This is a genomic window from Bacillus sp. NH11B, from assembly GCF_001884205.1.
Taxonomy (GTDB): Bacteria; Bacillota; Bacilli; order Bacillales; family Bacillaceae_G; genus Bacillus_A; species Bacillus_A proteolyticus.
On sequence record NZ_MAOG01000141.1, the window covers coordinates 173,015 to 230,685 of the forward strand.

Consider the following 57,671-nt stretch of genomic DNA (forward strand, 5'->3'; position numbering starts at 1 on the left):
TGTATTGAATCTATTGGGGTCGTCTGCTTAGCTAATTCTTTATTTTTATACTCTACTAATTTATGATTTGATAAAATGCAAGAGTGTTCTAATATTAATTCATTATAAAGTACTTCAGTCAAAAATTTAGGTATCATCTCTCCTACGCCGTAATTATAGTCACTTAAAATCCAAGATACCTCTTTCCAATCTAGAATTCCTTCTGAGACTTTTTTTGGAGTGTGATATGTAAATTCATTAAGTAGCTCAACTAGATAGACATATATGCCACCAGAATATGAGGAATCTTCCCATTTAATAATGCCTTTAAATTGAATTTGATTTTGTTCCACATCTATATTTGTTTCTTCTTTTATTTCACGAATTGCATTTTCTAACGGTGTTTCTCCATTTTCTATCTTCCCTCCTACACCGTTCCATAATCCTTTTACAGGATCATATTCTCTATTTAGCATAAGTATTTCTTCATTTCTTTTTATAAAACATAAAGTATGCTTGTACATTTTTTAATTCATTCCTTTGTTCTTAAGAAGTTCTAACAGGTGATATTAAATATACTGCTGCAGATTGTTCACCTGATTCAATTAAAATAGGTCTCATAGAACCACCAAAACTTAAAGTAACTCTATCTTCTTTTATTGCTTTTAAAGTATCGACCATATATCGTCCATCAAAAGATATATTTAATTGCTTTTCACCGTGAATAGTATCTATTTGTTGTGTCTCGGATATTTTACCAATCTGAGAAGCATTAGAAGAGATTTGTATTGTGAATTCGTCGATGATCTCTAAGTTAACGTTGTTGTTTGCCCATTCACTAGCTAATAAACTTGACCGTTCTACACCTTGTAAAATCTGTTTTCTATCTATATTAATAACCGTTTGGGATTCATTTGGAATTAAGCCAGATATATTAGGATATTTCCCTTCAATAAGCCTTGAATACAACGTAATTGTACCGAATTTAAAAATAATATGACTCTCTGAAAGATATATGTATACTAAATTTGAATTACTGTTCATTAATTTTAGTAGTTCACTAATAGTGGAACTTGGTACAATACAATTTAATTCCGCATGTGAAGAAATGGGTATTTCACGTAAAGCCAGTCTATGAGAATCAGTAGCAGCACAAATTAATTTGTTATGATCAATAACGAAATGTACGCCAGTAAGAACGGGTCTAGATTCATTTTTAGCAGCTGCAAAGACAGTTTGTTTAAATACTTCAATCAACTGTTCCATTTCTACTTGTATTTCTGCATGATCGTCTATAAATGGTACATTCGGAAATTCGTTCGCCGAGAATCCATTTAAGTTTAAAGTAATTTCATCAGATTGGATTGTAATCAACTGCTCATTCATACTTTTTATTAAAATCTCACTTGGCATTTTCTTAATAATTTCAATGAAATACTTTGCTGGTACAACAATACTCCCTGCTTTTAAAATAGTTGCAATTTGTTCGTCTTCAATTGAAATAGGTATAAATTTTTCAATGAAAATATTCGAATTACTTGCGATTAAAGTAATTCCGGATGGATCTGCTGTTATTTTTATTCCGGATAATATAGGAATTAAATTTTTTGTTGAGATAGCTTTACTTACTTCTGAAAGAGCTTGTGTAAATTGTTTGTGATTAACGATAAACTCCATTTTTCCCCCGCCTTAAATGAAATACTATCTTTATGAAGATTGATGAATAATAGTTCCATTAAAAATATAAGGAACTGTTTCTTTCTTTTGTAAAAGGCTTTTTAAGTGTTCTGGTATACGTAAATAAGGTTCTGCTTTATGTAATTCCATCCAGATAATTTCTTCAATTTCTTTTGGTCTTGATATACAGATTTCCCCTCCGATTATTTCTCCTAAAAAATTAAAGAAGATTGCATGATGTCCCCTTTCCTCAAAAAACGCTTCACTAATGGAACAAACCCCTTTTACGGATATATCTAGTCCAGTTTCTTCTTTTACTTCACGAACTGTTGCCTCTTCTAACGTTTCACCTAATTTAACTGCTCCACCTGGTAAAGTGTAATAAGAGCCATTTTCCCCTTTGTTTTTAACCATTAAAAGCTTTTCGTGAGTTTCATTGTATAACAGCGCGTATGTAACATTCACCTTTTTCATATTTAATCCCCTTCAATGATACGAATTTTCTGTCTTTATTTCATTCTATCATTAAATGGTTTTTATTCACAAAAAAGAAAAAGAACATGTTTTGAAAAAGAATAATCAAAACACATCCACTAAATGTTAAAAAATCGATTCGGTTAAAAAATACCAAGCAATAGCAACTATAAATTTAATATGTTTTTTACAACCTTTTTTCTAAATAATAGTGATGATGTCCTTTAGGATGATCTTTACTGACTCCGATCACTTTGTATCCATGTTTTTTATAAAAGTTTGGAGCTTGGAAACTAAAAGTGTCTAAGTTTATAAGCCGACATTCTTTTTCGATTGCAAATTCTTCAATAAGTTTCATTAATTTGCTGCCATAGCCTTCGTGTCTATATTCTTCAGACACCCACAGAAAGTCAATATGCAAGTGATGCCAAAAAGTTATCGCTGTTACCCCTCCGATTATTTCTTCTTTTTCATTCCTTACTATAAAACTTACCTTTTCTGAAGGTGTTTTCTCTTCATTTGAAAGATGTTTTTGGTTATATTCAATTACTTTCTCACTTATGTAATCACTATCTTCTTGAATCCATTGTTTTTGAATTTTCATTTTCAGTATCACGCACCTTTTTATATTTACGTAATCTATTCAATTTAATAATTAAATTATCCTGTCTTTATTAATAGTAGGTTACGTAATAAGTAAAGGGTGAAGTGCAGATATTTTGAGTGGAGACTCTAATTGTAATTAATAGTAATTATCCTTTTTACATGGTTTTATTTTGATGTGGAGTACATTGTTTACACATTATCTTATAATGTAAAGATAACCTTTTAAAAAGAGCCCCTGCATAAGGACTCTTTCTTAGCATTAAGCTATTTTTCGATTTAACGATTGTATTTCCTTCTCCTTTTCTGCATTTGGAGGGCGGATTACTATAGAGATAACGAAAGATATTACACATAGAACACCTATTGTAATGAAGGTTGGTTGAAATCCGCCAAGTAGTGCTCCAATGAATGATCCTGCAAGTGCACCAAATCCGAAACCTTGGTAAACAATCCCATAGTTTGTACTATGGTTTTTTAATCCGAAGAAGTCCCCGACAATGGCTGGGAATATAGTAATATTACCACCAAAGCAAAAGGCAACACTTGCTACACAAGCAAAATAAATCCCGTAATTTAGCGGAATAAAACTTAAAGTGAAGACGGACAATCCAATAATAATAAATGTAGCAGAGACGATTTTTAATCGGCCTATTTTATCTGATAACGTTCCGAGAATAATTCTACCTATTGTATTAAAGATTGCGATCATTGCGACGGCATTTGCGGCAGTCGCTGCACTAAGGCCGACGAGCTGCACCCCAATGTCTTTTACCATACCGATTAAATACAGTCCGCCCATACATGATGTAAATAGCATGAAAAATAAGAGATATACTTGTTTTGTTTTCATCATTTCACGCGGCGTATAATCATTGTGTAATGTTTCAGTTACAGTGTTACTTACAATTGCTTCACGTAAGAAGAATGATCCTGTCAACACTAAAAGTAAGACGATAATACCCCAATATAAAAATGCTTGTGATACTCCAAGACTGTTGATAAGATTTCCGTTTATATATCTAAAGATTAAGCTTCCCATTCCATATGCCGAAACAGATATACCAGAAATAAGCCCTTTACGGTTTGGAAACCATTTAATTAAATTAGATAGTGAGGTAATATACGCTGTTCCATCAGCATATCCAACGACAACACCAGCTAATAAATAAAGTAATGGTAATGAGGAAACTTGTGAACTAAGTATTAAACCGAGTCCTAAAACAATTCCTGCAGTAGCGATTAGTTTACGGAGTCCAAATTTTTGTTGTAGCTTTCCTGCAAATAGAGTTGAGAATGATAAAGAAAAACTCGTAATTGAGAAAGTAATCGCGACTGAATTGAGGTTCCATCCAAACTTACTTACAAGGGGTTGATTAAATAAACTCCATGTGTAAATTGTTCCTAGGCCAATTTGAACAATGATTGTACCTAGAACAATTAGCAACGGATTTATAGATGATTGTTTCATACTAACTGTCCCCTTCTTTTATCATGACATGAATTTTCACAATTAGTATATCCATGATAAATTGCACGATACCGTACGGAAAATGGAAATTAAGTTAGTTTACACAAAAAAGACACTTCATCAAGAAGTGCCTTTTTTTAGGTTATATACAGATGTATTTAAAGAAAGCTTTGTTAAGATAAGACATTTTCAAATGCTTATGTACATATGTTATCAAATAATTTGCGGAAAGTGATGAGACTTAAGACGTATTTTTCTTTCATAAATAAGTCGGAGAGAAAATTAATATTCAATTTCCTCGAAATCTTTCGGCTGCGGTACAGTTTGCATATTTGCTGCATCTTTCGGATCGCTATAAATCGCGTTTTGTTCTGTGTTTACATCCTTTATATTTTGCTTTTTATTTTTATTCACTTCATTTTTCATTAAAGTTCACTCCTTTTTATTATAGGAGTAGTTATGCCCTAACCGTATTATTTTTACTGCTACTAAATGTATCAGTGACTAAATTGCTAAATTCACGTAAATAATATAAATAATTATCCCCACCATAGTTGTATCTTTTATTGTACATTTTAGCAACGACGACATTATATTCTGGAATGACTAATATCGTGGGTCCTGTAATTCCTAATATTTGATAGGAACCTTTCGGAACTCGCTCACCAAGTTCGCTAAATAAAGCAGGTTCATTTTGAACGAACCAAAATAATCCGTTTTGAGGTAGTTCTTTATTTTTATACGCTGGACTTTGTAAGCTCGTAGCAAGTTCTATAACTTCTTTTGGCACAATTTGTTTACCATCTAAGAACCCGTTATTTAAATGCAGGTTCCCCCAGTATGCAAGTTCTCTCGCAGAGACAAACAAATTTTTCTCGGAGCCGTCATCTACTGCACCGACACTTTCTATAGCATCTTCATTTGGATTTACAATAACCTTAACTAAATTTTCATTATGTTCTATTCTCCATCCAGTTTCATTGAAGTTGGCAGGTAGGAATACACGCTCCTTTAATAATTCAGGAAAACTCTTATTATACAGCTGATAAATAAGCTGCGTTACCATTCTTACATTAATATCTCTGTACGCCCAAGCTTGTCCCGATTCAAATTCACGAAAAACTGTCCCCTCATCGTTTTCATTTAAACCGTGTGAATGAGTTACTAAGTGTCTTATCGTTGTCTTACCAAGTAATGAAGGATCATGTTTTTTAAAATAATTTACTGCCTCGTCATCAAGAGATTTTATTTTCCCCTCATAAACTGCATAAGCTACCATTAATCCTAAATAGCTTTTTCTTGCGGAAGCGACATTGAACTGTGAAGATATGTTTATTTTTTTACTAGTAGGAGTATTTGAATGCTTTCCACTATAGTGCTCTAGTACAATTTTATTATCTTTCATAATACAAAGTGCAGCCGCAGAACTTTGATTAGTTTCTTTAATATTTTCTACCCATGAAATTAATTTCTCATATTTGTACAAATAAGTTCCCCCTAAAATGAAAACGAAAAAATGATAGCATGAAAGAAAAGCGTTAACACAACATAAACTGGTATTTACACTTTTCTTTCATATGAAATATTATTCTGTACTTAAATAATCCACCAGCTCCAGCAATTAGAACAGCTGAAACAACCAACACAGCCAACACAACCTACACAACCACCGCAACGTCCGCCGCCACAACCACCACAGCGACCACCACAGCCACCACAACGTCCACCGCATCCGCCACAACGACGTGCATCGTCTTGGATGTAATAATATGGATATTGATTTTGTTGCTGATCCCAATACACAACATTACCAGGTTGATAATCATTAAGGTTTAATGCTTGTAGTTCTTGTTGAAACTCATTCATTATGAAACCCTCCATTTACAAATGTAAATTCCGTCCATACTTTTAACTTTATTTACTTTTAAAAACAAAGTAGAAATAAGGCTATAGACTAAATGCGTACATCAACAAAATATGACTTTACACTAGGTGATGTACCTTGTTTATGAGCCTATTTTCTTTATATTCTTTTAGTGGATGTAATTAATATAAATAGAGTCAATTAAAAGTTACTAATCCAGCAAGTTAATAGTTCATCACTTAATTTTCTTTCTAGTAATTCTTTTACTGAAGGTGCCGGCATTATTATATAAGAATTTATGTTTTCTTTATTAAAATCAATCCAGTGAAATGCTAAATGGGACTCTTTAGATATTGGAGTAAAATCAGATTTCAATTCATTAGAATCTATTTCAAAAATGTGGTTAATTTCATGGTGGAGAGTTTCTTTAGCTTGCCATTTATTTTCTATGACGCCTAAAAATTGTTTTATACTGCATGTTATTCCAAGTTCTTCGCGTAACTCTCTTATTAGTGCATTCTCTGCTGATTCCCCAATCTCAACATGGCCACCGGGTAAAAAATAGTGATGTCCTATGTATTCAGCAACTAGTAATTTTTCATCTTTTATCATGATTGCTCGTACAATATGATGGAATTTACTTTTCATTTCGTATTCCTCCTAATCATTCACTTTATACTTGCTCAAAAATTGTCATTTAAAAGCGGGATAATATAAATCATAGGTGTATCATATGGATGAACATTATGAATAACTGCAAGTGTGAATTTTACATGTTCGCGTTTACAATTTAATTGAAACTAATAATCTTGATAAACGATTCTAAAAAAGAGTATGTTTATGAAAATAAATCATCAAAACATACTCTTAATATTTTTAGTTGATTCATTCTTTTACAAAAAGGTTTGATTAGCCCTATTCTTCGCGGACTCAAAATCGAAACCGATAGCAAAAGAATGCAATCACTACTTTTCCCTAGGTAACTCTATTCTCTATTTCAAATTTACCTGCCTGTACAAATTTTAGACTCTTAGCGAACCACGAAAGCCTCTTGCGGCATAGTAAGATTCTGCCCCATTATGATACACAAAGACGTGTCCAAAGCGATAATCGCAAAAAAGGGCACCGCCAAGTTCTCTAATATCAAAAGGTGTTTGCATCCAACTCGATGTCTTCAAATCGAAATCCCCAAGATTTTGCAACGCCCGATATTCTTCTTCCGTTAATAGTTCAATGCCCATAGCAGTTGCCATATCAATAGCGTTATTTTCTGGTTTATGTTTCTTCCTTGATTCTAGCGCTTCAAGGTCATAACAAACACTTCTACGACCTTTAGGACTTTCTGCTGAACAATCATAAAAAATGTATTCGCTTTTTTCTTTATCAAAATCAATAACATCAGGTTCTCCGCCAGTTCTTTCCATTTCATTGAGCGACCACAACTTTTCAGCATTAGCATCCAACTTCTCTTGAACATTAGCCCATTCTAGCCCTTTATGACGGTTCATGTTATTCTCAAAACGATCTTTCAATGTTTGTAGTAATTCTTCACGTTGCTCTAGTGACAACTCTTTTTTATTGCTCTCTTTCATAATAGTTCCTCCATTGATGTTTTTATTAATGATAGTTTAAGTATATATAAATACTGTTTTATAATAAAATGTTTAAATAATTGCGTGAATTCATTTGTAATAATTTATATGGATTAGTAAAACCAATTCTCCTCAATTTGACCCTTTTCCGAAACAACTTATTGTTTCTAATCAGTTACTTAATTGATCTTTCAATTCTAGATATCCTTTGCCTTTTCACTATAAATACACGATATAACTTTATTGAAAATCGCACATCTTTAATTCAACAACAATAAGCGATATACTTCCTCACCGTCATATACATTTCCTAATGGTTTAAAACCATAACATTCATATAGTTTCTTTGCAGAAATATTATCTTTATGGACAGTTAATCTAATTTCCTCACACTCTTTAAAGTTATTTTTTATTAATTTAATGATTTCCTGTAATGTTGCTTTTCCATATCCTTTTCCTTGCTCTTTTTTATCAACGATAAATCCGTTAATCCAATACATATCTGTTGACTCACGTACAAAAGCATGCATAATAAAACCGACTATAAGGTCACCATCATATATAGCGAATGGAATATATTCGACATTTTCACCATCTGGTTTTATGTATACTTTAGCAAGTGATACTGCCACTGCTGGAACAAATTGCATTTGATTTTCTTTAACTTGTAACTTTAATGCAGCTTCCCAATTTTCTCTCGTAACAATTTTTAATTGGATGTTCACTATTTTAAGCTCCTTTAAAAAGAGAATTTATCTTTTATATTCAACGGAGTGAAATGATTCCCTTTTTCGACATCAACCTATAACATGATTTTCATAAAATCCTGTATAAATTTTTCCTCATCTAATTGTAACGCTATACGCGCTCCTTCAGATTTAGAGTGTGGGCGAAAATCAGCAAAAGTTTGTCCCTTCGTTTCACCGTATATATCCACAGTCACTTTTCGGGATGTATAATTTAAAAATGTAGGATTCACCAAACCGCTTATAGCAAGTACATCGTGTAATAATGGCCCTTCAATAGATGGATTGAGCTTTTGGTATGCTGATAAATAATAATCGTACATTGGTTTCATAATTGGCTTAAATGAATTTTTTGTATTAGCTAAAATATAAGTAAATACATTTGGGGTTAAAACTGTTTTATTTGTTACATTTAAAGGGAATAACGTTATATTTTTCGCTTGCTGAAATACAATTTGACTTGCTATAGGATCTCCGTACACGTTCGCCTCTGCTAATGGAGTAACATTCCCTGCTTCTAAAAAGACACCGCCCATAAAATAAATTCCTTTTACATTTAACATCAAGTCGTTCCATAAATTAAAAGCAATTGCTAACGAGGTAGATCTTCCTACATCGACAATTGTTAAATCTTCTCCATACTTTACAAGAATCGCAGCAATACTACCAAAATTGTATATCGGAATAGATAACACACTTTCCGGTACATGTATGGGTCCTAATCCTTCTGGTCCATGAATTTCAGGGTAATACGTTGTAATTTCATTTGTAAGTGGCTTTGTTGCCCCGCTAATTACAGGAATATCTTGTCTGTTTGCTAACTGTAAAATATAAGCTGCATTATGAGCGGCATGTATATGTTCAACATTTCCATATCCAGTTACGATACCAACAATTTCAATTTCAGGATGTAGTAATCCGTACATAATTGCAAATGAATCATCAATACCTGGGTCTCCGAAAAATAAAACTTTCTTCAAGAAACGTTCCCCTTTCATAGGTAAGATAATTATGTATATGTGGAAAAAATTAAAATCTATACAATTCTAAGCAAATATTAATGGTGGGTAGTGTGTCGATAAAAAGAACTAGTATTATACTAGTTCTTACTCTGATAATCATCTAACAGTATAATTAAATTCCGTACAAATGCTGGACTAGTGCATTTTAATATAGATATTTTCCATTATATATATATTAAAAACCCCATATTAGTTCAATATTGTTACTTTCAAGTTGCAACTACTCGCAGAAGAGTTTTACCATACTTTTTCGCTCTCGATTTGCTTATAATTATCTTTTTTAAATGTTAAATGAGCAATCACAACTCCAAGTATAGTAATGATTCCTCCAGCTATCGAAACAACAGTGGGCACCTCTCCTAACCATATCCAAGCGATAAAACACGCAGTTACTGGTGTTAAATATAGAGAGCTAGTTGCCTCAGATGCACCAGCATGGGATGTAATGTATGCTAATGCAATGTACGGAAGTACTGTCGGAAACATACCTAAATATATAACGCTCAAAGTAATTTCTATAGGAGCTGCTACGATTTCTTCATAAATCCCAGGTAAAAAAATAAGCATACATACAGTACCAGACCAAATTGTATATATTGTAAATGGCAAGAAACCATACTTTTTTAAGTACGACTTTTGGAAAACGAAAAATATGCTTTCTGAAAATGCCGCTAATAATATAAGGAATACCCCACTATTCAATTGAATGGAATCTCCTTGACTGAATGATAAAAAAGCAATTCCTGCTAAACTAATTACACCACCGATCCAACCATTTAATTTCATTTTTTCATTCAAAAAAACAGAAGCAAGAATTGCCGTTAATATAGGTGTTACAGATACAATTAAACTAGCAGGTCCAGCATTCACACTCTTTTCACCGTAGTTCAGTGCAATATGATAAATAGTAAATCCTAGAGCGCCAAATATAAAAATTACTGGAATATCTTTTAAGTCGGGTAAACGTAATTTGTATATAAACGAAAACAGTAGAAGAATCAAAGAAGCGATTAATAATCGTAGCAATGTGAGGTGTTCAGGCGTGTAAGCTTCAAGCCCCATACGAATTCCTGGAAAAGCTGTCCCCCATATAAGAATCGTAAAAGCGTGAGCACATACAATACGAAAATCCCATTTTTTTTTATGCATATTTTCTCTCCCTCTCCAATAAACCAGCCATTTTATAATTACCAATTATTTCTTTTCATCATATTTAATAGTTGATACAATGTCTTCAACCAGTTATTCCTCTAAAAAACCAACCACTTTGTATTTTTAAAATGAATGAGGGAGTTTGTTAATATGTCTACCGATCAAAGACCGCCAAAATATCGCAAAATAATAGACTATATGAAGGAAAAGATTGAAAACGGAGAATGGACAATTGGAAGTAAGATTCCTAGTCAGCGGCAGTTAGCGAAATTATTTCATGTCAATCGTAGTACTGTAATAACTGCGCTAGAAGAACTTATGGCAGATGGCTTAATTCAAGGGAAAGCTGGAGCGGGGACAATTGTAATGAATAATACATGGTCATTATTAGCGACTAATCCCCCGCCTGATTGGAGTGAATATGTGAAAGCCGGTATTCATAAACCGAGTAAATTAATGGTTCGAGAAATTAATGAAGCAGAAGCAAATAAAAAATTCATTCATCTTAGTAAAGGAGAACTTGCACCTCATCTTTTCCCGTTAGAAACCATGAAATTCATTATGGGAAACGTATGTGAGGAGCTAGATTATTTCGGATACGAGGAACAAAAAGGATATTTCCCTTTACGTGAAGCGATAAGTAATTATGTAAAATCATTCGGAATAAATACATCTCCAAGTTCTGTATTAATAGTCTCTGGTGCATTGCAGGCATTACAATTAATATCAATCGGTCTCTTACATAGAGAATCAACTGTTTTACTTGAAAAACCATCTTACTTATATTCGCTACATGTATTTCAATCGGCTAATATTCACCTTTCTGGAATACAGATGGATCATCATGGCATTTTTCCTAATGACTTGATAAGACGAATTAATTATAGTCAAAAGAAAAATATTTTATATTCGATTCCTTGTTTTCAAAATCCAACGGGTGCATTAATGTCCAAAGAGCGTCGAAAAGAAATACTAAAAATTTGTGAAAAAGAACAATTGCCTATCATTGAAGATGATATTTATCGTGAGTTATGGATTGATGAACTACCTCCACCTCCGTTAAAATCAATGGATAAACATGGACATGTATTATATATTGGTAGTCTCTCTAAAACGCTTAGTCCAGGACTTAGAATTGGTTGGATTATCGGACCAGAGCCAGTTATTGATAGATTATCAGACATAAAAATGCAAACAGACTATGGATCGAGTTCTTTATCTCAAAGAGTTGCTGCGGAATGGTTAAGTAAAGGCTTTTATGAAGAACACGTTGCGAACGTAAGGATCCACCTGAAAGAGCGCAGACGAATGATGTTACAAGCTTTAGACAAGTATTGTGCAGATATTGCTACATGGGATATCCCAAGTGGTGGATTTTTTATATGGCTAACGGTTATACCTAACATTCCAATGAAAAAACTGTTTTCAGAGGCCCTATCAAAGGGAGTACTTTTAAACCCAGGACGTATTTATGAAGAAGAATCGGATCAGTGCATACGCGTATCGTATGGATATGCTTCCACTGAACAAATTGCTCAAGGTATTTATATATTAAGTAATTTGATTCGTAAGTTAATGGTATAATAAAAATCCTCTTTTATATAAAGAGGATTTTTTGTGTACCTTATTTACCACAATCTCATTTCCTGTCCTAATAAAATAAGTTCTTCATAAGGATCTCCGTCAATTTTTAATACTTGTGCAAAAGCCGGTTCTGTTTTTACGCCTTGTTTTTTTAATTCAATTACTTCTTCTCTAATGTGTGGGTGCTGCATTAATAGCATGTGCTCCACTATCATATGTTTATATGCATTTTGGTTACGTACTGGCTGAGGTTGAGCAAATAATTCAAATTCAAAACCTTCAAATTTAAAATTCACCTTTATTGTTAAAATGTTTTTAAAGTTTTTCTTTTTCATTTCAAATCCTTCGTATGAGCCATACAATGATCTAATTTCCTGTTCAAAAAAATCATAATTATGTACTTCCATTACAATGTCTAAGTCAGAATGAAGGATATCAATTCTAATAGGGATTGTCCCGCAAAGTACAGGGCTATATAGAGCTAAATCCTCCATTATGTTTAGTTTATTAATAACTTCGTAAACTTTTTGTTGCTTATCATCCCCAGATTGTAAATATGTGATAGATGTAAACATAGAAGTCTCTCCTTCATTTAACGTAATACTCGTCTCACTAAATTTGAGAAAAAATTTAATCTTTTCGTTTTGTTCTAAGAGTACCTATATTTCAATATATTAAGCCAAACTAACAATGTTTTTCAACTTTTCTCCTATACTGCAATACTATAAAAATAAAAAAGGAGGAATTTTTATGAGCATTTTTAACGTGATTTTAACCATACACATTTTATTTGGAACAATATGCTTAATCACTGGTATCGTAGCGATGCTTGCTCAAAAAAAGAAAGGAAAGCATACAGAATGGGGCGAAATATATCATGCATCCTATGTTGTTATAACCATTACTGCAATTATATTGTCCATATTAAATTGGGATAAAATCGCATATTTATTTTATGTAGCAATTATCTCCTATTCATTTGCGATTTACGGATATCTCGCAAGAAAACAGCGATGGAAAAATTGGCTAGGGCATCATATTAGAGGTATGCTAGGCTCCTACATTGGTGCAGTGACCGCACTTTTAGTGAACATTGGGATGTATATTCCTATTATAAATTTACTACCACCAATATGGTTTTGGTTCTTACCTACCCTAATTGGCATTCCTCTTGTATCTAGTGTATCAAAAAGGTATAAAAAACAAAGATAAAATTAATTACAGTTTAATTACCTTCTAATTTATTTTGTAAAAATAGAATGGAACATCTTATTTTTATAAGGATAACCAGGAAGTGAAAATAAAAAGAATCCAATAATACTTGGATTCTTTTTATTTATGATTTTTTTAAGGCGATATCGAATGCAAACGATCCGGATAATTAGTAAACATCCCGTCTACACCCCATTTTAGTAACTTTTCCATATCTTTTTCATTATCTACTGTAAATGGATGAACTGCTAATTTATGTTTCTTTATTTTTTTCACATAGACTGCATCAATATATTTGTAGTTCATGCCTAGGCCAATGCAGTATGTTTTATAGTTTTTTATTTCTAAATCTGTTAATTGAACTGCTTTTTTATATGATAATAATTGTACTAACGGTATATTGGCATTTAAACTATGAATCTTTCGTAGACTTTCTTCACTAAATGATTGAATAATAACTTTATCACTTATTTGATAGAGATTTATAATTTCTAATAATTTTTCTTCCATTCCAGGATATTCATCTGGTGATTTTGTTTCGATATAATAATTAGCATTATGTCCAAACGTTTCAATAATTTCTTCTAGTGTTGGAACTTTAGCATTTTCAAATTCTTTCTTTGCTAACTTTGGATACTTTTTATTGAAAAAAGAACCTGCATTCAGTTGTTTTATTTCATCTAATGTATGATCTTTTACAAAACCAGTACCGTTTGTTGTGCGGTTTAATGTTTCATCATGCATAGCTACTAAATGTCCGTCTTTTGTCATTTGGAGATCTATTTCTATATAGTCACCTTTTAATTGCTGTCCTAATTGATACGCTTCTAATGTATGTTCCGGTGTATATGCAGAAGCCCCTCTATGCGCAATATTTTTAATATGATTTGATTGATTAATGGCTTTTGTATATTTTTGTTCATTTAATTGCTGAAAAACAAAAGTGCTAATTACAATAAAGAAACAGATGATTGTAATTATAGATATTTTCTTCATAACGGTATGTTTACTCCTATATTTAAAGCGATTTAATTTGGATGAATTATTCAATTAAATGTCGATTTTCAAAAACTGTAATTTGTCCTGCGGCTTGAAAGCCAGATTTTTTATAAATGTTTATTCCATCAGGTGAAGCTTGTAATACGCAATAATTATTTTTTAGTTGTTTTGCTTCTTGCAGCAGGAAATTGAACATAATAGAACCAAATCCTTTTCCTCTCATATCTTCTTTAGTCGCTATATCATAAATACCAACGCTATCTTCCGTACAAACTAGAGAGCCCACAGATACTACCTTCCCTTTATAAAGGCCTAAGTATAGTTTCATGGCATCACTATTCCATAAATCTAAAGAAGCAATTTGATTATAGTATGCTTGAACTTGAGTACCTTCTGTTGATGTACCGAATAAAGCTGCTAACGTTTCGCCAAATTGTTTTATTTGTTCTGGCGATGTTGCATTTTGTATTGTAAAACCTACTGAAATGTCTATTGTTGGATGAATTTTTCTTAAGTCTGCTACCATCGCGATATTCTGTTCTGCTTCTTTTAAACCAAGTTTGATTAATTCGCTTTTTATAGTCTGTTCTTGCTTATCATCCCAAAACCAAACACTCATTGGAAATTTTTTTTGATTATAGCATTCTACCTCCTTATATAATTTCTCGATCCCTTCCGTTACATTACTATTTAGTAGTGTAATAATATTAAATGTATCTGCAGGTAATCCACAGTCGACAGTAATGTAATCCTTCGTTTCTTTTACATCCATTCCATGTACTTGCCGCGCAATATATGAGGTTTTATATGTGAAATTATCTATTAGTAACTGTTTATAATTCATTAATTTTGCTCCTTTCATAAAAATTCGTATTCGAATCCTTCAGTATTAAATATAACATATAAGAAATGTACCTATTTCTATAAAAATATCTCTATAAATCACTCTTTGCGCCCTAAAAGAATTAAAAATGATATAACGTTGTCGGAATGAAAAAAGTGGTATATAATAAATATTAACATTACTAGTAATTATTTTAGGTATTCCTAGAATAAAGGAGCGATACATATGAAAATTACTATTTATTTCGGAAGTCATGAGGATCAAGATGTTCGTACTATGGACTGTCATTTAGATGTAGAAGATACAGAAGAGATTGTTTCTGTATCATAATATAAATAGTTGGGATGAACCCTCTTCCCTACAGCGTTTAAGGCACCTTTTACAGGTGTCTTTTTTGTTGTTTTTTCATCAAAAACCCTTTACTTTAGAGCGTTTTAATAGTAAAATATAAATATACGAACAAACGTTCTTTTTATTTTAATTGTACATGAAGGGATGATTTTAACAATGACTCAAGCAAAGCGCAGAGGAAGAAAAAAGCAAACACCTATTATTTCAAATACAGGCTTTATCGGCTCTGTCTTTATTGATACATTGGAGTTACAAAAGAAATCCTATTATTTCGCTCGTAAAAAACTTCAAATTGTTCATCACGTATTAGATGGTCTATCTGGAGCAACGAGTGCATTATTTAAAGAACATAATATCGCTGCATACATGTCATGTGTGTATTTACATAAACAAAAGAAAATCGGCTTCGTTCTTTCAACAAAACCTTTTGAACAAAGTGATGGTGTTTCTTATTTTATAAATTATTTAATTGAAAAAAATTTTTACGGTAACGAAGAAGTAGAATATCAAGAAGTATTTAATACAGGTTTTATTGGTGTAGTGTTCGCGGATTTATCTAGTATAGATCGCTTTAATTTTGAGTTTGAAATGGGTATGTTAACGAAGTTAATGAAAGATATGATCATTCCTGCTAAAGAGCTCTTTTTACGACATAATGTACCGGCATACATCTCCACTTCTCATTTAGAGGAGCAAAATAAATTAGGTTTCGTTCTTTCTGTAAAGCCATACGATGAACGTGCAGAAGCAGATTTATACTTCGAAACATATTTAAAAGAACGTGGATTATTTATTGGTGATGAAGAGGATGATATCGATAAGATTGTTATTAGAAAAACAGCTGAATTACGATAGAAAAGCGCAGGATGGTGATCCTGCGCTTTTTATAATTTATGAAATTAATTTACCAAATAAACGGTATTAGTTTTTTTGTTTTCTGTTTATATACTGTAAATTGTTCTCCGTACTTATTCTGTAAGTAATCATCAGATTTTGGAATATAGTCAAAAACAAATACTATGAATAGGCCTAGAGGTATTAGCAAACTATAAATATTGTTAGAGATTAGCGCTAAGCCTAATACCCAAAGGCAATCCCCAAGATAATTAATATGAATTGCATATTTAAATAAACCGCCTGTATATAGCTTACCTTGATTTGCAGGATTGTCTTTAAAAGGTTTTCTAAGTAACTCTGAAACTGTGTTTAATATACTCCCTCCTAAAAACAACATCCACCCTATAACAAGCACTATTAAGTTTGGATCCTGTTTACTAGTAATCATTAAAATGGGGAAACCTAAATAATAAATCCCAAAAGCAATACTGTTCATAATTGCTTCTTGCCATGCAATCCCTCTAGGTAACCAAATAAACATCATAGCTGTTAATCGTAAAACTGTAATAATTAAAGCAATAAAAAGTCCTAGTGAAACGCCTGATTTGGCATGAGTAATGAAAAGTAAATAATACGCGATGATTAAATAGATAATCTCAGCAACTAAAATCAAGATTTTTTCTTTTATTGTTGGCCGGTTTATACCATACATTGTGATACGCCCCTTTATTTATTCATTTTATGGGAAAATATACTTCTATGATATTTTTCTCCTCCGGTGTGCTATAAGGATTCGTTTTATAAACTTCAAACGGAGTGCCATTCAGTTTATAGTTATTTTCTTTAACCCAAACATGTAGCTTTGTATGAATAGAAGGCAATTCTTCGTAAGATCCAATAAGTGTAGCCATTGCGCAAAGGCCGGGATTAAACACTTTTGTTTTATTTGTGGCCTCTGAAAGAGGAATCGCAATTTCTACATCATAATTTTCAGGTACATATTCTGAACTATGGAATATAGCAAGTGGTTTTGCAATAGGTAATAAATTTTCAAATGAAATTTTACTAAACAACTCATTAAAATGCGTTAAAAAATCAGCGGTATTCATTTGTTTTCGCTGAGATAATATATTATAGGTTAAGTGATTTACAAGATTAATCTCAATATGATTTAAGTAACCCATGATACTTTCCTCTTCATCTAATTGTTGAATATCAAGCGTTAACTTTTTTAATAAAGAAGAATAAAATGTTATTTGTTGTGTTAGATTTTCTTGTTTGACTTTCATTTTAGAGTTAAGAAACTCAGTATTCTCCCAATTTGTTAAAAGATCTTTAATCTCTTCCAGTGAAAATAAATAGGTTTTTAATCGTGTAATCAATAAAGCTGTTTCTAATTGAGAAATATTATAGTAGCGATAGCCATTATTAGCGTCTATGAAATCAGGCTTTAAAAGTCCAATTTCATCATAGTAGCGCAGCGTCTTCATTGTGAGATGTGATATTTTTGAAAACGCACCAATGGAAAGCATAACAATCACCTCCTGTTATTAGTTACTTTAAATATACTGGTTCCTGTAAGGGGAAGGTCAATCAATACAGTTAAATTTTCTTATTATATTTAGAAATAGCATTCATACTCAGCAACCTACAATTTTGAAGTATCCCCAAAACTGAAATGTAATCTTTTCATAATTGTCCATAGGAATTTAGTTCATTTTTTCGTTTCGGGGTAGTTGTTTTTTTAGCTAAGTGGTGATATGGCAGTATCCATTCTATAAATAAACTAAGAAACTACTAAGCGCTATAATCTTTCGAATGAAGTTCTAATGTTAAACGATTTGAAGAAACCTGATTCAATATTAAATATAAGATTCCTCCTACAATTGGAATAGTATAGGCTGGAATATGGTTTAATAATATACCTGATATTGCGAGTGCTATTGGCTGCATCATTTTCCCTAAACTTAATCCAATACTAAGCACTCTTCCCCTATATTTATCGGGAATCTCTTTTTGCATGAAATAAATTAAAGGAATATCAATTAGCGCTATAATAAGCCCTAAAAAGAACATAACAACACAATACGTAATAACGTATACAAAATCATTTACTTCAATATTTTTGAATAAAACTGGAATTCCTGAAATAATCATAAAAACTGCCAGCATAGAACTTAGCTTTTTCAAAAGATAAGAGTAAGAAAAACGATCAGTTATCTTTTTTACTAAAATTGCACCAATTATCATCCCTACTGGAAAAATTCCTTGAATGATACCAAATTGCTTAGAACTAAGATTGAGAACTGTGTTAATAATGTATGGTAATGGAACGGTTACAGCAAATCCTAAGAAGAAATTAAGTGAAATTAAAATACTAAACGTATTCTTTAAACTTTCCTTTTCAATTAAGTAAGAAAACCCCTCTTTTATATCTGTAATAAAATTAATTCTCCGTTTTGAGCATTCCTCATTTATGTTGAACTCGAACAGTTTAAAATGAATAAATAATATGGATATACCCGAAAGAATATATGAAATACCGTTAATAATTATAAAAATTTTAATATCAAAGACTGCAAAAACGATGCCACCTAACATAGGACCGAGAATTAAAGATACAGAATCGATAATTTTACTTATAGAGTTAATACTCATTAGCCTCTCTTTAGAGACAATATTTGGTTTTGCGGCTTCTAACCCTATTCCAAAGAATGTTGTAAATACCGTCATAAGAAAGGTAGTAGTATAAATGATGAATAAGTTTAATCCATAATAGCTGCTTAATATATAAACCGTTATTAATAAGCATCCACTTAGTAAATCCATACAAACAACCAGTTTCTTTTTATCAACCTTATCAGCAACTACACCGGCAAATGGATTCATAACAATCATTGGAATCGTTCCTAAAATGAGCGTAATCGCAAAATTTAACGCAGATCCAGTTATTTGTAAAACATATAATCCTAATGCGAAACTATAAATAGAACTACCGGATATTGATACTGTTTTCGCAATTGAATAGAGACAAATATTTCTTAGTTCTTGGTTGCTTTTTTTATTTTCCATATGTAATTGTAAACTTCCCATAACATTTCCCTCCCACTGAACTTTGTATTACGTACAGTGTAAGTTCTCGGGTCAACCCAATATCAATATGTTGTGTTTAAAAATTACTACAAAGAAATAAAAAAAGATGGGGTTAACTCCATCTTTTTCCGAAAAATGAATATGTATAAATTTCTTCTCCTTGAACAAAGAAATCCTCGTACTTTCCGCCTCGATCCAAATAATTTGAAGTTCTTTCATCAATGAATTGAAACTGTAGATTTTGGATTTCTTTCGTTACTTTTGAAAGTGTAAAATTTTCTCGAAACTTAGTTTCAATTTGGCTGTTTATGCTAAAATTTTTAAATAAAATAAATAAACTTAATAAATAACAATCAGCTTTTAAAAGAGAATTTAATTTGTGAAGTAAAAAATTCTCATGCTCAAAACTATAATTACTAGTACCAGACTGATCAATTACAATATCAACAGACTGATTCTGAATAGGTATACTTAAAAAATCAGCACAGATAAAGAGAATGTTTCTTTTCGGATTTCTTCTTTCTAATACATCTTTTAAAAATAGTAGTTTATTCAAATCTCGATCAACTGCAATAAATAAGCAATCCTCGGGTAGTTCTTCATAAATATTTCGCAAAAAGAACCCAAGACCCGATCCTATATCAAGTAGTATTTTGTTATTTAAATCTAATTGCATTAGTTTCTTTTTCGCCCATTCTCCTTCTCTATGCATATTTTCCAAATATGCATTATCAGTTTCATGAATATAATCTGAAATAGAACTTTCAAGTGAAGATCGCTCATATGCTTTAAATAAATTGCCGGCTGTTAGAATACCTGAAGTAATAATGTATTCTTCCCCACAGTTACAAATTAACTTTCCCTCTGTAATTTGATTGCAATTAATAATTCCATTTTGAAGAATTAAGTTTTTGCTGCACTTAGAACATGTAAGTAAATGAAGTACGCTTAAATCTATCCCAATAATAGAATTCGGAGTTTCATTTGTTAGCGATAAATCATTTAACACTTCTTTTAATTTATCCCTTCTCTCCTCTAAAACTTGTATTTCTTGTTCAAACATTTCATATTTTGATTTAAATAAAGATTGGTAAAGAGTATCTTGTTCGTAATTCATAGATTTCGCTAAATTTTGATAAAGAAAAAGTTTTTTAATTTCATTCAAACTAAAACCTAGCCATTTGTACTCTAATATAAGCTCTACATCTTTTTGACAATATTCATCAAAAAAATAGTGGCCACCCTTTTTTTCAGGAATAATTAGTCCGAGATCCATATAATGTCTAATTGTATCTATACTTATATTATTTATTTCTCCAAACTTTCCGATTTTCATAATATCACTACCATTATAATTTTTGTTTATACATACTTCTTTTTTAAAAGGAGAAAATCCTTTTATCTATACATTATTATTTATGATATGAGGTTGATGTAATTAAGATTTTATATAATAAAAAAAACCCGTGAATCATTCACGGGTTTTCCTTTTAATAACTAATTGCTATTGTACCTTCACCGGCATGAACAGCAAATGAAATTGGTAATGGATACAGTTTGAAATCCATTTCAGGAAATGCTTGTTTAATATCTGAAATCCATTCTTCAGCCCCATCTTTATCGTTAGCATAGAACATATGAAGTACTTTTGGTAATTCTTTTTCAAGCTCATTTTTAATGTATTCTCTACATTTTTGAATTTTACGCACTTTCTTTTCAAGTAAAAGTTCTCCGCCTTTTACTTCTAAGATTAAGTTGACACTTAATAAACTTCCAAGTAAGAATTGAACTCCCTTTACACGACCACTTGCATATAAACCTTTTAAGCTCTTTGGAAATACATAAAAAGGTCTTCTTTTTTCATCTACTAATGTTTTGTGTATATCTTGTAAAGTCATACCATCATTGTATAACGTTTTAGCTTTTCTCATAAGTTCATCCATTGGATAACTTGTCGTTTCACTATCTAATATAGTTAAAGGGAAACCTGCCATATCAGCAGCTAGCTTCATATTTTGATAGGTCCCACTTACTTTTCCGCTAATAGCAACTGCAAAGCCTTCTTCATATTCTTCTTTGCATTTCGTAAATAACTCTACCATTTCCCCTATGTTAGGTTGTGAAGTAGTAACCGTTCTTCCATCATTTAACGCTTCATAAAGACGTTCATGAATTCCTTCTTCACAATCTTTATACGACACTCCATCGATAATAACTTCAATTGGGATAACAAAGTTATCTCCTTCTGTTGTAAAACTCGCAGTTGTACTATCAGTAATCCAAGCAACACGCTTCATGTTGTTCCTCCCTTATTCAATTCCCCTTTTCTGACTTTTCTATATATTTATCTTATGAAAAGAGAATATCCCCTGTAATAGTAACAGGACTTTAATATTTTGGCTATAGTAGATATATGATAAATGTGAATATTGTTTGTCTAATTCACAAATAAAAAAAGAAAATCAGGATATTTCCCCGATTTCCCCCTAATAATACATTATTTAAAAGTTTGATTATCTAAAATTACAACATAATCATTCGTCAATCGGCCAGCTTCTTTCGTATAATTAACAAGCCTTTGTATGTTATCACAGCAAATTTTTGCTCCCCATACAAGTAACGGTACTCCGATAAAGTCAATGTGGAACCTTCTAGAAAACAGACCACCGAAAGTCATTGGTAAAGGCACTGTTGGTGATGTATTAGAAAAAATAATCTTTTCATGACTTTGATAATGTTTTTGCAGAATCTCTCCTAAATGTTTCATCGCAGGTACAACAACTTTTGATGCGCCGCATCCAATCGTATAAACAGGATTACCATTTTCGTCTATTCCATGAAAAATAATTTTCCCCATATCTTCTGTTTTTAATTTATTGAAGTAATCTACATTCAAAATTTCTTCTTTCGTTAACTTACGATCAGTTGGTAATTTATTCAAATGATACGCTGCAGCTAGTGATGTTGTATGTGTTCCGCCGAAATCTGTGTAAATAAATATCATATTATCATCCCTTGTTGTAAAAGTTCAATGTTATTTAGTATTGCCGTTCACAGTATTGATAAACAAGGGATGAATATTTTTATACTTTTTGTGTTAATTCATTATATTTTTTCCAAATATAATAACGTCTACTAATCACGGTACCTAATGTAATACATAAAAAAGCATTCGTTACAACCATTAATGTAGAATACGTACTGCCAGAAAACATACTTTGCTTAATCACGATTTTTGCACCTAAAATAACAAGGAGAATAATAGTACTTAACCAATTTCCTTTTCGTAATACATGACCTGTTTCACTATCTAACCGAAATGTTAAAGTTTTCCCCCTAATAATCCCCAGGGCCAATCCAATTCCAAGCATTGCAACGAAGAGAAGTCCTTGCAATAAAGTTACTTGTTCCATGTGAACAATGGACTGAACTGTTACATAGCACAATAAAGCTGGAACGAGCCAAATACGATTAATTTTCACTTTACGTTCTTTACCTTGCATTAAAACGATAATAAGAATAACAACGATAATATCCAATTAAATTCCCCCTATTTACACGTTTCCCTTTAAAAATTATATTCTCCTTTCTTTATTCCATACTTGAAATGCAATAGCCACTTTTAATTGTAAAATATAGAATGTAATCTTCCATCAGTCTTAAGCATTATTTATAAAAATCAAAAGACGTACTTTTTACTCGTACGCTTTTAATACCTTTATTCAAAACAAGTATATCCATGAACTCTTTTAAACTTTTAGTTATCAATAGATTCTACACCTTTAGAATTAGCCTTATCTAATACTTGAATGTTAAATTTAGCAGCTATTTTTAAAGCCATTTTATAAATAATAAATCCAAGAATAGAACCTAGAACATTACAGGTTACATCATCAATATCAGTAATGCGACCCCATCCACTAAATAACGACTCAATTAATTGTAATAATTCAATACAAACTGATATAACAAAACCTAATAAAATTATATTTTTGCTCTTTTTACATGTATCCCATATTATTGGCGCTAAAAATCCTAAAGGCATTAATAATAAAATATTCCCGCCTACATTTCTTACGATTAAACTAGTCATAAATAGGACATCACCATCATAAGCACTCCCTATTTGACCAATATCTTTAATAATTGATGCAAAGGGAATAATATTGACTGAACGACTAAGATTTTCAATACTAGAAGGAAAGCCAATTGGTAAAGGGAATAAAGTTACTGCAACAACCATACAAATGTATACTACAAATAGAAAACTAATTAATTCTTTCCACCAATTTACATGCTTTTTATTTTTCATCCCAATTAAAATACTTCGTACAATCAAATAACAGATAACTCCCAAAACAATAAACACACTACCGCTGATCAAATGCAAACTGCTAACACATCCCTTCAGATCAATATCAAAACTATATATCATTATTTTTATATATAACCATACAAATTACAATTTAAATATTCAACTGAAAAATTTACGTGCGTATAATTTGATTTTTATCTGTATAGAATTACAGCCCATTAAAGAAAACCTTCATTTTGTAAATTAAACGAAGGTTTTTAATTTATTGCTTATCACGCATTAACTAAAATATTTTTCAAAGCAGATACAATCATGAACCCGTTTAAACTTTTGCCTTATCTCTTCTTTATTTTCACCTGTGTAATGAGCAAATGTTTGAACCGGATATAACTGTTTTATATTACTATTTATTAAACCTTTTATTTCGTCTGTATGATCGGAATAAACATGTAAATATGAATCTACGTTTACAAATTCGTTCTTTTCATACCATCCATGTACCCATAGATCGTCCCTAGTCCATGCTTCCAGTCGATTTAGCTTAAGTTCTTTAGCTATCTTTTCTGCTTCATGTAATAGTTGATCACCAATTTTCATTCTACGGAAATCAGGATGAACTGCAATATGCCAAATCATACCGCCAAGACCAGTTCCTCTTGAACAAACAGTACGTTCTTCTAATTCGTATTCAATATCTATCAAACCCACTATTTGATTTTCGTGTACAGCTACTAATTCAATAGCAGGATTTTCATATTTTTCTTTCTCTCTAAATACGTTATCATTATATGCTGTATCTAAAAACGATAACGCACGGCAACGTACCCAACCTATTTCGTCTTCTTTTTTATATGCTCTAATTTTTATATTCATGTAATTAAAAAGCTCCTTCTATTTCTGTCATTAATTTTTCGGGTCCTACTCCTTTATTTGATGGAATAACTAATGTAATTCCTAAGTCTGGATATATGGCCGAGCGAAAACTAACGCCTGGATCATATCCCATTACATGATATTTAAAAATGGTATTCTGTTTTTTCTCAATCCATATTCCATAACCGTAAGACTGGCTATTATTCACTGAAATATGAGGAGTTAAAAGTAAATTTGTAAATTGGTGGCTTAATATTTCATTGTTAAATAGAGCCTTCCAAAATTTCAACATGTCTGGTGCGGTAACGTAGGCACCGCCATCAGCACCTCCCTTAATAGGTATAGAGTATGCATTTGTTCTCCATTTTTGATTATTCCCATCTTTTATATATCCAAGGGCTGTATCTTTAGGTAAATTATCTAAAGAAAAATAACCCGAATCATTCATGACAACTGGAACAAATATATTCTTTTCTATATATTCCGTAAATTCAAGTCCTGACTGTTGTTCTATAATTAATCCAAGTATGATAAAACCTGCATTGTTGTAGTGAAACTTACTTCCTGGGGCAAACATCATATTACTGTTTTGGAATAATGGTAAAAAGTCTCTTAAACCTTTTAATAGATACATAGGCGTTTTTTCCCAAAGATCCTCGAAATTATCCATAACACTTTCATCAAAATAATCCGGAATACCAGAGCTATGCGTTAAAAGTTGATGTATTGTAATGTCTTTATCGAAGTTTGGAAATTCAATACTTAAACAATCTGTTAACTTTGTATGAAAAGAAAGTAAACCTTTCTCAACGAGTTGACATATGCCGATTGCAGTAAATATTTTACATCCTGAAGCGATTCCAAATCTTGTTTGTAGTGTATTGGTTATACCTTCACTTCGGTTAGCGTATCCAAACGAATTTTCGTAGATAATGTCATTTTCTCTTTTTATTAAGATTGCCCCGGAAAACTCTAATTCTTGGTGTAATTCTTTGACAATTTTCGCAACCACATCATTTGTATTGATCATGACAACCACCCTTATCATCCAATAATGTTCTTTCCCCTAATTATTTTTCAATATATAGATGGAAGAACCCTCTTATTACGTGCCATCAATTGTAAAAAAAAAGAAAAATTATTTCGAATCTATTGATTCAGTTGAATATACCTTGGACCTTGAAGATAATAAGGTAAATGCACACAATATAATAGTAATAAGTAGCATTACCAATACTCCTACAATGACTACAAGTTGTATAGAAATGAATTGAGTTGCAACGCCGAACAGAATCGTTATAAAAATGGTTATTGCCGCAATAACAAGCCCATATATACTTCCGATCCGTCCCATCATATGAACAGGAACATTATTTTGATAAAATGTATAAAATCCTGTATTTGCATATGCCATAGAGAAAGATAAAATAAAGAATCCGATAGTTGCCATTAAAAACTCATTTGAAAAGGCATAAATCAAATATCCGATTCCAATGAATAATGATCCGATTCCAATTAGAAATGAAGGTGCTAATTTTTTTGATAAAATTGTATTTGTTATGGCTCCTAAAATAAAACCCGCTCCAGCGATACTAACTAAAAAGCCATACTCACTATCTGTTAACAATAAAACTTCTTTCGCAAATGATAGTTCAAGTGAATCATTTGCGGTAGCTAATACCATCATCCCTTGGAATAAGAAGTAAACACATACTATATACACAGATTTTTTGCTAAAACTTAAAACTATGTTCCAATCTTTTTTTAGTAAAGCTAGAGACAATTTATCACTTGATGTATTAGAATCGTATTCTTTATCAAGATTAGGTAAAAGTAATGTAATGAACCCTGATAACAGAAATGCTATAGCATTCATATATATTGCAAAATTTGGTGTACTCGCTATTAACAATATTCCCGCTACCGCTGGACCAATTAAAGATGCACCAGACCCTATTAAACTACGTAGTGAGTTGAAACGTTGTCTTTGCTCTACTGGAATTAATTTCGTCATATATGTCATAGCAGTTGGTTCATAAATCGCACTGGACATACTTATAAAAAATACTAAGAGGTAGACAATCCAAAGGGATGGAACTAAGGGTAAAATAGCAATAAATACTGTACGATATATATCGAGGTAAATCATTAACTTTCGTTTATTTAAACGATCAATCATACTTCCTGACCAAGCGTTTGAAAATAACGTGGCTAATGGCTTTATCACATATAAAGTAGCAACAGCTAAGGCTGAGCCACCCATATTATAGACAAGTACATTAAGTGCTATTAGGTAAATCCATGCACCTAAATTTGCAATACCAACTCCAGACAGTAGTAATAAAGGATATTTCCAATCTTCAAGTATTTTTTTCACTTTAGGCACCCGCTTTCTAAATTGTTTTAAAACAATAAAAAATCCCACCCCCAAGACTTTTTAGTCTTAGGGACGAGATTTATCATCGCGGTGCCACCCTAGTTTGTTAATATGTCACCATATTAACCTTATCAGGTACTGCATTGCATTCATGCTTATACCTTAGCTCTATAACGGGAGCTCCCGTCACACCACCCCCATGTAAAAGGTTCCGATGTGCTGCTCAGAGGCTTGGTTCAATAAAGAATTTTTGCTCCTTTTCAGCTAAATGGAGCTCTCTGTGAAAAATACATTTTATTTACTCTTCTCGTCACTGCATTTGATTTTTTCCATATTATAACATATTTATTTAACTGTAAATAAAGAATAATCAGATATTTACAGTCGTGCTATCGTTAATGGTCTTATTTATTATTTTTTCTGAAAGTTACGGTGCGTGAAATTACTTAAAACTCTAAAAAAAAGCCTATTGTATATAGGCTCTTCAAAATGTCCGAATTAATTCGTATTTGCCTCTGCTAACGGTTGTAGTGGCGGTTCTAATTCTAATTCTAAAGTATCTCCTTCTTGTAAGTCTTGTCCTTTTTCAATACTTTGACTCGTTACATAGCCGGTACCGGTCGTTTTTAAATCTAATTTAAATAATTTTGATAAATACATAACATCACGCATTGACCAACCTTTTAAGTTTGGCATCTTCACGTTGTTTCCTAATAAAAATATACGATCTCCTTCACTCATTATTTCGCCAGACTGTGGATATTGTTTTACTATCTTTCCTTCTCCTAATAATACTGGCTGAAGTTTCTCTTTTTCTATAATATTCTTTATTGTATCTATCGATTGGTTCACATAATTTTGTATTTTTATTTCAGATTGTTTAGTTGCATCTGCCATTTGTTTTTCTGTATATGGTTTCACTTTTAAATATTCTAGACTATTTTTCATAACTGGTTTGAAAATTTCAGCAAGAGGCTGGGCACCGTACTCATCGCCCTTTAATTTCGGTTGTTTAATAGCTAAATATACGACTAGCTGCGGATCATCAATTGGAGCCATTCCTAAGAAAGAAAAAATATAATTTTCTTTTCCTTCCATATATCGTCCATTTTCAGGATTGGGGATTTGGGCTGTTCCTGTTTTACCGCCAATTGAATAACCATCAATTTTATACATCGTTCCCGTTCCTTTTGATGAAGTTATTACTCGCTCCATTAAGCCTCTTACCTTTTCTGATGTTTCTTTTTTTATCGGATTCCCAATTTCTTTAGGTTGATTTTCCATAATAACTTGTTTATTTGTGGGATTTACAACCTTATCAACAATATAAGGCTGCATCATTTTGCCGTCATTTGCTATAGCTGTGGCTGCTTGTATTATTTGAATAGGAGTTACAGTAGATCCTTGGCCGAAAGAAGTAGTAACTTGTTGAATTTGAGTATTTAACAATAATGTATTTTTACTTTCTCCAGGCAAATCTATGCCTGTTTTTTGATTGAAACCAAATTTATTCATATATTGCTTAAATTTATTTGGTTTCAATAATTGATCTTCTAAAATAGAAAAGGCGACGTTTGATGACCTTTCAAACCCTTCATCAAATGTAATTGAGCCCCATCCATATCCGCCATTATGATCTTTGATTTCTGCTGAACCAACTGCGTATTTTCCTGATTGGAAATATTCTTTTCCCTTATATACACCTTCATTTATTGCGGCAGCTAATGTAAATATTTTCATTGTAGACCCTGGTTCATATGCGTTCGCAATTGGATCATTTAAAAAATATTCAATGTCTACTTTGTTAGGGTTATAACTAGGCTTACTAGACATTGCTAAAATTTGCCCGGTTTTTGGATCTGCTATAATACCTACTAACATAGAAGGTTCATAGTGTTGCTGCGCTTTATTCATCGCTTCTTCTAAAAAGCTATCAATTTGATTATCTAATGTAAGGTATACGTTGTTCCCATTTTTAGCAGGTTCTACTTTTCCTATATCATTTGTAAGTGGGATTCCTTTTCGTGAACCTACATATGAAACATTACCATTTGTAGAGCGCAAATATTTATCCAAACTTTCTTCAAGCCCAAACTTCCCCACCGCATTACCTTTATCGTCTGGTCTTGCAAAACCAAGTATATACGAGGCGAAATCTTCATTTGGGTATACTCTGGCTTTTTCTGTTGTGAAAGATACACCTGGTATTTTCAAATTTTTAATTTCTTCCTTCACTTCTCTAGATAAGTTACGTCCAATTTTACCAATTTCAACTTGTGTACGTCCTTCATGAAAGTTTTTCATGATTTCCTCTTTATCAACTTCAAGCGCATCTGCTAAACGTTTTGCAGTATCTTCTTTATCTTTTAATTTATCTTTTCCTTTTAAGTTTACAACGATGCGATATGTCGTTGAGTCTTGGACTAATACTTTGCCGTTTTGATCATAAATTGTCCCGCGATTTGCCTCTAAAACTCCATTTTGGTTTTGTTGTTCCTTCGCAAGATCCTTTACATTAACATTATGCACGACTCCTACCGCTTGAATATAAAATATGCGTAAAAGCATAGTAAGAAACAAAACAATAAAAGCAATCATCATATATCGAGCGCCTTTATTCGTTTGAAGTTTATGCATATTTATCTCCTTTCTTTTCCAATGTATTAATGCAAAGATGTGTTACTAACTATGTTCTTTATTATATTAGATACTATATTTTTCGAAGTTTTTTTAGTAATTCCTCTATAACTATAAGAAAACTAGCTATGTTACTATTTGTTTTTTATTAATTTATATTTTTAAAATAAAAATACGGTAAGTGAAATTTAAGAATTTTCAAATAAAAAGAACCTACTTTTTGTAGGTTCTTACGATTAAGCTATATGGTTATATTTCGCTAAAAAAGGAACTCGTTTTGCTACTAGTGCATACATTTTGAAAATAAGTTTTGCTAACGGCTCAAATATACGTGTACTTTGCATTACTAAGCCGCTTGTAATAAATGTTAAGAACGCAGCACCAAGTATATCTAGAGGATAATGAACGCCTACGTACATGCGTGATACACCGACTAATATTGCCCATATTAACGCGATATATTTAAGTTTTTCTCCTCTAAGAATAAATACGAAAGCAATAGAAAATACAAGCACAGAATGATCACTTACAAATGATGAATCTGCTGCATGCGGTACTAATTGATTTACATGATGTGTTATAAAAGGACGCGGATGGTAATATACCGCATGTATAAGAACATTTACTAATAATGCAATACTAACTGAAAGTGTCGTATATAACACTGTATATTGTTTTCTAATTGCATTCTCTTTCTTTCCATTATTGAACCATAGGATAAGCATGAATAGAATAGCTACATATGGAACACTATTTGTAATAGCGATCATTAGCGTATCTAATAGCTTGGATGATCCAGCAAAGTTATTAATCCATTGAAATACTGTGTAATTCATATTACTCTCTCCTTATTATTTCTCATTGTACTTTAAATAAAGATACAAGTTCTTGATTTACACAGTATACAACATCAATATGAAAATGGGCTTAAACTTTTCTCATCTAATTCTCATGTTATTACTATTCATTTGACAATCGTGTAACTATTTACAAGAGCTAAGTATGTATAAAGGTTGTAAAACATTTTAAATAGTATGGTAAACACTTTATGCATGAATATAATATTTAACATGTTCATTTAAATATAATTTCTCTGAAATCATATTTTTATTCCATACGAAGGGCAATATTACCAAATTGTTCTCCTTGCTGCATTCGATTTAAAGCTTGAATTGCTTCTTCTAATGGATATACTTTATCAATGATTGGTTTAATATTATGTTCCTCTATAAAATGAATCATCTCATTAAATTCTTCACTGCTGCCCATTGATGTTCCCATTATATCGATTTGATTATAAAATAATGCTCGTAACGGCAATTCAATTTTATCTCCTGAACTTGCACCAAAATTAACGATTCTTCCATTAGGTTTTAATATATCAAAATATTTCAAGAAAGTCGCCGGACCTATACTATCTATAATTAAATCTATTTTTTCTCCATGTAAGCACTCTTCCCAATTACCAGAACTATTAAAAGAAAAGTCTGCTCCATATTTTTCTGCAGTCTTTCTTTTGCTCTCTATCCTTGAAGTAACACTCACCTTTGCTCCAATTGCTTTAGCAAATAACATAGCAAAAGTTGCTACACCACCGCCGATTCCTGGAATTAGAACATGTTCTCCAGATTTCAATTTCCCTTTTGTAAAAAGTGCTCTATATGCAGTTAATGCCGATAAAGATAACACACCAGATTCTTCCCACGTAAGATATGATGGCTTTTTCACTACATTTTCAGCTGGCACAATAACATATTCGGCAAACGTTCCATCTGCTGGTCCACCTAACACTTCAGGTAACGCTGGTATTTCGTGAGTATTATTCCATCCAATACTAGGATTTATAATAACCTCTGTATATAGTGTGATATTTGAAACACCTTCTCCTAATTCCGTAACAATACCTGCACCATCTGATCCTAAAATTAAAGGTAATTCCATTTCTTTTCTATTATTCATTATAAATAAATCACGATGATTTAAACCTGCTGTTTTTAATTTCACTTTAACTTCCCCAACATTAGGTGTTATCTCAGCTGATAATTTATATTCTAAACCCTCTAATCCTGTTTTATGTTGATGTACAATAGCTTTCATTAATTATTCCCCCTTAATACTTTCAATGTACTAGAAATATCGAAATAAATAAATTTTTTTGATTTCTAAGCATCAAAAAAGGAGGAAATACAAATGTATTCCTCCTTTTAAAGAGTTTTTTCAAAAAGAATTTTATAAACTTTAGTTATTAATGAGTAGTATAAGGAAATGTAATCGTAACAATTGTTCCTTCATTTTCTTTACTCTCTAATTGAATAGTTCCGTTATATTTTTCTACAAGCCGTTTTGCAATTGATAATCCTAGTCCATTGCCGCCTTGTTTACGACTTCTCGCTTTATCAACTCGATAAAAGCGGTTAAGAACAAAAGGTAAATCTGCTTCAGGTATGCCCGCTCCGTGATCTATTATACTAATTTTAATTTTGCCCGATTGTATACTTGATTCGATGCAAATATACTTATTAGCTTCTTTCGTATACTTGACCGCATTATCCATTACAATAATAATAATTTGTTCTAAGTAAGATGATGGGATTGAAACATAAGCTTCATCTGTATCCAATTTCAGATCAAATTGAAAGTCAGTTTGCAGTACTGCAAAGTTTTGTGTAACTTGTTTCAATACGCTATTAACATGGACTCGTTCGGCTGCTACTGGATGCATCTGTTCTGATTCAGCCCTTGATAGCTCTAGCAGTTCTGAAACTAATTTATTTAATCGATCTACTTCTTTTAAACTGGATTGAAGGGATTTATCCAATACTGCTGGATCATTTTTCCCCCATCGATTTAGCATTGATAAGTGCCCTTGAATAATTGTTAATGGTGTTCTTAATTCATGTGATGCGTCTTCTACAAACTGTTTTTGCTGTGTAAATGAGGTTTCTACTTCATCCATCATTTCGTTAAAAAGAATCGATAATTTTGCGAGTTCATCATTATTTTCTCTTACTGGAACCCTTTCGTTCAGTCCGTTTTTCTTAATACGCTTCATCGTATCTGTTATATTTTGAACACTCGATAAAAGCTTTTTCGTTATAAGTATTCCACCTAAAAAACTAAACACTAATCCGCATATTCCCGCAACAACCATTACCACTAAAATTATTTTTAATAAATGATCAAATGTCTCTAAGTTTTTCGCAAGCTCAATAGTTCCAGTAAATTTCTTTGTTTGAATGGGTATACGCTCAACTAATATTCGATCCTCTATATGTCTTTTTATAAATGATTCATCTTGCGTAACCATTTTGGGCTCTATCCATGCTTCATTAAAGTCTCGTGAAACAGTAACAATAGGTTTTCCATCTCTTCCTATAATACGAATCATTTGATGCTTATCGATCATGTTGTTTAGAAATTCTTTACTATTTTCAAATGTTTTGCTCGAGAGCGTATCATTTTTATCTTGAAAATATGCCGCTATTTCTGTCACTTGTCTGTTTATTTGTTTCTGTTCATAATCTATAGTCCACTTATTAATTACAATGAATTGTAATGCGCTATACAAAATAAACAAAATAAAAACTAGTGTAGTGGACCAAAGTGTTAATTTCCACTTTATAGGTAAATTTCTAATTCGGTACATAATGTTTTTTATCATTTCATTATATATCCAGCACCGCGGACTGTTTGGATATACTCCTCCTTATCTACACTATGTAACTTATTACGTAAATAACGAACATATACATCGACTATATTTGTCTCAACCATTGCATCGTATCCCCATACTTGATCAAGTAAAATATCACGGGTAAGAACTCGATTTATATTTTTCATAAACATAAGCAATAGCTCGAATTCTTTATTTGTAAGTTCAATTTCTTCGTTTCCTTTAGTTATAGTTCGAGATTCAATCTGAAGCTGTAAATCTTTAAACGTAAGAAAAGATGTGTTTTTATGTTCTATATTTTCTTCTCTTCTAAATATAACTCTCATACGTGCTAAAAGTTCTTCAATCGCAAACGGTTTTGGAAGATAATCATCAGCTCCACTATCTAAGCCTGTCACACGGTCCATAATACTATCACGAGCAGTCAACATAATAATAGGTGTATTTTTAGTTGCCCTTAGTCGACGACATACTTCCAGTCCATTTAATCCTGGTAACATTAAATCAAGTAAAATGAGATCATAACTTTTTTCAAGTGCAGCTTCTAATCCCTTTCTTCCATCAAGTTGTATATCTACTTTATATCCTTCATACTTTAATTCTAGTTCTAAAAAATCTGCCAAGCTTTCCTCATCTTCAATAATTAATATATGTTGCAACGGTACTTCCTCCTATGCGATTAAATGAATAAGCAATCCTATTCCGAATATAATTGCGATGATTTGATGTACTTTTCGATACATCATCAATTTTGTTTTCTGATTAGATTTCTGTAAAGTAAAGCCTGCAACCCCTAATGCTATTAAGGCTAAAAGAGAAAATATACCACTATATATTAGTATTATATGACGACTTCCTTTTATTAAAAAGTAAATGCCGTGAGTAGTCGTAACAGCTATTACAGCGTATCCAATTAATACGTGAAACTGTTTTATGAAAAGGTATAGTTCTTTAATCATTTTAAATCCGTGCATATTTTTTTTCCTTAAAAATAACCATATTTGACGTAAGAACCATAATGATGCAGCTATAATTGCCCCGTATTCACCTAAAGAACCTAATTTCTTATTTAGCCATTGTACATTTAATACATTCCCATACAAAACATTAATAAATAGCAATTCAACACTGCAAATAATAATAGTAATGCCTATTATTTTAACATACATATGGAAATATTTATTTCTAAGTATTTTCTCCATTTTATATAATCCCCTTTTGACTCAAAAACTCTATAATCAGCAGTGTATCAAGTGAAAGAGAGAATAACATGAGAGAAAGATTAAAATAAAATGAGAATCTGCAAACTACTTATATTTTATTTATATCCTTTTTGGCCAATTCTAATATGTTGCAAATAAACGGTACTTTTGCATTTGTATATGAAACACGATCAAAAGGATATGTAGCAGCAAGTTTCTCTTTTAATTCTCTATATTCTTCACGTGCCCACTCATGATTTTTTAGAAAGTCTCGGAATAAAAGGTTGTTCTTCCATTCTTCACTATTATAAATATAAACATGTAAATGGTGGGTACCAGCTCTCCATTTACCTTTTCTAAAAAAACGCCAATTAGGTGTTTTTTTAGGAACATATTCATAGCCAATTTCTTCTAGGGCTTCCCTCCAATTTTCGGTGATTTGTAAATTAGTTACACCAATCATCATATCAATAAGAGGTTTAGCCCCTAATCCTTCAACGGCTGTACTTCCTATATGTTCAATAGCAATAATTTCTTCATGGAGTGACGGCACAATTTTATTTTTTTCATTTAAAAACTCTGTATGCCAATATTGTTGGTACGGTTTAATTATGATTTTTCCATCCATTTTCTTTCCTCCTTATAATTGTACATTATTATATTTATAAAATTTAAGTTTATTAACATAGGGATTTCACAAAATATGTCGAATACTGTAATAGTCAACTTAATTATATTAAATATGAGGTGAATAATGAAAGATATTCCAGTTAAAATTCAGTTAGATACTATAACATTCCAACTAAAAAAACATCATAATTTTGATTGGCTTACAAAACTAGGTACAGTATTTGCGGTTTTTGACCAACAAGATTCCGGTAATATAAGTTTTGGTGTTGAAAAGAATGGGAAAAAGAACTTTATTAAATATGCAGGGGCACAAACACTCGCATATAATGCTTCTACAAATGAAGCTATAAAAAGATTAAAAAGCTCAGTTACTATATACAATGAATTAAAACACGTTTCTCTTATAAGTTTAATTGATCACTACCCTGTACAACATGGATATGTTTTAATTTTTGATTGGTTTGATGGTGAATGTCTTCACCCGCACTGGAGTTTCCCACCTCCAGCGAAATATATTGATCCTAGCTCACCATTTTATAAATTTAAGCATTTATCTATTAAGGAACGCATCGTATCATTGAATTCTATTTTTTCTTTCCACACTTACGTAGAACACAAAAACTATGTAGCTATTGATTTTTATGACGGTAGTATTTTGTACAACTTTAAAACGAATGAAACAAAAATTTGTGATATTGATTTATACAGTAACAAACCGTATGTAAATAAGATGGGGCGAATGTGGGGATCATCTCGTTTTATGTCACCTGAAGAGTTTCAACTTAATGCTGTAATAGACGGGAAAACTAATGTATTTAATATGGGGGCTATGGCTTTCGCGCTATTAGGTGGCGGGCAAGATCGTTCCTTTATGAAATGGGAAGCTAGTGAAGGCCTATATGAAGTAGCATACCGTGCTGTAAATGAAAATCGTAGTGAGCGCTATGCGTCAATGGAAGAGTTTAATAATGTATGGTTAAAAGTCTATAACGCTGAAAAGTTTTAAAAACTACATACATTATAAAATGTGTATATAAAACTTGTACTTTTATAATGTATAATACATATGGGATTGAAATTCAGAATAACGAGGCATGTATTATGAACTTTGTTTACATTAATCAAAATGTTTTAAATAATCTTCTATATATTTTAAGTAGTATATTTGTTTTTTATTTTATTTATGATAGTGGATACTTTAGGAAGAAATATAAGAAATTGCTTATTATTCTTTGTACGAGCATCCCACTAATTTTATGTATGCGGTACCCCATCTATATGGATGAAAATTGTATTCACGATTTAAGACAAATCCCCTTTTTAATTGGTACACTTTATGGTGGATTTCCTGTCGGTATTGCATTACTCATGATTTTATTAATAACACGTTTTATGTTTTATGGTTTTAGCCTGTTAACAATCATTGTGTATGGAATGATGTTAATAATTACAGTATTCGCATCATCAAAATTTAATACATACAATAGAAAAATGAAAGTAGCTTCATCTATATTTTTAACTTTTTTCCTTGCATTGTTTACAACAGTAATTGTTTTAACTCTATCGGATTTTGAAGTGAATAATTTGTACATTATTTATTTCATTTTATTACCAACTATTTTAATATTATTTATGGTCTATTTTAATGAAGTTTTAAAAGATGCAATATGCATGCGATCAAAATTAATAAAAGTTGAAAAAATGGAGATTGTCAGTCAACTCGCTGCAAGTATTTCACATGAAGTACGGAACCCTTTGACGGTTGTAAAAGGATTTACACAACTTTTAAAAACACCCAATATAACTCAACAATCCAGAGATGAATATATTGAACATATACTTGAAGAATTAAATCGTGCACAGGCAATTATTGATGATTACTTAACTTTTGCCAAACCTGCTTCAGAAAAACTAGATCGTATTTCAGTTGAGCACGAGTTACATCGAGTTATTAAAATGATATTGCCTTTATGTAATATGAATAATATTAATATTACACAAGAGTTCTCTGAGGGAATAATTATTGGTAATACACAGCACTTCCATCAATGTTTTTTAAATTTAATAAAAAACAGTATAGAAGCAATGCCAAGTGGCGGTAATCTAATTATATCTACAACTGTTAATAATAATAAGATCATAATACGGATTCAAGATAGTGGAATCGGAATGTCGCAAGAGCAAATTAATCGATTTGGCGAACCATATTTTAGCACAAAAACGAAAGGTACTGGTTTAGGAACAATGGTTGCTGTAAAAATTATCGAAACGATGCGAGGCACATTGAAAATCCGAAGTGTTATAAATAAAGGAACTACTTTAACAATCACATTACCTAAATGCAGTAATGAGGAGATTTCGTATAATAAATGAAAAAGGAGCTATTAAGCTCCTTTTTCATTTATTACGATACAAAAAGTACCTACTATGTTTTTTAAGTTTACATTTTGTAGAGACTAATTAGAAATTAGTATCCTCAGCCCCAACAGCTGCATCCAACAATTATTAATAAAATAAATAACACAACTAATAAAGCGAAACCTCCACCAAAACCACAAGAACCACCGAAACTCATGTTTTTTCCTCCTTTTGGTTTGAAAACTAATAGGTAGTTGATTTTTTTAACTGGTTCGTATTATACAGTATGTGTATCTCCCATTTTTGAGCATGTCTTCATAAAAATTAGTAAAAGCACTCTATTGAGAGTGCTTTAAAATGGGTACCAGAAACTTTGGAATACATTCAGCTTTAAGTAAACTGCAATAACCAAAATGATAATACCAACAAAAAGTGTGATGTAATCCTCCTTTTGTGCGTCCTTTGCATAGTACCACGTTCGTTTATCCTTTTTTCCAAAACCTCTTAAATCCATTGCATTTGAAACAGTATCAATCCTTTCTAATGAATGAATAATAAGTGGCCAAAAAATTAAAACACGGTTTTTCATACGAATCCACAAGCTCGCTTCTCCTTTTTCAAAAGGTACGCCTCTTGCTTCCTGTGCGTGTCTAATGATTATATATTCAGATTGAATGCTTGGTATATAACGCAGTGCAATATTTATTGCATATGTAATTTTATAAGGAACAGCAAATTTATTTAAGCTGCTTACAAATTCACTTGGATGAGTTGTATAAATAAAGAGAAGTGTAAATGGTAATAACGTAAAATATTTCAATGAAAGTGTAGCTGCATAAAATAAAGTTTCATATGTAATTGTTGCATAACCTATATAAAAAAAAGAGGTATACGATCCCGTTAATTCCGATCCATGGGTGGGCGTAATAAAAAGAATCATAACGGAATTTAATAAACTAAATGTAAATATAACGCTGAAAATAACTATTATTTTACGCAATTGAATTTTTGCAATTAAGAGGCCGATACATCCAACAATAAATAAAATTAGCAATATACGAAAATCAAAAAATAAAAAAGTAAGTGTCATACAAAATATAAATATAGATAATTTAATTGCACCATCCATACGATAAAAATACGTATTATGCATATTCCTCCCTCCTATTAGCCTCAATATAGAGTTTCACAAATGTTTCTGGAGTTGGAATTCCGCTTAATTTAGCTAGTTTTATTAATGAAATCTCTCGTAGATTAGCTCTTTGTAACATTCCTTGATCCCCTAAAACAGCAGATACAGTATTGTCCGCAATAATTTTCCCTTCATGCAGAACTACCGCTCGATCTGCATATTCTAAAGCAAGATTCATATCGTGTGTGATAATAATAAAGGATATGCCCCTTCCAGCCAATTTTCTAATAAACGACATAAACTGTTTGTAATGGTAATAATCTTGTCCAGCTGTCGGCTCATCTAATACAATAATTTTTGGGTTTGTTATAAGTACAGATGCAATAGTAACCCTCTTTTTTTGTCCATAGCTTAATGCCTGAATTGGCCAGTTACGAAATGGATATAATCCACAAATTCTTAAAGCTTTTTCGACTCTTGTCTCAATCTCATCTTTAGAAACCTTTTTTAATTTTAATGAATATGAAACCTCTTCTAAAACAGTAGGCTGTGTAATCATTTGATTTGGATTTTGCATAACGTAAGAAATAACTTCCCCGCGTTTACGAATAGACCAAGAATTTATATTTTCTCCATCGAATGTTATTCTCCCATTCTTTGTTTTATTTATTCCTATAAGAGTATGAGCTAATGTCGATTTCCCTGCTCCATTATGACCCAATAACGCTACTATTTCTCCCTCTCCTATTGAAAGGTTGATATCTTCTAAGGCTGTATGTTTGTTATTGTACGTAAATGATAAATTTTCTATCTTGCATAAAGCTTTTTTAATATATTTGTTTTTTGATGAAACTTGCTTCTGCATCCAGTTCTTTAATAGGCTATGAACACCTGCATTACGAAGATTTTCAATTGGAAATACCCTAACATTATTACTGTCAAAATTTAATTTCTTTAGCGCCTCTATATAAATAGGTTCTCTTAGTCCGATATTTGGTAATATATTAGAATTTAAAATACTATCCGGTGAACCAATGGCAATAACTTCCCCCTCGTCTATTAAAATAATTTTATCTAAATCAAGGTTTAAAATTTCTTCTATTCGATGTTCAATAATTACAATTGTTTTATTATATTTCTCATGTATATTTTTAATGAGTTCTATTGTATTCAAACTACATGCAGGATCCAAATTAGCTAACGGTTCATCAAATAATAATATATCTGCATTTGTCGTTAGCAGACCTGCAAGAGAGACTGTCTGTTTTTGACCTCCTGATAATTCATGTGGACTTTGTGTATGAAAGTCCTGCATGCTTACCTTGTTTAAAGAATCCGTAACAATCTTTCTCATTTCTATTTGATTTACACAATCGTTTTCTAATGCAAATGCTACATCCTCTTCGACAGTAAGACCTATAAATTGTGAATCTTGATCTTGTAATATTGTCCCTACGTGTTTACTCTGCTCAAAAACACTACCTTTTCTCGGGTCCTTTCCAGCTATTAAAATGTTACCGGTACTTATCCCTTCGTAAGAAAATGGGATTAGCCCATTTATACAATGCGCTAATGTTGACTTACCTGAACCACTTCGTCCAGCGATAAGTACCTTTTCCCCAGGATATATTTGAAATGTAATATTTTTTAAAGTAGGCTGCGTGGCATGCCTATATTGAAAGGTAAATTGTTCAAAAGAAATAATTGGTTGCATGTATTCATCCCTACTTTTCAATTTTTAAATGTGTATGTTTCTTATTTGATTTCGCTAAGCCGATCGTGATTGGTAAGCCAAGAACTAAAAATACGATAACGTCTGCAATTGTTGCGCCTAGTACTTGTATAACTATTTTGTCAAACGGTTCTCCCATCACAATAATATCGAATGCCCCAGCAAATATAATAGCAATGACAATACCAATTAACCCTGCAATTGCAAAATAAGAAATATCACGGTTATTATACGTTCCATGTTTTACACTAAAACCAACTCTTTTTTGTATGAGTCCCATTGCAAAACCAATAATACCTGAACTAATAACCCATCCCCACCAAATACCCCAACCAGCGATCGTATCTGTAACGGTATGACCGATGAGTCCTATTAAAAGTCCTGCTACCGGGCCAAATAACGCTCCAAAAACTGTTAAAATAGCCAATGCGGGTTTAATAAATGTATTCGGTGCGATAGAAAATCCCCAAAGCCCTAATACCCCGTATAAAGCTGCTCCAATTCCAATAGCTACTACTAGCTTTGTCGTTAATTTGTTCATTACAATTCCCCTCTCGTATTATTCAACTTTTAATACTCTATATTTCTTTTGAAAATAAATTATGCATCGACACTTCCTTTCTATACAACAAAAAATGACCTCTTAAATAAGAGGTCATTTTCTTTCACGTACAAGAATCCCCTTATCTTTCAAAAGACACATAATGTCCTCTGCGGAATTAGCACCTTCCTATGTAATTACATAGGGGTTGCTGAGGCTTCATAGGGCCGTTCCCTCTACCTCTCTGGATAAGTATTAATTTGTAATTCGTATTATGGCACTAAGAAAGATAAATTTCAACACTTTTCTAATTATTTTTATTTTTTATTAAACAGTGCATTTAAATCATTGTATTCTTATCGGAATTATGAAATAATAAATTCAAAATTGTTACAGGGGGGAATGTATGATGAAAGTAATTGGTTTAATTGGTGGGTTAAGCTGGGAATCTACATCACTATACTATAAACATATTAATACTCTAACACTCTCTCAATACGATCAAAATGCGAAGCTAGTTTTATATAGTATGGATTTTGGAGAAGTAACTACTTTATTACAAAACCATCAATATGAAGAAGTGAAAAACGAATTAGTCACAGTTGCTAAAAAGGTTGAAAAGTCCGGGGCGGAATGTTTACTAATGTGTTCAAATACGGTCCATTTATTTGCTGAGGAAGTAGAACAAGCAATATCAATCCCACTTCTTCATATCGGTGATGTAAGTGCTAAAGAAATGGTAGAACAAAATATAAAACGTATCGGACTATTAGGAACAAAACAAACGATGGAACAAGATTTCTATACATCACGACTAGCAAAATATAACATTGAGACAATTATCCCAAATGACGAAGAAAGAACTTTTATCCATCACGTCATATTAAACGAATTAAGTAGAGGCATTATTTCAGAAACTTCAAGAGAGAAACTAATACAAATTACCAATTCATTAATTCAAAACGGTGCGGAAGGTATATTACTAGGCTGTACTGAAATACCATTGCTTATTTCCCAAAATGACCTTACTGTTCCTGTTTTTGATACTGCTTTTTTACATGCAAATACTGCTGTACAATTTGCTGGATAATAATATAAAAGCATAAAGGTGGATCCTCTATGCTTTTATATTGTCCGAACTATTTATTTAAAAGAGCATCAATAACTGCAATGGCTCTTTTGGAACCACCACACTCTAAAAAACTTTCATTCAGTTTTCGAATGCCATGTCTATACTTTTTATTTGAAAGAACGTCTGTTACCGCCTCTTTTAAAGTTTGCACATTAACATGCTCTTTCAATAATCTATGTGCTGCCTCAAGCTCAGTTAATCTTTGCGCTATCATAGGTTGATCTTTATCATGCGGTATTATCACAAATGGGACATTGTAATAAATTGCATCGTGCACACTATTCATTCCACCATGTGTAATAAAAACATCTGCTTCACTTAATATTTCTGATTGAGGTACGTAAGGGGCTATAATAAAGTTGTCTGGCGCTTGCTTAATTTTTGAAATATCATTTCTATCACCGATCGCCATTACTACAATCCCTTCGAAATTTGAAAAAGCATCAATACAAGTATTAAAAAATGGTTCGAGCCCTTCAAGAAGTGTTCCCATTGAAATATAAATAACTTTCTTTTTTGAAAGCAATTCAAGTGGAAACTTTGCATTTGTTTTGCGCTTTATAATACTCGGTCCAATAAAAACATTGTTTTCTCCGAACGAATCGCTATTAGGCTGAAAATAACGACTTGTATACACGAGACTAATATCTCCCTTATTATGCATAAATTGAAGATTATTTTTGGGCTTTACTCCAAATTCATGTTCCATTTGATACAGTAACTTTTCAGAGAGTTCATCGGGTTGGAATTGTATTTCTGCATTTGGATGAAAAGGCAAGGTTTCCAATAATTCTGGTGGAATTAAAAATATAGGAGAGGAAACTATGCCTGGAACTTGTAAATATTCCTTTACTAACTCTCCGGCACCAAATATATCATAAACTACGAAATCAAAATTTATGCTTTTACATAATTCTTTCGTAATTTCTAATATATATAAAGAAGTTTGAACATGTACATGAAAGAAAGATTTTAATCCATATGAAGTTTCATTATCAATAGAAATCTCCTTTAATAAATCCGGATGAGTATGTACAATAGCCCCCAAAACTTCAAGCCTTTCCTTAAAGTTTTCCGTTGTAATATAGTGTACGTTATCTCCTCTTTCAGTAAAGGCCTTTACTAAACTTAATGTAGGATTTACATGTCCCTCTGCAGGAAAATTAATTATTAAAATATTCAACACGTATTTCTCACTCCTTACAATTCAATGTTCTTATTAATCGTACTGTTATTAATACAAGCAATCTTCCTCTAATAGTCCCAATATGCTTACTACTTTAGGTTGATAAATAATTATCAGTCATCGGAAAAGGCATCTACATAAGTAGATGCCTAACTGTGATAAGGAGTGTTCTCTGAGGTTAGGATAAGCTTTTCTGCTTGTCCTATGCTATCAATATATGAATTATTTTATAAAACGTGAATAGTTAATAGAATTATTTTAACCATTTTATTTGATCAAATGGATAATATACCATTTTCACTTTACCTATTACATGTGACTCATCGATAAGTCCAAGTGTATTCCTACTATCTTTACTATGATTTCGATTATCACCTAATACAAATAATTTATGCGAGGGAACTTTCATTTCTCTAAAGTTTGAAAAATGATTTGATACTTGTGACATATCTAACTGTATATACAACTCATCTCGCTTTTTACCGTTAATATATACCACATCGTTTCTTAATTGTATGTTATCCCCTGGTAATCCAATAATTCGTTTCACGTAGTATGTAGGCTCGTCTTCTTTTTTTATTATTACAACATCACCATGATGAAAAGAAGAAAAATAAGCACTAGCCTTATTAACTAGTATGCGATTATTTTCATTCAAAGTAGGTTGCATCGAAATTCCTTCTACCACACAAAATAAAAATGACTTATTAATAAATAATAATTCCTATTATAATTAAAATATACCTACATATTTTTCTCCAATCTTTTAGAATCAATTGCTTCATATATACCTCATTTCTAATCTATTCGTATGTAAAAACGTCTCTAGTTCATATAAATGCCAGAGACGTTTCGTATATTTTAATTCTCCTTAGAGTCATCTATTTTTGGTGCTTCGCCAGTTAATCGCTTATTTTTTAAATCAAAATAAGCATCTAAAACTTCTTTTCCAATATCAGAGTTAATACCAGACTTATCATTTATAACCCATGGTACTACAACGGAAAATGCTACTTCTGGATCATCATATGGCGCATATCCTGCTAATGTTAAATTATAGCATTCTCTACGATTGCCTTTCTCATTTCTCCCAATATCACTTTCTCCACCGTATACAGTCTGTGCAGTTCCTGTTTTTCCAGCTGGTTTATAGGGTGCTTTTTGGAACGCCCTTACTCCCGTTCCATCCCCTTCTTGGAATACTTTCCTAAAGCCTTCTTTTACTTGATTGATATATTCTTCTTTCATATCAATTCTATTTAAAACAACGGGTTCTATTGATTGTACTACTTTACCGACCTCATCTTTTTGAACGGTTTGTTCTCTAATTTCTTGAAGAATTTGTGGTTTCATACGATACCCGCCATTTGCAATAGTTGAAATATATTGTGCAAGCTGAAGTGGTGTATACGTATCATACTGACCAATAGAAAAGTCTAATAAGAAACCTGGCTGATTATCTTTTCTCCCAATTTGCCCCGCTGTTTCATTCGGTAAATCAATACCTGTTGGAACACCTAAACCAAATTGTCTGAAATAATATCTCATCTTATCAAAGTATTCTTGTTTAATATCTAGTGAACTGTTCTTTACATAATCCACACCAGCAATTTTTAATGCTGTGTTAAACATATAAACGTTAGAGGAAACTTGTAAAGCTCTTAGGTCATCTATATCTCCAAAATCTTTCCATGACTTTTTCTCCTTAGTTCCTTTAAACTTCATAGGTGCATCATAAAAATGTGTTCCCGGTGTTATAGCTTTTGTTTCAAATCCGGTTAATACTGTAGCACCTTTAACAGTTGATCCAAGCTCGTATGAACTTGTCAGCGTACCTAAAGCGTAATCTTCTACTTCCATTTTCCCATCTTTTTCTACAAGTCTTTTCCCAGCCATCGATAATACTTGGCCGTTTTTCGGATTCATCATTACAACGAAAGCACGGTCTAACATTGATTCTGAACCTTTATATGCCTTTAATATTTTTTCTATACTCTCTTCTACTTTTTTCTGTAATTCCATATCAATTGTTAACGTTAAATTCTTGCCGCTTTTCCCTTCAGAAACTGTCTCCGTTCTAATTGTATTACCTTGTTTATCAGCAATACTTCTTACTTTTTCTTTCGTGCCATGAAGTACATCTTCGTATTGCTGTTCGATGTAACTTTTCCCGACCCGGTCATTCCGGCTATACTCCCGCACTAAATAATAATCTAATCGTTCACGTGGTAATCCCTCATCAGCATTCGAAACATTTCCAAGGACTGAACGGAATAAGCCATCATTTACATAGAGCCGTTCCCAATCAACTGATGCGTCAACCCCAGGGAGATTTGCTAAATTTTCGCTAACCACAGCATATTCCTTTTCACTAACATCTTTTTTTATAATTTGAGGTACCATTTGATAACCTGAAGTCATTTTACTTTTAATAGCTAACACTTCTATGTCTTTTGCTGTTAATTCTTGAAGATTTTTTTCTGTAACTCGCTTTCTTTTTAACTCTTCTATTTTTTTGTCTAACTCTTTTCCGTTAATATCCTTTACTCTAAACTTATCTATTTCTTTTTTAGATACTAAATCTTGAGTAAGTTTTGGATTTAACTGCATCCAAAAATCTTTCTTATCCGTCTCGGTTAACTTATCTATATCTTCTTGCGGCATTTCAATTATTTCTGCAAGTTGTCTTGCAGTTTTTAGCATTTCTTCCGATTTTACACCTTTCACCTTTGTATATGTAATCGTACGTAAAGACTTATTGTCCACCACTGAATTCCCTTCACGGTCATAAATTTTGCCGCGTGGTACTGTAAGACTAACAGTTGCATTCTCTCTTTTTTCTACTTCATTCTTGTATGTTTCTCCATCGAAAATTTGTACTTTACCTAACTGGATTATAATTCCAGAAAATAATAAAAATACGCAAAAGAATAAAATATTTAACCGTATAGGTAGTGCTCTACCACTCTTTTTCTCTTTCTTTTTCACCCTGTCATAATCTCCTCCTTACAACATTTTTAATATTTTTTAGCTCTCTATATTAAAAGTAATGTACAATTTCCACACATTACTTTGTACGTATATTAATATAACGTTTAAAACTTAATAGAAATTAAAACAAATATAAAGAAAAAGTAAAGTTTACTAAATTAAATATAAAAATACCCAAGAACAAAAGCTTAGCTTTGTTCTTGGGTATTAAGTATTTTAGGAGTTAATATTAGAACGTATTGAAATACATCTATCATCACAATTTGATAGAGATTGTTTACTCTGAATTTTCGGCAAGTAAATAGTTACAGTTGTCCCGACGCCAACCTCACTCATTATACTTATTGTTCCTTGATGACTTTCAATAATTTTATAACTTAACATCAATCCAATACCGGTACCCTTTTCTTTCGTACTATAAAAAGGTTCACCTAATCTTTTAATTCTTTCTTCAGGTATTCCTATTCCTTCATCTATTACACTAATAATGACACCATTTTTATGTATTTCTTTTATATGGATTGAAATTTTCCCATCATCTAGCATTGCTTCAATTGAATTTTGCAAAATATTAATAAATACTTGTTTCAATTGATTTTCTGAGCATTCAATGATTATCTCTTTGGAATCTGTAAATAGTTCAACTTGAATATTTGTCATGATTGCTTTTGTATTAATTAGTGATACGACATTTTTAAAAATTTGATAAATATTTTTCTTTTCTGTATTTATTTCATCAGTTTTAGCAATCGACAAAAACTCTTGGAGGATTGCTTCTATTCTTTCTATTTCGGAAAGCATAAGGTCAAAATATTTTTCTTGATCTTCTTTATTAATTTGGAATAACTGTATAAATCCTTTAATTACAGTTAATGGGTTTCTCACTTCATGAGCTACACCGGCTGCTAATTGACCAATTGCCGCAAGTGTATCTGATTTATTTAGCAATTCTTCTGCCTTTTTCCGCTCTGTAATATCACGTACAATAATCATAATTTTATCTTGTAATAATGGTAAACATCTAGCTTCAAAGAAATCGATACTTCCATTAAGTGTTAGAGGATATTCTACAATTACATTCTTTCCTTCTTCTTTCAATTGGCGAATTGCTTCTTGAAATTGCTGCGCTACTGCAGATGGTAATATTTCGTAAAACTTCTTTCCCATAAAAGCTTCTGCGGGTACGTAAAATTTTGTAGGAGATCCTGCTTTATAATCTATAATTGTCCCATCATCTTCTGTTAAAAAACATAAATCTGGTAAAGCTTTAAAAATTAATTCTAATTCAGAAGTTTGTTGTATTAATTGCTCTTCTATCGCTTTTAAATGTGTAATATCTACACCAACAGCCCAGTAACTAAATCCTTTTACAGGAAACTGCTCTGATATATTGGACCACATTATCGTTTTGATTTCTCCATTTTTACATGTTAAATGCATTTCCCAATCTCTAAAATTTTTTCCGCAAGTCAAAAATTTATTTTGTATTTGATTGCGATAATTATGGTCAGGATACAGTAATCGAAGTGCGTCTGGATTCCCAATTATTTCTTCAGAAGTATAGCCTGTTACAATCTCACATTCTCGATTCCACAAAACAAAATCTCCATTGTAGTCAAGCGCATCAACCATAACGGGCATATTTTGTAAGATCGTATGTAATTCTTCCTCTTTTCGAGAAAGTAACGATGTATTTTGGGTTTGAAATACTTTTTTTCCCCCGTCTATAATGAGGTTAGAAAGCATTTCGAAATATTTTTTACAATGGAAGATTTCGCTTTTTTCGGACCATACAGCAAAAGACCCTAAATATTGATTGTATAAGAAAATGGGGATTTCAATTTTGGGAAGTTTACATACTTTCATTTCATTAATTCCAAATGAAAATATACATTCGTTTTCAGCATCAAGAAGTTGATGTGATATGTTGGTTAAATTATAAAATTGTTCTGCCATGGTTTCTATTGTACTCACATCAATAAGTTCCATTAGCCGCGCATTCATCCCTTTTTCACCTCTATATGTAAAATTTATACAAATTTAAAATTCATACTTCTCCATTATACGAAGAAAGTGTGCATAGGTATATAGCTGTAGAATAATTATTCAAACAAATTCTATTTTTCAATTAAAAACAGAAAATTATATACGTATGAAGTGAAACTTAAATCAATAAGTGTTATTTATCCCTCATACATTATTAGCCACACGAATCGTGATTATATAAACAGTGCGAACCTCACTTAACCTCCTTACGTCCACCAAGTTTTCATATGTGAGTCTTACGCGCCACTAGTAGCGGTATTAAAACACAATAAAAGTAAAGTTCATAAAATTTTCACAATTAATATGAAAATTATAAACATTTATTCCAATATATTCTATATAATGGAGTGTAATAAGGCTTCTATGAATATCATAGAATACCTTACCCCTAATAAAAAGAAAAAAAGAATCCTACTTGGATTCTTTTTTTCTTTTTATTACATTACAAATTTATATAAAGCATGTGCAACACCATGTTCTTCATTTGATAACGTCTCGTACTGACAAATTGCCTTTATTTCATCTACTGCGTTTCCCATCGCAATTGATACATTTGCTTTTTCCATCATTGAAACATCGTTAAGTCCATCACCTATTGCTACAGTATTTTCAACTGGAATATTAAGATGTTTTGCTAAAGTATATAATCCATTTCCTTTTTGAGCATCTCGATGATTAATCTCTAAATTATGCCAATATGAAGATGTAATTGCTAAATCGGTATTATGCAGAAACGTTTCTTTTAATTTTTTTAATTTCTCTATGTCATAAGAAAACGGTAAAAGTTTATGCACATGTATATCCATTTCTACAATTGGTTTACAACTTTTCGCACTATGAAACGCTGTATGCTCAAGGTATAAGGCTGCGATTGTTTCTAACTCTTTCAAGTCGAAATTTTCTTTTGAATTCTTCACATACTCAATTTCATTACGTACACTCTCTACTCCATAATCCGGTACATACACACCTTTATCAGTATAAAGTTGATAATACAAGCCATTCTCTTCAAGATATTCTACAATCTCAAGTGCTTGCATATTTTGAATCGGATATCTCTTCATCATTTTTTTATCTTTATATATAAGTGCACCATTTTCCGCAATAATCGGACACTCTAAATCAACTTCTAACAATAGTCGTTCAATATCCACCATAGAACGTCCTGTACAAATTGCTACAACATGGCCAGCTTCCTGACATTTTCGAATTGCTTCTGCATTTTCTTTACTAATCATTTTATTTCCCGAAAGAAGAGTTCCATCTAAATCAATTGCGATTAACCTCATTATTTCTTCACCACTTTCTATAAATACACGAGTTCTAATTAAATAAAAGGTATCGTTTTCATACGGTACTCGTGAGCTACTCCTTATTTATAATTTATGAAAAGCGTTTCAGGTCAAGAAATAATTATAAATAAAATCCAAAGCTTTGGATTTTAAACTATGAATTATAACTAGTATATTTTGTCTCACACATGTACACATTTTTTTCTTCAGTTGGAGTATATACTTTAAATTTTTCTAAACACTTTCCGTAAATACGAATCGTGATAACGTTTTCATTTTCGCTAATTTCAAGAATATGACAATCAGCTGGTGGTATTACTTTATCCGTTTCTCCTTCTCCCAAATACAGATTTCCTGTATGTGTTAAATAAAACAATGAACTTCCAAGTTGCTTCGTTTGTATAAAATTCTGTACCATTATCCTTCCTGAATAAACACCTTCTACTCCCCATGTGCCATCATGATCATGTAAAGGTGTAGCCTGCCCATCTTTCCATACGAGAGCTAATACTTCAAAACGTTTGAACGGATCTTCATACAGTAAGTGACGTGCATATTGAGTCGAATTCGCATTCTGTTTATCTAACGGAAGCCATGTTTTCTTTTCTAAAAGTTCTTCTAGTAATTTTTCAATTTCACACACGATTTGTTCTTCCAATAAATCACCATCTATTAAATCAGTTACAGCTTTAATAAATGTTTGAAACGTTTTACTCCCATTGCACGTTAACATAAGCACCCTCCTCTACTCTTTTTCCACACACCTCCATACTATAAAACACATTAAAATTTTACAATTGAGAAATAAAAAACAAGGTACAATACAATGTACCTTGTTGAACGTTTTATTGAGTTTTTAAGTGAATAGGTAAGTGTTTTAAGGTTTGTTCATTTTCCAATATACATTTTTCTAAATTGAAAGATGGAGCTAACTCTATTTTTTCAAAAGTATTTATAAAGGTACTTAATGCAATCTCAGCTTCTAAACGTGCAAGTGGTGCCCCTAAACAAAAGTGAGGCCCTTTACCAAAAGTTAAATGCTTTTCATTTCCTATTCGGTGTAAATTAAACTTAGAAGCTTGTGAGAATTTTTTCTCATCTAAATTTGCTGCACTAACCCACGCAACAATCATCTGATCCTTTTTCATTAAAGGTCCAAATATATTTGTATCTTCTGTAATCCTCCGAGCTAATGTAACAGGAAAGCGATAGCGTAATACTTCCTCAATCGCTTTTGCAACTAATTTAGGTTCTTCTCTTAATTCTTGATAAATTCCAGGTGAATCCACTAAAAAGCAATAAAAACTATTAATAATTAAATTTGTAGTCGTTTCATTACCAGCTGCTAATAAACCTAATGAAAAAGTTACAATTTCTTCATCAGTTAACCTTTCCTCTTCATACTCCGCTCGTATTAAATCTGAAATAATGTCATCCGTTAAGTGATATCGTTTTTCTTGGACAATCGGAAGAAGGTATGCTTTAAATTCATTTAACGCAATTCCTTTTTCCACATCCAAATCGTTAAATTTATCTTTACTATACGGCATAAATAAAATATCAGACCATGCTTTAATTTTTTTACGGTCAGTTGTTGGCACTCCTAATAAATCGGATATGACGGTAACAGGTAAAGGTGCAGCAAACTCTTCAACGATATTAACCTCACTATATTTTCCAATATGTTGTACAAGTTCATTTGCGATAGCCTGTATTCGGGGTTTCCATTGCTCTAAACTTCTTGGAGTAAATGCTTTAGAAACAATAGAACGTACATTGCGATGTTCTGGTGGATCAGTAGCGTTTATATTTATTCTAGTTTCTAAAGGAGGGATTGCGAATTGTCTTCGCTCCCTTCTACTTGAAAACAAGCGATAATCCGATAAAACTCGATTTACATCATCGTATAAAAAAACATTCCATACATCCTGCTCCTCATCATAATGAACCGGATGATTCTCCCTCATAAATTGATACCACTCATACGGATTCCACAATTCTTCTTTTGTTTTCAGCTTTGAAATTTCATGAACTAAAATCACATTTTCAGGCGAAGCCATAGTTCTTTCCTCCCTTTTCTTTTACAATAAAAGTGTTAGGTCGGTAGTTCAAAGTTGTATAATCTAACATATGTTATTTTAACATATGTTAAAGAAGATTTTTTATTGGAGAACTTGAGAAATATATAAGGGGGATTTTTATGTACGTTGATATTTTACTACTAGCTGAATTAACGACAGGACCAAAATACGGCTATGAAATAAAGAAAAATATTCAAAATCGGTTAGGTGAGAATTTCGAATTAAATCATAACACACTTTATCCCGCTCTTCGGCGCTTCGAAAATATGGGTGCTATAACGAAAAAAATACATAAACAAGTCGGAAAGCCAAACCGAAATATGTACGACATAACTGAAACAGGGGAAGAAATTTTTTATGAAATACTAAGAGAGTTTCCTGAAAAAATTGCGACAAACAATACTGAATTCCTTGTGCGTATCGCGCTCTTCGAAAAACTTGATTACGAGGCTAGAAAAGAAATTTTGACTACGCGCCAAAACGTGCTTCGAGAACAACTTACAGCCATCCAATCCCTTGACGTTGTCTCACCTTTTATTACAGAAGTTGTTGAATTTACTAAATCACGTATTGAACATGAATTACATTGGATTATATCTCTTATGAAGAAAATATAAAAAATAACAAGAAAAGTAAAAAATAATGAATGAAAATGAGATTTATTATCAATACTATAATTAATAAAAGGGCAACCTCGAGTTGGCTACCCTTCAAAAATTTATATTTCTGGATCGAAAGTTTTGCAATCTGTTTCTTCCGTTGTAGATGCGTGTTTACCTTTATGACTTACTACATAAATTGCATCTGCACTACATTTATTACCGTTAGCCCAAAATTTACAGTTGTTTACTTCACATAAAACGTCTTGTGCCATAGTATCACACCTCCTTGTTCTATTATCATTAACAAAATTCGGAGGTATGATACTCTTTGCCATGCATTTTTTATTACCTTTTTAGCTTCTTAATAATTCTATATCTCCTCGTACAATAGCATCGATATTTTCTGTTATCTTCTCAATGTCAAAATGCCACCATTGTATTTGCAATAATTCTTCTATTATTGCATTTGAAAATCTCTCTTTTATTTTATTTGCAGGGTTTCCGCCAACAATTGTATATGGTGCGACGTCTCTAGTCACAACAGATTTAGCTGCAATTATTGCACCATCCCCTATTTTTATTCCGGGCATAATAGTTGTATCCATGCCAATCCAAACGTCATTTCCTATAACTGTATCTCCTTTATACGGTAATTCAGACAAGTTCGGTGTGAATTTCTCCCAGCCATTCCCAAAAATATTAAAAGGATATGCCGAAAATCCATCCATTCGATGATTCGCTCCGTTCATAATAAAGGTAACTCCAGATGCAATACAACAAAACTTTCCAATAACGAGACGATCCCCGATGAATTCATAATGATATAACACTCGATCTTCTAATGTTTCCCCATGTTTTGCATCATAATAAGAATAGTCACCAACAAGTATATTAGATTTCGTTATTGTATTTTTTATAAAATGAACGCTTTGATTTCCTTCAATTGGGTATTTAACATTTGGATTAGGATTCATGTTGCACAGCACTTCCTTTACCATTCATTTCACTTTCTACTGCTATTACTGGCTTTAAATTGTATATAGGTAAGATAAACAATAATCCAATAACAAATAGTAGAGCCGTCCCCTCATACATCGTACCTAATGAGAACATCTCCTTTAATGAACCAGCTATACTCATCGTTACTACCATTGAACCGGTGAATAGTGGACTTAAAATGCCATTTACTCTACCAATAAAATCTGTATCACTATTTTGTATAATAAGTGTATTTATCCCTATTTGAATACACGGTAGGGCTAAACCACTAAAAAGTTGTGCTGTAAGTGTCACCCATAAATTTGTAGAGTAGCCTATAATACCAATTCCAATTGCCTGACCGAGCATACCTACAATTAACATTTTTTGCGGGGCAACGTTTTTCGCAAACATCATCGCTAAAGCTCCGCCAACAATCATTCCCGCACCATTGACTGTTAATAACCATTGTAAGCTTTCTTTTGATAAACCTAATTGCTCTGTCACAATAAATATGCCTAGTGGCTGAATTAAACCTATACCTAGTCCTGCTGCCATAAAACAAAACCCTAGCAAAGTTAATGCTTTTTTCTTTTTTACATATTTAATACCATCCAGCATTTCCTGCATTAGTGTGATTTCTTTCTTCTCATTTTCATTCTCGAGATCTTTCGGAAGAAATAACAAAACAACTGCCGCAAGTAAAATTGCGATACCTGTTATGACGATTGAAATATAAATTCCAAAACTATGAAAAATAAATGTTCCGAGAATTGGTCCTAATACCATAAATATTGCAAATATCGTTTGATATATAGACATTGCTAATTGAATTTGTTCCGTCGATAAATGTTGTTTAAACAACTTCATTCCAGATGGTTGAGAAAACTGCGAAAGGATTGCAGAGATTAGCGTCACAAAAAACACGATTTTCCACGTTCCAAACATAAGAGTAATTAATACAGCGAATACTGAAATCGCACTTAACGTTTCACACCATATCATTGTCCTCTTCGGCCTCCACCTATCAGCAAAAGTTCCACCAATGAATGAAAAAATAAAAATTGGGGCGAATTCAGCAACTGAAATCATTGATATAGCGAAAGCATCACCTTTCGTCATTTCCATAACATACAATAATACCGCAAAGTTTCGAACCCATATTCCTATTTGTAAAAATAATGCTGATGCAAGAATTCCCTGTACAAACCGATTTTTTAAAACTTGTGATACCCCATGATTTTGTTTCGGTTCTATAGTCGTCGACATAAAAAAGCCTCCTATTTCATGTTCTGAACAGGAGGCAGCACAAATCATATAAAAAGACTATATATTCGCAGAGCGAAATACATCCCTTTTCTATACATGTACAGACTAATCCTATTCAGAAGAATATTTCGTTTTTTAACGAAGATCTCTTAAAAATAGAATTAGTTGATCATTGGGATGTTTTCACCCTTCCGTTTCGAATTTAAATAACACATACATACTCTATGTAAAACATTTTCAATGTATGCATGTCTCAATTTAACTATTCTAGAAAGTCAAAGGCAATTCCTCTAAAGAACGCATTAAATAATTGCCTTGCCATTTAATGTCTTCACGATTGCCTTTTATTTGTAGTTCAGGCATCCGCTTTAACAAAGTAGTAATAGCAATCTTTGCTTCCAACCTAGCAAGTGGTGCACCTAGGCAGAAATGACTACCATGCCCAAAGGCAATATGACGGTTATTTTCTCGTGTAATATCAAATACTTCTGGGTTTTCAAATACTGTTTCATCACGGTTTGCTGAAGCTAATGCGATAATAACCATATCTCTTTTTTGGATTGTTTGTTCGTGAATTTGAAACGGCTCAGCCGCCCATCTTGCAGTCGTAATCTCTACTGGAGAATAATATCGTAATCCTTCCTCAATAGCTGAATCAATTAGTTTTGGATTTTCTTTTAATAACTGTAATTGTTCTGGATTTTCAAGAAGTGCTAATACTGTATTTGTAATTAAATTCACAGTTGTCTCGTGTCCAGCTACGATAAGTAACATAATCATTGAATATAGCTCCGGAGCACTAAGTTTATGCCCTTCGCTTTCTGCAAGTATTAAAGCACTGACCAAATCTTCTTTTGGATTTTGTCGTTTTACATCAACTAAATATTGAAGATATGTAATAAATTCAGATAGTTTCTTTTCAATATCTTTTATTTCTTCAGGTGTTTCTGGCGATGCAATGACAGCATGCGACCAAATTCTAAATTTCGCTTGATCCTCTTTTGGAATTCCTAGCATCTCGCTTATTACAATAATCGGTAATGGGAATGAATAATCATCCACAAGATTTAATGTACCTTTTCGCTCTATCTCACTTATTAAATTATCCGCTATTCTCTGAATTCTTCCGTCTAATTGTGTAATCATCTTCGGTGTAAAAGCTTTTTGAACTAAAGATCGTAAACGACTGTGGTTAGGTGGATCTGAATTTAACATGTGCGTAGTTAAATGATCACTATTGTCAACGGAAAGATACATGTTCTTTGTATCTTGAGGAAACACATTTGCCAGATCTTTTTTTAAGCGATTATCTTTTAAAAGTGGCAGAGCATCTTCATATCTTGTAATAAGCCACTCCGCACCTAATTCATTTTTATTTACAAATAGGACAGGTTGCACTTTTCTTGATTCTTTATAAATTTCATAAGCATCTTCTTTAAAATGAGCTGAAGCTAAATTAATACCATCTTCTATTCTTAGTCCAACTTTATTTTTCATTGACATTGTATTCCCTCACTCTCATTTTTTTGAAAACCAGCCAACATTTGCATTATACTCTAATAAAAACGTGAAAATTGTAAATTTTTAATCAAAATCTTACTTCGTATATTGAAAAATAAAAAAGTGAGAAAGTATAATCTTTCTACTCTCTCACTCTTCTTTATGCAAAGCACATAAAATTACTAATTTGTTGATATCGGTAACTTACTTTACGACGTCGGCCACCTTGCCAAGTGTATCCTGAGACTCCGTTTCTTCTAACTTCTGTCGGAAAGAACCATAAGTCTCTTCCGAAAGGCCCAGGACGATGTAAACGTAAATATCCCCATCTTCCTAAGCAATTACACATCCATGATTTCATATTGCCAGCTTGTGCAGGAGAAGCAAATGTTGACGGTAAAGACGGAGCTTGTGATGGTGGTGGTGACGTTGGAGCATCTTCCGCATCATCTGGTCTGTAATCTTCTTGTTCAATATCTCTCGCTTCATTTACAGATTCATATCCGTATTTTTGCGGATTATAATACATTCCTTGATCATATGGATAATTTTGTTGGTTATACATATTAACATATCACCTTCTTTTCATTCATTTCCATTAACATACATATGTTGTAGGCCAACTGTAGGAAGCTTATGTATAGCCCAAATTCAACTAAAAAAATAAAGCTTGTAGTTTTAAAACTACAAGCTTTTTCATAAACGGAATGTATTTTTTATTTACTCAACTTCACACTATAAAAACGCATTTCTTCTAGTGAACCTTTAAATTCAAATAAATCTTGATTAATTAATGCTTTCAATCGGTATTCTAAAATGGTATCCCCTACAAGTTGTTCGACATGACCAAGCACTTCCCCAATTACTCTCGGAGCTTTAAGGAAGTCTTTATCAGCACCTATTCTTTTTGCGCATTCAATAATAAAAGGATCAAAATAGTCTTCTTTCACCGAATGTACTTCATTGTCTTTCCAAATTCTTAATAACTCTGTACTATTCGATAAACTATCCCATTCATGTTCAAACTTTTCTCTAGTCTCTTTAGTTAAATATGATAACTCTACAGAATTCCTTATGAAAGTAGCTAAACTTTCGGGCGGCAATTCACCCGTTCCACGTATATCATACTCTTGTTTTAATATTTCTCTGCTCGCTTCAGATGTATTAATTATACGAATATTTTTCTTATCTTTTAATTGAGCCATTACAAAACAAAGGCCTACATGTTCATGTGCGTTATTCGCCTTCCAGATGGTAATTGGTGTTTCATTTGGAATAGAATGTAGTTCTTCTAAAGTTTCCATAAAATTCATTAGATATTCTTCTTCAAAATAACCATCATAAGTAGTTAGATTGTTTAATAACCATTGCTGTCTTGCTAGTTGCCCTTTATTCGTATGTAATTGGTGTATCGGTCCAATTGAAAAGAATTCAGAGAATGAAACAACACTCTCCTCAAATAGTTCTTCTTGACTTAACATATGTTTTAAACAACCACCTGTTGATTCATCGAAAGTGATATGAATATGTGTACTTTCTTTTACATTTCTTTTATAGGATATATCATTCGTCAGCTGCTTAGGTATACTCATCAAGTGTTTAATCGTATCTTCACTATAGTTCT

Annotated in this window: 57 protein-coding genes, 2 pseudogenes, 1 riboswitch and 1 other annotated feature (2 of these 61 running past the window's edge); of the genes and pseudogenes, 7 read left to right on the top strand and 52 right to left on the bottom strand. The window is 32.0% G+C overall.

Going from position 1 to position 57,671, the window contains the following annotated elements:
- The 14 genes and pseudogenes from BAU27_RS27320 to BAU27_RS27380 all read right to left on the bottom strand — a co-directional run.
- On the bottom strand, nt 1-503 hold the 5' portion of the coding sequence (locus tag BAU27_RS27320; protein ID WP_071772612.1) for an NUDIX hydrolase. Its footprint begins 34 nt before the window's first position; 503 of the gene's 537 nt are visible here — the first part of the coding sequence; it begins with the start codon at nt 501-503; its stop codon lies beyond the left edge, outside the window.
- A gap of 22 nt (nt 504-525) precedes the next feature.
- A complete protein-coding gene (gene dnaN, locus BAU27_RS27325) occupies nt 526-1,656 on the bottom strand; it encodes a DNA polymerase III subunit beta (RefSeq protein ID WP_071772613.1) in 1,131 nt (376 codons plus the stop codon).
- 30 nt (nt 1,657-1,686) lie between these two features.
- Nucleotides 1,687-2,130 (bottom strand): NUDIX hydrolase, encoded by a 444-nt coding sequence (locus BAU27_RS27330; RefSeq protein WP_071772614.1) that lies wholly within the window; start codon nt 2,128-2,130, stop codon nt 1,687-1,689.
- A 187-nt stretch (nt 2,131-2,317) separates the two neighbouring features.
- Nucleotides 2,318-2,734 carry a GNAT family N-acetyltransferase gene (locus BAU27_RS27335; RefSeq protein WP_071746048.1) on the bottom strand — a complete coding sequence of 139 codons (417 nt, stop codon included), beginning with the start codon at nt 2,732-2,734 and terminating at the stop codon, nt 2,318-2,320.
- A 261-nt stretch (nt 2,735-2,995) separates the two neighbouring features.
- Entirely contained in the window at nt 2,996-4,204 is a 1,209-nt protein-coding gene (locus BAU27_RS27340; RefSeq protein WP_071746049.1) for an L-lactate MFS transporter, read from the bottom strand.
- 282 nt (nt 4,205-4,486) lie between these two features.
- Nucleotides 4,487-4,630 (bottom strand): hypothetical protein, encoded by a 144-nt coding sequence (locus BAU27_RS32540; protein ID WP_002013225.1) that lies wholly within the window; start codon nt 4,628-4,630, stop codon nt 4,487-4,489.
- A 31-nt stretch (nt 4,631-4,661) separates the two neighbouring features.
- Nucleotides 4,662-5,690, bottom strand: a complete 1,029-nt coding sequence (locus BAU27_RS27350; RefSeq protein ID WP_071772615.1) for a serine hydrolase domain-containing protein — start codon at nt 5,688-5,690, stop codon at nt 4,662-4,664.
- Nucleotides 5,691-5,800: 110 nt separating this feature from the next.
- The gene (locus tag BAU27_RS27355; protein WP_071746051.1) at nt 5,801-6,070 is read right to left on the bottom strand and encodes a heterocycloanthracin/sonorensin family bacteriocin; all 270 of its coding nucleotides are present in this window, start codon (nt 6,068-6,070) and stop codon (nt 5,801-5,803) included.
- A 199-nt stretch (nt 6,071-6,269) separates the two neighbouring features.
- Nucleotides 6,270-6,716 (bottom strand): NUDIX domain-containing protein, encoded by a 447-nt coding sequence (locus tag BAU27_RS27360; protein ID WP_071772616.1) that lies wholly within the window; start codon nt 6,714-6,716, stop codon nt 6,270-6,272.
- Nucleotides 6,717-6,751: 35 nt separating this feature from the next.
- Nucleotides 6,752-6,865 (bottom strand): annotated as a pseudogene (locus BAU27_RS33085) (cytochrome C biogenesis protein); the annotation flags it as partial.
- 225 nt (nt 6,866-7,090) lie between these two features.
- Nucleotides 7,091-7,660, bottom strand: a complete 570-nt coding sequence (locus BAU27_RS27365) for a DUF4256 domain-containing protein (RefSeq protein ID WP_071772617.1) — start codon at nt 7,658-7,660, stop codon at nt 7,091-7,093.
- Nucleotides 7,661-7,920: 260 nt separating this feature from the next.
- Entirely contained in the window at nt 7,921-8,385 is a 465-nt protein-coding gene (locus BAU27_RS27370; RefSeq protein ID WP_071772618.1) for a GNAT family N-acetyltransferase, read from the bottom strand.
- A 77-nt stretch (nt 8,386-8,462) separates the two neighbouring features.
- A complete protein-coding gene (locus tag BAU27_RS27375) occupies nt 8,463-9,386 on the bottom strand; it encodes a nucleoside hydrolase (protein ID WP_071772619.1) in 924 nt (307 codons plus the stop codon).
- A 279-nt stretch (nt 9,387-9,665) separates the two neighbouring features.
- On the bottom strand, nt 9,666-10,577 hold the full coding sequence (locus BAU27_RS27380) for a DMT family transporter (protein ID WP_071772620.1): 912 nt from the start codon (nt 10,575-10,577) through the stop codon (nt 9,666-9,668).
- Between the two features lie 153 nt (nt 10,578-10,730).
- Here BAU27_RS27380 and pdxR point away from each other — a divergent pair, with 153 nt between their 5' ends.
- Nucleotides 10,731-12,164 (top strand): MocR-like pyridoxine biosynthesis transcription factor PdxR, encoded by a 1,434-nt coding sequence (pdxR, locus tag BAU27_RS27385; RefSeq protein WP_071772621.1) that lies wholly within the window; start codon nt 10,731-10,733, stop codon nt 12,162-12,164.
- 44 nt (nt 12,165-12,208) lie between these two features.
- Here pdxR and BAU27_RS27390 read toward each other — a convergent pair whose 3' ends face one another.
- Entirely contained in the window at nt 12,209-12,739 is a 531-nt protein-coding gene (locus tag BAU27_RS27390; protein ID WP_071772622.1) for a DUF4269 domain-containing protein, read from the bottom strand.
- A gap of 175 nt (nt 12,740-12,914) precedes the next feature.
- On the opposite strand from BAU27_RS27390, the gene BAU27_RS27395 reads away from it, so the two are divergent.
- Nucleotides 12,915-13,376 (top strand): DUF2306 domain-containing protein, encoded by a 462-nt coding sequence (locus BAU27_RS27395; RefSeq protein ID WP_071772623.1) that lies wholly within the window; start codon nt 12,915-12,917, stop codon nt 13,374-13,376.
- Between the two features lie 135 nt (nt 13,377-13,511).
- Here BAU27_RS27395 and BAU27_RS27400 read toward each other — a convergent pair whose 3' ends face one another.
- The gene (locus BAU27_RS27400) at nt 13,512-14,372 is read right to left on the bottom strand and encodes a glycerophosphodiester phosphodiesterase (protein ID WP_071772624.1); all 861 of its coding nucleotides are present in this window, start codon (nt 14,370-14,372) and stop codon (nt 13,512-13,514) included.
- Between the two features lie 46 nt (nt 14,373-14,418).
- Nucleotides 14,419-15,219: a GNAT family N-acetyltransferase gene (locus tag BAU27_RS27405; protein ID WP_071772625.1), complete on the bottom strand. Its 801-nt coding sequence runs from the start codon at nt 15,217-15,219 to the stop codon at nt 14,419-14,421.
- Nucleotides 15,220-15,726: 507 nt separating this feature from the next.
- Between BAU27_RS27405 and BAU27_RS27410 the strand changes: the two genes are divergently transcribed.
- The gene (locus BAU27_RS27410; RefSeq protein WP_071772626.1) at nt 15,727-16,425 is read left to right on the top strand and encodes a hypothetical protein; all 699 of its coding nucleotides are present in this window, start codon (nt 15,727-15,729) and stop codon (nt 16,423-16,425) included.
- 49 nt (nt 16,426-16,474) lie between these two features.
- On the opposite strand, the gene BAU27_RS27415 is transcribed toward BAU27_RS27410, so the two are convergent.
- From BAU27_RS27415 to BAU27_RS27505, 18 genes are all read right to left on the bottom strand, one after another.
- Nucleotides 16,475-17,119, bottom strand: a complete 645-nt coding sequence (locus tag BAU27_RS27415) for a methyltransferase family protein (protein WP_071772627.1) — start codon at nt 17,117-17,119, stop codon at nt 16,475-16,477.
- 22 nt (nt 17,120-17,141) lie between these two features.
- Nucleotides 17,142-17,939, bottom strand: coding sequence for a MerR family transcriptional regulator (locus BAU27_RS27420; protein WP_071772628.1), 798 nt, complete (start codon nt 17,937-17,939; stop codon nt 17,142-17,144).
- 265 nt (nt 17,940-18,204) lie between these two features.
- Nucleotides 18,205-19,500: an MFS transporter gene (locus tag BAU27_RS27425; RefSeq protein WP_071772629.1), complete on the bottom strand. Its 1,296-nt coding sequence runs from the start codon at nt 19,498-19,500 to the stop codon at nt 18,205-18,207.
- A gap of 112 nt (nt 19,501-19,612) precedes the next feature.
- A complete protein-coding gene (locus BAU27_RS27435; protein WP_071746065.1) occupies nt 19,613-20,836 on the bottom strand; it encodes a methyltransferase domain-containing protein in 1,224 nt (407 codons plus the stop codon).
- 154 nt (nt 20,837-20,990) lie between these two features.
- Entirely contained in the window at nt 20,991-21,797 is an 807-nt protein-coding gene (locus BAU27_RS27440) for a DegV family protein (protein ID WP_071746066.1), read from the bottom strand.
- A gap of 200 nt (nt 21,798-21,997) precedes the next feature.
- Nucleotides 21,998-22,504 carry a DUF3189 family protein gene (locus BAU27_RS27445; protein WP_071746067.1) on the bottom strand — a complete coding sequence of 169 codons (507 nt, stop codon included), beginning with the start codon at nt 22,502-22,504 and terminating at the stop codon, nt 21,998-22,000.
- 79 nt (nt 22,505-22,583) lie between these two features.
- Nucleotides 22,584-23,039: a CcdC protein domain-containing protein gene (locus BAU27_RS27450; protein ID WP_071772630.1), complete on the bottom strand. Its 456-nt coding sequence runs from the start codon at nt 23,037-23,039 to the stop codon at nt 22,584-22,586.
- A gap of 218 nt (nt 23,040-23,257) precedes the next feature.
- Nucleotides 23,258-23,935: a VanZ family protein gene (locus BAU27_RS27455; protein ID WP_483295358.1), complete on the bottom strand. Its 678-nt coding sequence runs from the start codon at nt 23,933-23,935 to the stop codon at nt 23,258-23,260.
- A gap of 159 nt (nt 23,936-24,094) precedes the next feature.
- Nucleotides 24,095-24,688, bottom strand: coding sequence for a GNAT family N-acetyltransferase (locus BAU27_RS27460; RefSeq protein WP_071772632.1), 594 nt, complete (start codon nt 24,686-24,688; stop codon nt 24,095-24,097).
- Between the two features lie 4 nt (nt 24,689-24,692).
- A complete protein-coding gene (locus tag BAU27_RS27465; RefSeq protein WP_071772633.1) occupies nt 24,693-25,718 on the bottom strand; it encodes a serine hydrolase domain-containing protein in 1,026 nt (341 codons plus the stop codon).
- Between the two features lie 108 nt (nt 25,719-25,826).
- Complete coding sequence (locus tag BAU27_RS27470; protein WP_071772634.1) at nt 25,827-27,065, bottom strand: MFS transporter; 1,239 nt, start codon at nt 27,063-27,065, stop codon at nt 25,827-25,829.
- Between the two features lie 65 nt (nt 27,066-27,130).
- Nucleotides 27,131-27,388, bottom strand: a binding site (T-box leader).
- A gap of 175 nt (nt 27,389-27,563) precedes the next feature.
- Nucleotides 27,564-29,702: a penicillin-binding protein gene (locus BAU27_RS27475; protein ID WP_071772635.1), complete on the bottom strand. Its 2,139-nt coding sequence runs from the start codon at nt 29,700-29,702 to the stop codon at nt 27,564-27,566.
- A gap of 236 nt (nt 29,703-29,938) precedes the next feature.
- Entirely contained in the window at nt 29,939-30,538 is a 600-nt protein-coding gene (locus tag BAU27_RS27480) for an undecaprenyl-diphosphatase (RefSeq protein WP_071772636.1), read from the bottom strand.
- Between the two features lie 271 nt (nt 30,539-30,809).
- A complete protein-coding gene (locus BAU27_RS27485) occupies nt 30,810-31,799 on the bottom strand; it encodes a zinc-binding dehydrogenase (RefSeq protein WP_071772637.1) in 990 nt (329 codons plus the stop codon).
- A 148-nt stretch (nt 31,800-31,947) separates the two neighbouring features.
- Nucleotides 31,948-33,363, bottom strand: coding sequence for a sensor histidine kinase (locus BAU27_RS27490; RefSeq protein WP_071746076.1), 1,416 nt, complete (start codon nt 33,361-33,363; stop codon nt 31,948-31,950).
- Nucleotides 33,360-34,034, bottom strand: coding sequence for a response regulator transcription factor (locus tag BAU27_RS27495; RefSeq protein WP_071772638.1), 675 nt, complete (start codon nt 34,032-34,034; stop codon nt 33,360-33,362). The genes BAU27_RS27490 and BAU27_RS27495 overlap by 4 nt, the downstream gene beginning before the upstream one ends.
- Before the next feature lie 12 nt (nt 34,035-34,046).
- On the bottom strand, nt 34,047-34,577 hold the full coding sequence (locus BAU27_RS27500; protein ID WP_071746078.1) for a hypothetical protein: 531 nt from the start codon (nt 34,575-34,577) through the stop codon (nt 34,047-34,049).
- Nucleotides 34,578-34,686: 109 nt separating this feature from the next.
- Complete coding sequence (locus tag BAU27_RS27505; RefSeq protein WP_071772639.1) at nt 34,687-35,205, bottom strand: GrpB family protein; 519 nt, start codon at nt 35,203-35,205, stop codon at nt 34,687-34,689.
- Between the two features lie 126 nt (nt 35,206-35,331).
- On the opposite strand from BAU27_RS27505, the gene BAU27_RS27510 reads away from it, so the two are divergent.
- Entirely contained in the window at nt 35,332-36,213 is an 882-nt protein-coding gene (locus BAU27_RS27510; protein WP_071746080.1) for a protein kinase family protein, read from the top strand.
- Between the two features lie 47 nt (nt 36,214-36,260).
- Entirely contained in the window at nt 36,261-37,580 is a 1,320-nt protein-coding gene (locus BAU27_RS27515; RefSeq protein ID WP_071746081.1) for a sensor histidine kinase, read from the top strand.
- A 103-nt stretch (nt 37,581-37,683) separates the two neighbouring features.
- Here BAU27_RS27515 and BAU27_RS27520 read toward each other — a convergent pair whose 3' ends face one another.
- The 4 genes from BAU27_RS27520 to BAU27_RS27535 form a co-directional block, all read right to left on the bottom strand.
- A complete protein-coding gene (locus BAU27_RS27520; RefSeq protein WP_016115012.1) occupies nt 37,684-37,782 on the bottom strand; it encodes a YjcZ family sporulation protein in 99 nt (32 codons plus the stop codon).
- Nucleotides 37,783-37,917: 135 nt separating this feature from the next.
- Nucleotides 37,918-38,718 (bottom strand): energy-coupling factor transporter transmembrane component T family protein, encoded by an 801-nt coding sequence (locus tag BAU27_RS27525; RefSeq protein ID WP_071746082.1) that lies wholly within the window; start codon nt 38,716-38,718, stop codon nt 37,918-37,920.
- Entirely contained in the window at nt 38,711-40,411 is a 1,701-nt protein-coding gene (locus BAU27_RS27530) for an ABC transporter ATP-binding protein (protein WP_071746083.1), read from the bottom strand. The genes BAU27_RS27525 and BAU27_RS27530 overlap by 8 nt, the downstream gene beginning before the upstream one ends.
- A 10-nt stretch (nt 40,412-40,421) precedes the next feature.
- Complete coding sequence (locus BAU27_RS27535) at nt 40,422-40,970, bottom strand: ECF-type riboflavin transporter substrate-binding protein (RefSeq protein WP_002013166.1); 549 nt, start codon at nt 40,968-40,970, stop codon at nt 40,422-40,424.
- A gap of 139 nt (nt 40,971-41,109) precedes the next feature.
- Nucleotides 41,110-41,225: riboswitch (SAM riboswitch) on the bottom strand.
- A gap of 151 nt (nt 41,226-41,376) precedes the next feature.
- Here BAU27_RS27535 and BAU27_RS27540 point away from each other — a divergent pair.
- Entirely contained in the window at nt 41,377-42,060 is a 684-nt protein-coding gene (locus BAU27_RS27540) for an aspartate/glutamate racemase family protein (RefSeq protein ID WP_000978599.1), read from the top strand.
- A 49-nt stretch (nt 42,061-42,109) separates the two neighbouring features.
- Here the strand turns inward: BAU27_RS27540 and BAU27_RS27545 are convergent, their stop codons facing one another.
- The 7 genes and pseudogenes from BAU27_RS27545 to BAU27_RS27575 all read right to left on the bottom strand — a co-directional run bounded on the left by BAU27_RS27545 (nt 42,110) and on the right by BAU27_RS27575 (nt 51,677).
- Nucleotides 42,110-43,288 (bottom strand): macrolide family glycosyltransferase, encoded by a 1,179-nt coding sequence (locus tag BAU27_RS27545; protein ID WP_071746084.1) that lies wholly within the window; start codon nt 43,286-43,288, stop codon nt 42,110-42,112.
- A gap of 253 nt (nt 43,289-43,541) precedes the next feature.
- Nucleotides 43,542-44,073: pseudogene (lepB, locus tag BAU27_RS27550) on the bottom strand (signal peptidase I).
- A 76-nt stretch (nt 44,074-44,149) separates the two neighbouring features.
- Nucleotides 44,150-46,276 (bottom strand): peptidoglycan D,D-transpeptidase FtsI family protein, encoded by a 2,127-nt coding sequence (locus BAU27_RS27555; protein WP_071772640.1) that lies wholly within the window; start codon nt 46,274-46,276, stop codon nt 44,150-44,152.
- A gap of 219 nt (nt 46,277-46,495) precedes the next feature.
- Nucleotides 46,496-48,283, bottom strand: a complete 1,788-nt coding sequence (locus tag BAU27_RS27560; protein WP_071772641.1) for a PAS domain-containing sensor histidine kinase — start codon at nt 48,281-48,283, stop codon at nt 46,496-46,498.
- A gap of 479 nt (nt 48,284-48,762) precedes the next feature.
- Nucleotides 48,763-49,614, bottom strand: a complete 852-nt coding sequence (locus BAU27_RS27565) for a Cof-type HAD-IIB family hydrolase (RefSeq protein WP_071772642.1) — start codon at nt 49,612-49,614, stop codon at nt 48,763-48,765.
- A 157-nt stretch (nt 49,615-49,771) separates the two neighbouring features.
- A complete protein-coding gene (locus tag BAU27_RS27570) occupies nt 49,772-50,350 on the bottom strand; it encodes a cysteine dioxygenase family protein (protein ID WP_071772643.1) in 579 nt (192 codons plus the stop codon).
- A gap of 112 nt (nt 50,351-50,462) precedes the next feature.
- Complete coding sequence (locus BAU27_RS27575; protein ID WP_071746089.1) at nt 50,463-51,677, bottom strand: cytochrome P450; 1,215 nt, start codon at nt 51,675-51,677, stop codon at nt 50,463-50,465.
- 140 nt (nt 51,678-51,817) lie between these two features.
- On the opposite strand from BAU27_RS27575, the gene BAU27_RS27580 reads away from it, so the two are divergent.
- Entirely contained in the window at nt 51,818-52,315 is a 498-nt protein-coding gene (locus BAU27_RS27580) for a PadR family transcriptional regulator (RefSeq protein WP_071746090.1), read from the top strand.
- A 101-nt stretch (nt 52,316-52,416) separates the two neighbouring features.
- Here BAU27_RS27580 and BAU27_RS27585 read toward each other — a convergent pair whose 3' ends face one another.
- The 6 genes from BAU27_RS27585 to BAU27_RS27615 form a co-directional block, all read right to left on the bottom strand.
- Nucleotides 52,417-52,572 (bottom strand): DUF1540 domain-containing protein, encoded by a 156-nt coding sequence (locus tag BAU27_RS27585; protein ID WP_071746091.1) that lies wholly within the window; start codon nt 52,570-52,572, stop codon nt 52,417-52,419.
- A gap of 81 nt (nt 52,573-52,653) precedes the next feature.
- On the bottom strand, nt 52,654-53,274 hold the full coding sequence (locus tag BAU27_RS27590) for a Vat family streptogramin A O-acetyltransferase (RefSeq protein ID WP_071772644.1): 621 nt from the start codon (nt 53,272-53,274) through the stop codon (nt 52,654-52,656).
- A complete protein-coding gene (locus tag BAU27_RS27595) occupies nt 53,264-54,547 on the bottom strand; it encodes an MFS transporter (RefSeq protein ID WP_071772645.1) in 1,284 nt (427 codons plus the stop codon). The genes BAU27_RS27590 and BAU27_RS27595 overlap by 11 nt, the downstream gene beginning before the upstream one ends.
- Nucleotides 54,548-54,814: 267 nt before the next feature.
- On the bottom strand, nt 54,815-56,050 hold the full coding sequence (locus tag BAU27_RS27605; RefSeq protein ID WP_071772646.1) for a cytochrome P450 family protein: 1,236 nt from the start codon (nt 56,048-56,050) through the stop codon (nt 54,815-54,817).
- 157 nt (nt 56,051-56,207) lie between these two features.
- Nucleotides 56,208-56,612, bottom strand: a complete 405-nt coding sequence (locus BAU27_RS27610) for a hypothetical protein (protein ID WP_071772647.1) — start codon at nt 56,610-56,612, stop codon at nt 56,208-56,210.
- 151 nt (nt 56,613-56,763) lie between these two features.
- Nucleotides 56,764-57,671: the 3' portion of a DUF1835 domain-containing protein gene (locus BAU27_RS27615; RefSeq protein ID WP_071772648.1), read on the bottom strand. The gene runs 97 nt beyond the window's last position; the window shows 908 of its 1,005 coding nt (coding positions 98-1,005); its start codon lies off the right edge, out of view — the gene reads right to left on this strand; it ends in the stop codon at nt 56,764-56,766.

Coding starts and splice junctions, on each gene's coding strand:
- dnaN (WP_071772613.1), bottom strand. CDS start 1,656: ATGGAGTTTATCGTTAATCACAAACAATTTACACAAGCTCTTTCAGAA.
- BAU27_RS27330 (WP_071772614.1), bottom strand. CDS start 2,130: ATGAAAAAGGTGAATGTTACATACGCGCTGTTATACAATGAAACTCAC.
- BAU27_RS27335 (WP_071746048.1), bottom strand. CDS start 2,734: ATGAAAATTCAAAAACAATGGATTCAAGAAGATAGTGATTACATAAGT.
- BAU27_RS27340 (WP_071746049.1), bottom strand. CDS start 4,204: ATGAAACAATCATCTATAAATCCGTTGCTAATTGTTCTAGGTACAATC.
- BAU27_RS32540 (WP_002013225.1), bottom strand. CDS start 4,630: ATGAAAAATGAAGTGAATAAAAATAAAAAGCAAAATATAAAGGATGTA.
- BAU27_RS27355 (WP_071746051.1), bottom strand. CDS start 6,070: ATGAATGAGTTTCAACAAGAACTACAAGCATTAAACCTTAATGATTAT.
- BAU27_RS27360 (WP_071772616.1), bottom strand. CDS start 6,716: ATGAAAAGTAAATTCCATCATATTGTACGAGCAATCATGATAAAAGAT.
- BAU27_RS27365 (WP_071772617.1), bottom strand. CDS start 7,660: ATGAAAGAGAGCAATAAAAAAGAGTTGTCACTAGAGCAACGTGAAGAA.
- BAU27_RS27380 (WP_071772620.1), bottom strand. CDS start 10,577: ATGCATAAAAAAAAATGGGATTTTCGTATTGTATGTGCTCACGCTTTT.
- pdxR (WP_071772621.1), top strand. CDS start 10,731: ATGTCTACCGATCAAAGACCGCCAAAATATCGCAAAATAATAGACTAT.
- BAU27_RS27390 (WP_071772622.1), bottom strand. CDS start 12,739: ATGTTTACATCTATCACATATTTACAATCTGGGGATGATAAGCAACAA.
- BAU27_RS27395 (WP_071772623.1), top strand. CDS start 12,915: ATGAGCATTTTTAACGTGATTTTAACCATACACATTTTATTTGGAACA.
- BAU27_RS27400 (WP_071772624.1), bottom strand. CDS start 14,372: ATGAAGAAAATATCTATAATTACAATCATCTGTTTCTTTATTGTAATT.
- BAU27_RS27405 (WP_071772625.1), bottom strand. CDS start 15,219: ATGAATTATAAACAGTTACTAATAGATAATTTCACATATAAAACCTCA.
- BAU27_RS27410 (WP_071772626.1), top strand. CDS start 15,727: ATGACTCAAGCAAAGCGCAGAGGAAGAAAAAAGCAAACACCTATTATT.
- BAU27_RS27415 (WP_071772627.1), bottom strand. CDS start 17,119: ATGTATGGTATAAACCGGCCAACAATAAAAGAAAAAATCTTGATTTTA.
- BAU27_RS27420 (WP_071772628.1), bottom strand. CDS start 17,939: ATGCTTTCCATTGGTGCGTTTTCAAAAATATCACATCTCACAATGAAG.
- BAU27_RS27425 (WP_071772629.1), bottom strand. CDS start 19,500: ATGGGAAGTTTACAATTACATATGGAAAATAAAAAAAGCAACCAAGAA.
- BAU27_RS27435 (WP_071746065.1), bottom strand. CDS start 20,836: ATGAAAATCGGAAAGTTTGGAGAAATAAATAATATAAGTATAGATACA.
- BAU27_RS27440 (WP_071746066.1), bottom strand. CDS start 21,797: ATGAAGCGTGTTGCTTGGATTACTGATAGTACAACTGCGAGTTTTACA.
- BAU27_RS27445 (WP_071746067.1), bottom strand. CDS start 22,504: ATGATATTTATTTACACAGATTTCGGCGGAACACATACAACATCACTA.
- BAU27_RS27455 (WP_483295358.1), bottom strand. CDS start 23,935: ATGATATATAGTTTTGATATTGATCTGAAGGGATGTGTTAGCAGTTTG.
- BAU27_RS27460 (WP_071772632.1), bottom strand. CDS start 24,688: ATGAATATAAAAATTAGAGCATATAAAAAAGAAGACGAAATAGGTTGG.
- BAU27_RS27465 (WP_071772633.1), bottom strand. CDS start 25,718: ATGATCAATACAAATGATGTGGTTGCGAAAATTGTCAAAGAATTACAC.
- BAU27_RS27475 (WP_071772635.1), bottom strand. CDS start 29,702: ATGCATAAACTTCAAACGAATAAAGGCGCTCGATATATGATGATTGCT.
- BAU27_RS27480 (WP_071772636.1), bottom strand. CDS start 30,538: ATGAATTACACAGTATTTCAATGGATTAATAACTTTGCTGGATCATCC.
- BAU27_RS27485 (WP_071772637.1), bottom strand. CDS start 31,799: ATGAAAGCTATTGTACATCAACATAAAACAGGATTAGAGGGTTTAGAA.
- BAU27_RS27490 (WP_071746076.1), bottom strand. CDS start 33,363: ATGATAAAAAACATTATGTACCGAATTAGAAATTTACCTATAAAGTGG.
- BAU27_RS27500 (WP_071746078.1), bottom strand. CDS start 34,577: ATGGAGAAAATACTTAGAAATAAATATTTCCATATGTATGTTAAAATA.
- BAU27_RS27505 (WP_071772639.1), bottom strand. CDS start 35,205: ATGGATGGAAAAATCATAATTAAACCGTACCAACAATATTGGCATACA.
- BAU27_RS27510 (WP_071746080.1), top strand. CDS start 35,332: ATGAAAGATATTCCAGTTAAAATTCAGTTAGATACTATAACATTCCAA.
- BAU27_RS27515 (WP_071746081.1), top strand. CDS start 36,261: ATGTATAATACATATGGGATTGAAATTCAGAATAACGAGGCATGTATT.
- BAU27_RS27520 (WP_016115012.1), bottom strand. CDS start 37,782: ATGAGTTTCGGTGGTTCTTGTGGTTTTGGTGGAGGTTTCGCTTTATTA.
- BAU27_RS27525 (WP_071746082.1), bottom strand. CDS start 38,718: ATGCATAATACGTATTTTTATCGTATGGATGGTGCAATTAAATTATCT.
- BAU27_RS27530 (WP_071746083.1), bottom strand. CDS start 40,411: ATGCAACCAATTATTTCTTTTGAACAATTTACCTTTCAATATAGGCAT.
- BAU27_RS27535 (WP_002013166.1), bottom strand. CDS start 40,970: ATGAACAAATTAACGACAAAGCTAGTAGTAGCTATTGGAATTGGAGCA.
- BAU27_RS27540 (WP_000978599.1), top strand. CDS start 41,377: ATGATGAAAGTAATTGGTTTAATTGGTGGGTTAAGCTGGGAATCTACA.
- BAU27_RS27560 (WP_071772641.1), bottom strand. CDS start 48,283: ATGAATGCGCGGCTAATGGAACTTATTGATGTGAGTACAATAGAAACC.
- BAU27_RS27565 (WP_071772642.1), bottom strand. CDS start 49,614: ATGAGGTTAATCGCAATTGATTTAGATGGAACTCTTCTTTCGGGAAAT.
- BAU27_RS27570 (WP_071772643.1), bottom strand. CDS start 50,350: ATGTTAACGTGCAATGGGAGTAAAACGTTTCAAACATTTATTAAAGCT.
- BAU27_RS27575 (WP_071746089.1), bottom strand. CDS start 51,677: ATGGCTTCGCCTGAAAATGTGATTTTAGTTCATGAAATTTCAAAGCTG.
- BAU27_RS27580 (WP_071746090.1), top strand. CDS start 51,818: ATGTACGTTGATATTTTACTACTAGCTGAATTAACGACAGGACCAAAA.
- BAU27_RS27585 (WP_071746091.1), bottom strand. CDS start 52,572: ATGGCACAAGACGTTTTATGTGAAGTAAACAACTGTAAATTTTGGGCT.
- BAU27_RS27590 (WP_071772644.1), bottom strand. CDS start 53,274: ATGAATCCTAATCCAAATGTTAAATACCCAATTGAAGGAAATCAAAGC.
- BAU27_RS27595 (WP_071772645.1), bottom strand. CDS start 54,547: ATGTCGACGACTATAGAACCGAAACAAAATCATGGGGTATCACAAGTT.
- BAU27_RS27605 (WP_071772646.1), bottom strand. CDS start 56,050: ATGTCAATGAAAAATAAAGTTGGACTAAGAATAGAAGATGGTATTAAT.
- BAU27_RS27610 (WP_071772647.1), bottom strand. CDS start 56,612: ATGTATAACCAACAAAATTATCCATATGATCAAGGAATGTATTATAAT.